The sequence below is a fragment of the Robertmurraya sp. FSL W8-0741 genome, assembly GCF_038004005.1.
Taxonomy (GTDB): domain Bacteria; phylum Bacillota; class Bacilli; order Bacillales; family Cytobacillaceae; genus Robertmurraya; species Robertmurraya siralis.
In genome coordinates, this window is the sequence record NZ_JBBOQG010000001.1 from 57672 (window position 1) to 115342 (window position 57671).

Annotated in this window: 58 protein-coding genes (1 of these 58 only partly in view); 14 read left to right on the forward strand and 44 right to left on the reverse strand. The window is 38.6% G+C overall.

Annotated features, from left to right (window positions below; all coding sequences use genetic code 11):
- Nucleotides 1-106: 106 nt before the first annotated feature.
- The 6 genes from NST02_RS00335 to NST02_RS00360 form a co-directional block, all read right to left on the reverse strand.
- On the reverse strand, nt 107-910 hold the full coding sequence (locus tag NST02_RS00335) for a dimethylarginine dimethylaminohydrolase family protein (RefSeq protein ID WP_212934184.1): 804 nt from the start codon (nt 908-910) through the stop codon (nt 107-109).
- 79 nt (nt 911-989) lie between these two features.
- Nucleotides 990-2093 carry a mechanosensitive ion channel family protein gene (locus NST02_RS00340; RefSeq protein WP_340949973.1) on the reverse strand — a complete coding sequence of 368 codons (1104 nt, stop codon included), beginning with the start codon at nt 2091-2093 and terminating at the stop codon, nt 990-992.
- Between the two features lie 82 nt (nt 2094-2175).
- A complete protein-coding gene (locus NST02_RS00345; protein ID WP_340947587.1) occupies nt 2176-2823 on the reverse strand; it encodes a hypothetical protein in 648 nt (215 codons plus the stop codon).
- The gene (locus NST02_RS00350; protein ID WP_340947588.1) at nt 2820-3560 is read right to left on the reverse strand and encodes a hypothetical protein; all 741 of its coding nucleotides are present in this window, start codon (nt 3558-3560) and stop codon (nt 2820-2822) included. The genes NST02_RS00345 and NST02_RS00350 overlap by 4 nt, the downstream gene beginning before the upstream one ends.
- Nucleotides 3541-4440 (reverse strand): ABC transporter ATP-binding protein, encoded by a 900-nt coding sequence (locus NST02_RS00355; RefSeq protein WP_340947591.1) that lies wholly within the window; start codon nt 4438-4440, stop codon nt 3541-3543. Before NST02_RS00355 ends, NST02_RS00350 begins: the two co-directional genes overlap by 20 nt.
- Nucleotides 4437-4817, reverse strand: coding sequence for a GntR family transcriptional regulator (locus NST02_RS00360; RefSeq protein WP_095311667.1), 381 nt, complete (start codon nt 4815-4817; stop codon nt 4437-4439). The genes NST02_RS00355 and NST02_RS00360 overlap by 4 nt, the downstream gene beginning before the upstream one ends.
- Nucleotides 4818-5048: 231 nt before the next feature.
- On the opposite strand from NST02_RS00360, the gene NST02_RS00365 reads away from it, so the two are divergent.
- The 3 genes from NST02_RS00365 (at nt 5049) to NST02_RS00375 (ending at nt 7516) form a co-directional block, all read left to right on the forward strand.
- Nucleotides 5049-5426, forward strand: coding sequence for an SET domain-containing protein (locus NST02_RS00365; protein WP_137744421.1), 378 nt, complete (start codon nt 5049-5051; stop codon nt 5424-5426).
- An 85-nt stretch (nt 5427-5511) separates the two neighbouring features.
- On the forward strand, nt 5512-5652 hold the full coding sequence (locus tag NST02_RS00370) for a DUF3934 family protein (protein WP_095311662.1): 141 nt from the start codon (nt 5512-5514) through the stop codon (nt 5650-5652).
- A gap of 316 nt (nt 5653-5968) precedes the next feature.
- Nucleotides 5969-7516, forward strand: coding sequence for a Vga family ABC-F type ribosomal protection protein (locus tag NST02_RS00375; protein WP_340947599.1), 1548 nt, complete (start codon nt 5969-5971; stop codon nt 7514-7516).
- A 229-nt stretch (nt 7517-7745) separates the two neighbouring features.
- Here the strand turns inward: NST02_RS00375 and NST02_RS00380 are convergent, their stop codons facing one another.
- The 7 genes from NST02_RS00380 to csaA all read right to left on the reverse strand — a co-directional run bounded on the left by NST02_RS00380 (nt 7746) and on the right by csaA (nt 11193).
- Nucleotides 7746-8243, reverse strand: a complete 498-nt coding sequence (locus NST02_RS00380) for a YbaK/EbsC family protein (RefSeq protein WP_095311656.1) — start codon at nt 8241-8243, stop codon at nt 7746-7748.
- Between the two features lie 74 nt (nt 8244-8317).
- Complete coding sequence (locus NST02_RS00385; protein ID WP_340947601.1) at nt 8318-9073, reverse strand: vWA domain-containing protein; 756 nt, start codon at nt 9071-9073, stop codon at nt 8318-8320.
- Between the two features lie 92 nt (nt 9074-9165).
- Nucleotides 9166-9354, reverse strand: a complete 189-nt coding sequence (locus tag NST02_RS00390) for a hypothetical protein (RefSeq protein ID WP_137744424.1) — start codon at nt 9352-9354, stop codon at nt 9166-9168.
- 18 nt (nt 9355-9372) lie between these two features.
- A complete protein-coding gene (locus tag NST02_RS00395) occupies nt 9373-9750 on the reverse strand; it encodes a permease (protein WP_212934179.1) in 378 nt (125 codons plus the stop codon).
- Nucleotides 9737-9961 (reverse strand): helix-turn-helix transcriptional regulator, encoded by a 225-nt coding sequence (locus NST02_RS00400; RefSeq protein ID WP_212934178.1) that lies wholly within the window; start codon nt 9959-9961, stop codon nt 9737-9739. The genes NST02_RS00395 and NST02_RS00400 overlap by 14 nt, the downstream gene beginning before the upstream one ends.
- A gap of 136 nt (nt 9962-10097) precedes the next feature.
- Nucleotides 10098-10883, reverse strand: a complete 786-nt coding sequence (locus tag NST02_RS00405; protein ID WP_212934177.1) for a GNAT family N-acetyltransferase — start codon at nt 10881-10883, stop codon at nt 10098-10100.
- Complete coding sequence (csaA, locus tag NST02_RS00410; protein ID WP_095311642.1) at nt 10864-11193, reverse strand: chaperone CsaA; 330 nt, start codon at nt 11191-11193, stop codon at nt 10864-10866. Before csaA ends, NST02_RS00405 begins: the two co-directional genes overlap by 20 nt.
- A 95-nt stretch (nt 11194-11288) precedes the next feature.
- Between csaA and NST02_RS00415 the strand changes: the two genes are divergently transcribed.
- Nucleotides 11289-12470 (forward strand): DHH family phosphoesterase, encoded by a 1182-nt coding sequence (locus NST02_RS00415; protein ID WP_340947610.1) that lies wholly within the window; start codon nt 11289-11291, stop codon nt 12468-12470.
- A 273-nt stretch (nt 12471-12743) separates the two neighbouring features.
- Here the strand turns inward: NST02_RS00415 and NST02_RS00420 are convergent, their stop codons facing one another.
- The 4 genes from NST02_RS00420 to NST02_RS00435 all read right to left on the reverse strand — a co-directional run bounded on the left by NST02_RS00420 (nt 12744) and on the right by NST02_RS00435 (nt 16563).
- Entirely contained in the window at nt 12744-13751 is a 1008-nt protein-coding gene (locus tag NST02_RS00420) for a FecCD family ABC transporter permease (RefSeq protein WP_137744429.1), read from the reverse strand.
- Nucleotides 13748-14758, reverse strand: coding sequence for a FecCD family ABC transporter permease (locus NST02_RS00425; RefSeq protein WP_340947613.1), 1011 nt, complete (start codon nt 14756-14758; stop codon nt 13748-13750). The genes NST02_RS00420 and NST02_RS00425 overlap by 4 nt, the downstream gene beginning before the upstream one ends.
- 82 nt (nt 14759-14840) lie before the next feature.
- On the reverse strand, nt 14841-15767 hold the full coding sequence (locus tag NST02_RS00430) for an iron-hydroxamate ABC transporter substrate-binding protein (protein ID WP_095311633.1): 927 nt from the start codon (nt 15765-15767) through the stop codon (nt 14841-14843).
- Nucleotides 15718-16563, reverse strand: a complete 846-nt coding sequence (locus NST02_RS00435) for an ABC transporter ATP-binding protein (protein WP_095311631.1) — start codon at nt 16561-16563, stop codon at nt 15718-15720. Before NST02_RS00435 ends, NST02_RS00430 begins: the two co-directional genes overlap by 50 nt.
- A 224-nt stretch (nt 16564-16787) precedes the next feature.
- On the opposite strand from NST02_RS00435, the gene NST02_RS00440 reads away from it, so the two are divergent.
- Nucleotides 16788-17837, forward strand: coding sequence for an NAD(P)/FAD-dependent oxidoreductase (locus NST02_RS00440; RefSeq protein WP_340947615.1), 1050 nt, complete (start codon nt 16788-16790; stop codon nt 17835-17837).
- 261 nt (nt 17838-18098) lie between these two features.
- Nucleotides 18099-18944: an aldo/keto reductase gene (locus NST02_RS00445; RefSeq protein ID WP_137744431.1), complete on the forward strand. Its 846-nt coding sequence runs from the start codon at nt 18099-18101 to the stop codon at nt 18942-18944.
- Between the two features lie 50 nt (nt 18945-18994).
- Here NST02_RS00445 and NST02_RS00450 read toward each other — a convergent pair whose 3' ends face one another.
- The 12 genes from NST02_RS00450 to NST02_RS00505 form a co-directional block, all read right to left on the reverse strand.
- Nucleotides 18995-19672 carry an NAD(P)H-dependent oxidoreductase gene (locus NST02_RS00450; RefSeq protein WP_212934200.1) on the reverse strand — a complete coding sequence of 226 codons (678 nt, stop codon included), beginning with the start codon at nt 19670-19672 and terminating at the stop codon, nt 18995-18997.
- Nucleotides 19673-19866: 194 nt separating this feature from the next.
- Complete coding sequence (locus tag NST02_RS00455) at nt 19867-20391, reverse strand: CBO0543 family protein (protein WP_340947620.1); 525 nt, start codon at nt 20389-20391, stop codon at nt 19867-19869.
- Between the two features lie 118 nt (nt 20392-20509).
- Nucleotides 20510-22174 carry a glycoside hydrolase family 13 protein gene (locus NST02_RS00460; protein ID WP_340947622.1) on the reverse strand — a complete coding sequence of 555 codons (1665 nt, stop codon included), beginning with the start codon at nt 22172-22174 and terminating at the stop codon, nt 20510-20512.
- 25 nt (nt 22175-22199) lie between these two features.
- Nucleotides 22200-23234, reverse strand: a complete 1035-nt coding sequence (locus NST02_RS00465; RefSeq protein ID WP_340947624.1) for a LacI family DNA-binding transcriptional regulator — start codon at nt 23232-23234, stop codon at nt 22200-22202.
- A gap of 22 nt (nt 23235-23256) precedes the next feature.
- The gene (locus tag NST02_RS00470; protein ID WP_340947626.1) at nt 23257-24072 is read right to left on the reverse strand and encodes a carbohydrate ABC transporter permease; all 816 of its coding nucleotides are present in this window, start codon (nt 24070-24072) and stop codon (nt 23257-23259) included.
- Entirely contained in the window at nt 24072-24932 is an 861-nt protein-coding gene (locus tag NST02_RS00475; RefSeq protein ID WP_095311615.1) for a carbohydrate ABC transporter permease, read from the reverse strand. Before NST02_RS00475 ends, NST02_RS00470 begins: the two co-directional genes overlap by 1 nt.
- 350 nt (nt 24933-25282) lie before the next feature.
- Nucleotides 25283-26590 (reverse strand): ABC transporter substrate-binding protein, encoded by a 1308-nt coding sequence (locus NST02_RS00480; protein ID WP_340947630.1) that lies wholly within the window; start codon nt 26588-26590, stop codon nt 25283-25285.
- Between the two features lie 124 nt (nt 26591-26714).
- Entirely contained in the window at nt 26715-28433 is a 1719-nt protein-coding gene (locus tag NST02_RS00485; RefSeq protein WP_340947632.1) for a glycoside hydrolase family 13 protein, read from the reverse strand.
- 662 nt (nt 28434-29095) lie between these two features.
- Nucleotides 29096-30553, reverse strand: a complete 1458-nt coding sequence (locus NST02_RS00490) for a DUF4153 domain-containing protein (RefSeq protein ID WP_340947634.1) — start codon at nt 30551-30553, stop codon at nt 29096-29098.
- Between the two features lie 70 nt (nt 30554-30623).
- On the reverse strand, nt 30624-31262 hold the full coding sequence (locus NST02_RS00495) for an HAAS signaling domain-containing protein (protein WP_095311605.1): 639 nt from the start codon (nt 31260-31262) through the stop codon (nt 30624-30626).
- Nucleotides 31243-31590: a PadR family transcriptional regulator gene (locus NST02_RS00500; RefSeq protein WP_095311603.1), complete on the reverse strand. Its 348-nt coding sequence runs from the start codon at nt 31588-31590 to the stop codon at nt 31243-31245. Before NST02_RS00500 ends, NST02_RS00495 begins: the two co-directional genes overlap by 20 nt.
- Before the next feature lie 81 nt (nt 31591-31671).
- Nucleotides 31672-32730: an LLM class flavin-dependent oxidoreductase gene (locus tag NST02_RS00505; RefSeq protein WP_137744443.1), complete on the reverse strand. Its 1059-nt coding sequence runs from the start codon at nt 32728-32730 to the stop codon at nt 31672-31674.
- Nucleotides 32731-33057: 327 nt separating this feature from the next.
- Here NST02_RS00505 and NST02_RS00510 point away from each other — a divergent pair, with 327 nt between their 5' ends.
- Both NST02_RS00510 and NST02_RS00515 read left to right on the forward strand, forming a co-directional pair.
- On the forward strand, nt 33058-33342 hold the full coding sequence (locus NST02_RS00510; RefSeq protein ID WP_095311599.1) for a CD3324 family protein: 285 nt from the start codon (nt 33058-33060) through the stop codon (nt 33340-33342).
- 223 nt (nt 33343-33565) lie between these two features.
- Complete coding sequence (locus NST02_RS00515) at nt 33566-34276, forward strand: FusB/FusC family EF-G-binding protein (RefSeq protein WP_095311597.1); 711 nt, start codon at nt 33566-33568, stop codon at nt 34274-34276.
- A gap of 323 nt (nt 34277-34599) precedes the next feature.
- On the opposite strand, the gene NST02_RS00520 is transcribed toward NST02_RS00515, so the two are convergent.
- The 6 genes from NST02_RS00520 to NST02_RS00545 all read right to left on the reverse strand — a co-directional run bounded on the left by NST02_RS00520 (nt 34600) and on the right by NST02_RS00545 (nt 42100).
- Nucleotides 34600-36204: a DUF4179 domain-containing protein gene (locus NST02_RS00520; protein ID WP_340947640.1), complete on the reverse strand. Its 1605-nt coding sequence runs from the start codon at nt 36202-36204 to the stop codon at nt 34600-34602.
- Nucleotides 36182-36748: an RNA polymerase sigma factor gene (locus NST02_RS00525; RefSeq protein WP_095311596.1), complete on the reverse strand. Its 567-nt coding sequence runs from the start codon at nt 36746-36748 to the stop codon at nt 36182-36184. The genes NST02_RS00520 and NST02_RS00525 overlap by 23 nt, the downstream gene beginning before the upstream one ends.
- A 160-nt stretch (nt 36749-36908) precedes the next feature.
- Nucleotides 36909-37463, reverse strand: coding sequence for a delta-aminolevulinic acid dehydratase (locus NST02_RS00530; RefSeq protein WP_095311594.1), 555 nt, complete (start codon nt 37461-37463; stop codon nt 36909-36911).
- Nucleotides 37464-37823: 360 nt separating this feature from the next.
- Nucleotides 37824-37979, reverse strand: coding sequence for a DUF1540 domain-containing protein (locus NST02_RS00535; protein WP_095311592.1), 156 nt, complete (start codon nt 37977-37979; stop codon nt 37824-37826).
- 77 nt (nt 37980-38056) lie between these two features.
- On the reverse strand, nt 38057-38617 hold the full coding sequence (locus NST02_RS00540; protein ID WP_095311590.1) for a hypothetical protein: 561 nt from the start codon (nt 38615-38617) through the stop codon (nt 38057-38059).
- A 390-nt stretch (nt 38618-39007) separates the two neighbouring features.
- Complete coding sequence (locus NST02_RS00545; RefSeq protein ID WP_137744796.1) at nt 39008-42100, reverse strand: efflux RND transporter permease subunit; 3093 nt, start codon at nt 42098-42100, stop codon at nt 39008-39010.
- Between the two features lie 98 nt (nt 42101-42198).
- On the opposite strand from NST02_RS00545, the gene NST02_RS00550 reads away from it, so the two are divergent.
- Both NST02_RS00550 and NST02_RS00555 read left to right on the forward strand, forming a co-directional pair.
- Nucleotides 42199-43035: a TetR/AcrR family transcriptional regulator gene (locus NST02_RS00550; RefSeq protein ID WP_137744797.1), complete on the forward strand. Its 837-nt coding sequence runs from the start codon at nt 42199-42201 to the stop codon at nt 43033-43035.
- Between the two features lie 419 nt (nt 43036-43454).
- On the forward strand, nt 43455-43895 hold the full coding sequence (locus NST02_RS00555; protein ID WP_212934168.1) for an NUDIX domain-containing protein: 441 nt from the start codon (nt 43455-43457) through the stop codon (nt 43893-43895).
- A 197-nt stretch (nt 43896-44092) separates the two neighbouring features.
- Here NST02_RS00555 and NST02_RS00560 read toward each other — a convergent pair whose 3' ends face one another.
- A complete protein-coding gene (locus tag NST02_RS00560; protein ID WP_340947649.1) occupies nt 44093-45076 on the reverse strand; it encodes an ABC transporter substrate-binding protein in 984 nt (327 codons plus the stop codon).
- Nucleotides 45077-45228: 152 nt separating this feature from the next.
- Here NST02_RS00560 and NST02_RS00565 point away from each other — a divergent pair, with 152 nt between their 5' ends.
- Together NST02_RS00565 and NST02_RS00570 are read left to right on the forward strand one after the other, a co-directional pair.
- On the forward strand, nt 45229-46254 hold the full coding sequence (locus NST02_RS00565) for a FecCD family ABC transporter permease (protein WP_095311581.1): 1026 nt from the start codon (nt 45229-45231) through the stop codon (nt 46252-46254).
- Nucleotides 46254-47279, forward strand: a complete 1026-nt coding sequence (locus tag NST02_RS00570; RefSeq protein ID WP_340947650.1) for a FecCD family ABC transporter permease — start codon at nt 46254-46256, stop codon at nt 47277-47279. Before NST02_RS00565 ends, NST02_RS00570 begins: the two co-directional genes overlap by 1 nt.
- Before the next feature lie 50 nt (nt 47280-47329).
- On the opposite strand, the gene NST02_RS00575 is transcribed toward NST02_RS00570, so the two are convergent.
- The 5 genes from NST02_RS00575 to NST02_RS00595 are packed head-to-tail and all read right to left on the reverse strand — an operon-like array spanning nt 47330 to nt 53343.
- Nucleotides 47330-48082 carry a lysozyme inhibitor LprI family protein gene (locus NST02_RS00575; RefSeq protein ID WP_170211393.1) on the reverse strand — a complete coding sequence of 251 codons (753 nt, stop codon included), beginning with the start codon at nt 48080-48082 and terminating at the stop codon, nt 47330-47332.
- 22 nt (nt 48083-48104) lie between these two features.
- The gene (gene asnB, locus NST02_RS00580) at nt 48105-49982 is read right to left on the reverse strand and encodes an asparagine synthase (glutamine-hydrolyzing) (RefSeq protein ID WP_340947653.1); all 1878 of its coding nucleotides are present in this window, start codon (nt 49980-49982) and stop codon (nt 48105-48107) included.
- Between the two features lie 31 nt (nt 49983-50013).
- Complete coding sequence (locus tag NST02_RS00585; RefSeq protein WP_340947655.1) at nt 50014-51381, reverse strand: sensor histidine kinase; 1368 nt, start codon at nt 51379-51381, stop codon at nt 50014-50016.
- A 3-nt stretch (nt 51382-51384) separates the two neighbouring features.
- Nucleotides 51385-52068 carry a response regulator transcription factor gene (locus tag NST02_RS00590; protein WP_095311571.1) on the reverse strand — a complete coding sequence of 228 codons (684 nt, stop codon included), beginning with the start codon at nt 52066-52068 and terminating at the stop codon, nt 51385-51387.
- A gap of 12 nt (nt 52069-52080) precedes the next feature.
- Nucleotides 52081-53343, reverse strand: coding sequence for an FG-GAP repeat domain-containing protein (locus NST02_RS00595; protein WP_340947659.1), 1263 nt, complete (start codon nt 53341-53343; stop codon nt 52081-52083).
- Nucleotides 53344-53627: 284 nt separating this feature from the next.
- Here NST02_RS00595 and NST02_RS00600 point away from each other — a divergent pair, with 284 nt between their 5' ends.
- Together NST02_RS00600 and NST02_RS00605 are read left to right on the forward strand one after the other, a co-directional pair.
- Complete coding sequence (locus NST02_RS00600; RefSeq protein WP_340947661.1) at nt 53628-53960, forward strand: PadR family transcriptional regulator; 333 nt, start codon at nt 53628-53630, stop codon at nt 53958-53960.
- Nucleotides 53957-54916, forward strand: a complete 960-nt coding sequence (locus tag NST02_RS00605; RefSeq protein ID WP_095311567.1) for a permease prefix domain 1-containing protein — start codon at nt 53957-53959, stop codon at nt 54914-54916. Before NST02_RS00600 ends, NST02_RS00605 begins: the two co-directional genes overlap by 4 nt.
- A 308-nt stretch (nt 54917-55224) precedes the next feature.
- Here the strand turns inward: NST02_RS00605 and NST02_RS00610 are convergent, their stop codons facing one another.
- The 3 genes from NST02_RS00610 to NST02_RS00620 form a co-directional block, all read right to left on the reverse strand.
- Nucleotides 55225-55812, reverse strand: a complete 588-nt coding sequence (locus tag NST02_RS00610; protein ID WP_095311699.1) for a GNAT family N-acetyltransferase — start codon at nt 55810-55812, stop codon at nt 55225-55227.
- A gap of 280 nt (nt 55813-56092) precedes the next feature.
- Nucleotides 56093-57163 carry a Ger(x)C family spore germination protein gene (locus NST02_RS00615; RefSeq protein ID WP_095311566.1) on the reverse strand — a complete coding sequence of 357 codons (1071 nt, stop codon included), beginning with the start codon at nt 57161-57163 and terminating at the stop codon, nt 56093-56095.
- On the reverse strand, nt 57156-57671 hold the end of the coding sequence (locus tag NST02_RS00620) for a GerAB/ArcD/ProY family transporter (RefSeq protein ID WP_340947664.1). The gene runs 564 nt beyond the window's last position; only the last 516 of its 1080 coding nucleotides appear in the window; the start codon falls outside the window, past its right edge; its stop codon occupies nt 57156-57158. The genes NST02_RS00615 and NST02_RS00620 overlap by 8 nt, the downstream gene beginning before the upstream one ends.

Consider the following 57671-nt stretch of genomic DNA (forward strand, 5'->3'; position numbering starts at 1 on the left):
GCGGTTGATTTCAATTTAAGCGGTTATAATTAACTTCTAAATAGTTAAAAGTGACCATTACTATCATTATTCCAATTTTTGTCCACTCTTTAAGCACTCCTTATCCTTACTGTCTTAAAATAGGCAAAGTACAACAACGAAAAGAGCCACCAAATTTAATCATTTCCATGAAATCCACTTCAATAACTTCATAACCGCGCAGTCTCAGCTCTCTGTTTATTTTTTTGTTTATCGGAAGGCTAATGATCTTCTTATTTCCTAATGAAAGAATATTTGTTGCAAGCGTCGCCTGCTCCTCCTCTGATACAGCAATTAAATCATACCGTTTTTTCAGATCTTTTATCTTCTCCCCATGTATTTCCTCCGGATATATGATTGCCTCGTTAGAAGAGAGGATATTAAAAACACAATCTAAGTGGAGATAAGCATCTGAAAACGGCACTTCAATGATATGAAAATTAGGAAGAAGAAGCTGCAATTGTCTGGCTGCTTCCGTGTTCGTTCGATTGCTTATCCCCACATACACAGTGTCTCCATCAATCATTACATCCCCACCCTCCATTTTGCCTTTCGGTATTATTTGATATGGAATAGCTGCTTCTGTAAGCTGCTCCTTTAAATAGTTTTCTTCCCCTTGGCGACTATAATTTTCGATGTTTGCTATAAATAACTCTTCACCTAAAACAAAGCCTGTATCGCGTGTAAAAACCTGTTCGGGGAACTGACTTACAGGCGGCAGTGAGATAACTTCTATGCCGCTCGTTTTTAACGTTGACACAAAATGATGATGCTCCTTGATCGCCAAATCGATACTTACAGTCATAGACTTTGGCTGCATGAGAAACTTTGGCTCGCACACGACAACTTTTTTTAATGGAGCATACTCATTCAAACAGCGTATTGTCGACATAAAAAAACCCCTTTATCGTTCGTGCTACTAATGTAACCAAACTTCAAAGGAGTTATTAGAAGATTTTTTAAGATAAAAATTAATTTGAACTTTCTTTTTGCAACGTAGAAAAATGTTGACTGCTGCTATTCTCAGAATCAACATACAATTTTCTACTTGGTATTGAAAGCAATACCTGCTCTTCTTCAAGAATTTCCAATATGGCAAAGTTAATCTCCTCTTTAACAGCGAGAAACTCTCCCCAAATTGTCGTATTTGTAAAGAAGTATAGAAAAATCCCCAACCCATTTTCTGAAAATTGATCGAATTTCACAAAAATGGTTTCTTTATGAACTCCCTTATGATTTTTCAAATACGCTTCAATTTTTTCAACCACTGCTTGAAGCGTTTCTTTTGGTGTATTGTGCATAACCCTTAACTGGAAAGTAATTTGCCGTTTCCCCATTTCACTCCAGTTTGTAATATTTTCATTCGCCAACGTAGCATTCGGAACCGTCACCACCGCCTGGGCAAATGTACGAACTCTCGTGCTTCGAAAAGTAATCTCCTCAACAGTACCTTCGACACTTGGCGTCATAATCCAATCACCAATCGAAAAGGGCTTCTCTGTAATAATCACGATTCCCCCAAATAGGTTGGCAAGAGCATCTTTGGCTGCAAGTGAAAAGGCTAATCCCCCTAATCCTAAACCAGCAACTAAGCCACTCACCTCATATTCAAACACTTGAGCAATCATGCTGAAGCTTATAACAGCAACTACTACTCGTATTGCTTTCGATAAAAATGGGATTAAAATTTCATCTATTTCCATATTGAATTGTTTATTCATTTTTGTAAGTAACAGGGATGAACTTGAGGAAAGATTATACAATCCCCAGCTAAAGAAAAAAATGATCGACGCTTTAAAAATTTTTAGAAAAAGACCTTGATCCGCTTTTAAATATGGAAAAACATCAATAGCTATATATGCCCCCAAAACGAGAAATAACCACTGTATCGGTTTCTCAAACGAAAGAAATACATGGGAGAGAAACTCTGTCGGCGCCTTTTTACTCATTTTCATTAGGAGAGAAAACACATATTTTGCGAAAAGTTTTCTAAAGATTAAAAACAGCAGAAAGATCCCTGTGGAAATGCCTACATCCAATAGAAATTCGTACTCTAACAATTGTTTCCAATGTATCATACATCAACTTCCTCGTCATACTTCTGTCATCCCATTATTTTAACGCAAACCCTCATTGTTGTCGAAAAATCGATCACCTTCACTCGTCAATGTAGTTCAACTCCGTTGTTGAATCGGCTTCTATCTCAAGATCGGGCGGAATACGTATTAACAAAATGGGACCATCTATTTGGAATTCGGAATTGAATTTTGTATTTCCAGTAAATTGCTCAATCGTAAATTCATTCATGACAATAGACGTTTTCAAATCCTGATATTCCGGATAGACAATCGTAAGAGTCTCATCTTTCAGTTGAACAGCAGGTAAAACAATATCTTCTGAAACATCTAACTTTGCGATCGAAAAACTCCCATACGCAAGAACATCCATTTTCTGATCATCTTCCGCTTTTCTTTCAATATAAACAGAAGAACCTTCATCACCGTGGGAAGAAGTTACTCTTACCTTCTCTCCTTCTATCGGAAAACTATCTTCCTTAAGGAGGAGGTTCGAACCTTTAGCGTAAATTTCTCCACTGTTTAGCAAATAATATAGATCATCTCTCGGCCTGTCCGTTATCTCGAGTGCTTCTGATTTAATAAAGAAGGCAGCAACAAAAGACAGAAGTAGTACCCCGATATAAACGACTAAAAGCCAATGGGTTACTTTCTTTTTTACACGAACGATAAAAAAGAGCAGCGGTAGTGCAACTATGACAGCCATTGGGATAAGTGCAGCGAAAGTCATCGTCTTACCTCCATTCGATTGAGAATAGCAATTGATGCAAAAAAGAGTACCGCAGTCGTAATCAACGTCTTAATCGCAAACAGGACAATCGATGACTCTAAAAAATAAAATTGAAACAGTGTCAGCATCATGGCATCTCTTTGCATAAATCCATCATAAAACAAGGAACCAATTACAATAACAGGGATTAACAAAGCGAAGCCTTTATGAACTTGAACTAACGCACCGACGAAATAGCCGATCGAGCTAATCCAAAAAATATAGAGTAAGCTGACTGTTATCCCGATCATCATTTCATTCGTCATGATGGAAGCAACATATAAATCTTCCTTTAAAAGAAAATAGGCGACAGCTTGAATTAAAAAGCGCGATAGAACCGCAGTAAATGCCCCTAACAAGCTAGCAGAAAGTAAAAAAAGGATATTGGAGAGACTGCTGCTCATGCGATTCGTCACAAATGTGAAATCTTGATATCGATAAGGCTTTGTTGTAATCGTAATCGCCGTTACAAAGATCCAAATCAACGTAAAAATAATCACGAGGTCAGCAGAGTAAAACTTCAATTCAAAGTGATATCCGTCTGATGTCGACATTGAAGATGAACCACCGCCAAGAGAAAATAAAAACGCAATAAATTGTATGCCGACGAGGGAACTAAATGCATCTATATAAGCTTTCATTTTAAATGCATACTGTTTTTTTACCGTTTCCATTAAACTAACGTTCGAAGACATCATCGATCCCCCCTTTCATATCATTCGTAAGATAGACGCATAGATCGCTAGCCTTTACAGGCATAAATTCTACTCCACCTCTTAGCGCCTCCTCTTTGTTCTCTTTTGTAAAATCATCTCTTACAACAGCGTACAACGTGTCCTTGCCTACTTGGCGCTGAAAGATACAGTTGCGCTCTTCAAGCCATTTTTGCACGACAGTGGAAGCGCCTTGAAGAGCAATTGCCCATTCTTTCAAGTCGGAAATAGACTCATGTAACAGTGTTTTCCCATTTTTAATAAGCAGCACATCCTCAAGAATATCCTCAATCTCATTTAAATGGTGGCTGGAAATCAAAATGGTTCGAGGGTGAGCAAGATAATCCTTCATAAGAGCACGGTAGAAATCTTTTCTTACTGCCTCATCCATTCCCGTCGTTGGTTCATCTAATATCGTCAATGAACATCTAGAAGCTAATCCAACGATCATATTAAACGTACTTGTTCTTCCCTTTGAAAGTGTCTGATGATAATGACTCGGTTCAAAGCCGAAGTATTGAAACAGACGACGCGCAAGTTCCATATCCCAATTTGGGTAAAAGCTTTGTGCCACCTCTAGTAATTCATGAAGCTGTAGAGCAGGCGGGAAGAACATTTGATCATCAACCAAGATTGTATTTGCTGATGTGTTGAGGTTATTAAACGGATGCTGTTCGAATACTCTCACTTCACCGGATGTTTCCTTAATCAAACCAGCAAGTATTTTTACAAGGGTTGTCTTTCCGACCCCATTTCGACCAATCAATCCTGTAATCTTATTTTCCTCAATGGTAAATGAAAGTCCGTCAAGCACATTTTTACGAAAATATGCTTTTGTTAAACCTTTGCATTCGATTACATTCATTGACTTCCCTCCTTGTTTCGTGCGGCATTTATCATTTCCAGTAATTCAGATTCACTAATGTTCAATCGCTCTGCTTCTAAAACGAGCTCCTGAACGAGCTGCTTTAAAATACCGCTTCTTCGTTTATGCACAATGATTTCCTTTCCATTAGTCGTAACAAACATGCCTAACCCCCTCTTTTTATAGAGAATTTGTTCATCCGCTAAAAGGTTGAGTCCTTTCGCCGCTGTAGCTGGATTAATTGTGAACATCTCTGCCAGTTGATATTGAGAATACACTTTTTCATCACTTTGAAAGTGTCCGTTTAAAATTTCTGTTTCAATCCATTCAGCAATTTGAACATATATTGGTTTTGTATCGTCAGGATTAAAAATCATGGGCCGCCTCCTTTCTAAATTGGTGCATTACTGATGTAATGTACTATATAATAATTTTCTCAACATTTCAAGTGCTTATCGAGAAAAAACTAAGAATGCGAAAATTTTCTGGAAATATTGCTGTTCGCAAAAATATAAGCTTGCAACTGACTGGTAAATTTTTTCCTTATGGCTCAACGAACAATTTAATGGTAAAGTTAGAGGAATACTTAAAAGCGAGTAGGTGGACAAATGATCGAAGTAAAAACATCTCCGCTGAGTAACGGAGAATTCAATAGAGGAGTTTTTGCCACAAGAGATATTAAAAAAGGAACGCTTCTGCATGAGGCCCCTGTTATTTCATACCCAAATGATCAGCATGAGCATATCGAAAAAACGATTCTTGCCGATTATGCTTTTGAGTATGGAAAAAATCATTCAGCAATTCTGTTAGGGTATGGTATGCTTTTCAATCATTCATATGAACCGAATGCCATTTATGAGATTAATTTTGAAAATCACACTTTTGAGTTCTATGCTTTTAAAGATATCAAGGCTGGAGATGAGATTTTAATTAATTACAACGGTGATGTCGATGACAAAGAACGATTATGGTTTGATCAAGGCTAAAATCTTCAAAAACAATCATCAGCGGAAATGCGAAATATGCCAACCGCCAAAAACTTCACGCTAACAAAAGAATGGAGTTGATTCTATGAGCAAAGGAAAAGGTGGAACAGGTCGCGGAACAGGAAAAAAGGGCTGGAATCGCTGGCAGGCTAGTGCAAACAAAGCAAAAAGTGCGAAGCCTTATAAAAGTAAAGGCACGAAGATTCGAAAGGAAAACTCAGAATAAACCGTCATCACATGAAAGACAAATTCCATTTGACAGTAATTCAAAAATCAATTATTTTTAAAGTACCAATAACGAGAGGGTGACCCAATAAACATGAAGTTCTAATCCTATTTTTCGAAAAGACGAATTGAAGGTTTCAAAAAACACAGTGACTCGGCTGCTTTTTGTGTTGTCTTCAATTTAGATTTTCAGAATAGGATTAGATTTCCTGTTGTTGTCCTCACAACGACAGCTTCTTTGCGCAGCCATGCGCCTCCTATTCTGAATATAGGAGGCGTTTTTTGTCTCCTCATACTTTTGCAATGGAGATGATCGTATGCTTTTAGAAGCGATTGGCATAAAGTTTTATATCAAGGATCAACTATTATTAGATATTGAGCGCATTCAAGTTAATCAAGATGAGCGCATCGGCCTGATTGGCAAAAACGGAACTGGTAAGACCACTTTATTAGAGGTGCTCGCAGGAAAAAAACAGGCTGAAGAAGGAATGATCCAACTGAATAGCACATGTGAGCTTTTACCTCAGCTCAAGCGTTCTAACACCACTAAAAGTGGTGGTGAAGTGACGCAAGAATATATTATTGAGGCACTGGCGAGAAATCCGGAAATATTGTTAGCAGATGAACCGACTACCCATTTAGATACAGAGCATATTGAATGGTTAGAAAAAAAGTTGAGAGCCTGGCAAGGCGCCATCCTCTTGGTATCCCATGACAGAGCCTTTTTAGATGCCCTCTGCACCTCGATTTGGGAGCTTGAAAATGGTTGCATTAAAGAGTACAACGGCAATTATTCGGACTATTTGGAGCAGAAGGAGCTTGAATTACGGAGCCATGCAGCAGCCTATGAAAAATATGAACAAAAGAAAAAACAATTGGAAGAAGCATTGATTTTAAAAGAAAAGAAGGCAGCACGCGCAACAAAAGCACCGAAAAAAGGAATTGAGTCGAAAAAGGTGAAGCCGTATTTTGCCAAAAAACAAAAAAAGTTGCAAGCAGTTGCGAAATCAATTGAAACGAGATTGGAAAAACTCGAAAAGGTGGAAAAAATCAAGGAAACTTCCCCCATACAGATGGCATTGCCTAACGAAGAAGCCTTCACTGGCAGAACGATCCTCCGTGTCCTCAATGTAGCAGGAGGGTTTGTCAACCGTGTTCTCTGGAAAAAAGCGAGCTTCGAGGTGCGCGGCGGTGACAAACTAGCCATCGTTGGAGCAAATGGAAGCGGGAAAACGACGTTACTGAAGAAAATCATTGAAAATGACGTCGGAATCACGCTTTCACCCGCTGTAAAATATGGTTATTTCAGTCAAACAATCGATCTTTTAGATTCTGAAAAATCGATTTTAGAAAATGTACAAATTTCATCCGAGCAAACGGAGACCTTCATCCGCATCGTTTTAGCACGGCTCCATTTTTTCCGGGAGGATGTCTACAAACAAGTTAAAGTTCTTAGTGGCGGCGAACGTGTCAAAGTCGCCCTCGCCAAGTTATTCGTCAGTAATATTAATACACTTATTCTGGACGAACCAACCAACTTTCTTGATATCGAGGCCGTTGAAGCATTGGAGTCCTTGCTGATGGAATATAGAGGAACAATCATTTTCGTCTCCCACGACCGCCGCTTCATTGAAAAAATTGCAACAAGAATATTGACGATAGAAAATGAAGAGCTCCGTGTATTCGAAGGCACATATCAGGAATTCAAAAATTATGAGCCACGCTCAGAAGAAGAAGATAATCTTCTCCTTCTGGAAACGAAGATCACTGAAGTGTTGAGCAGATTAAGCATTGAACCGAGTGCCGAACTCGAACAAGAATTCCAAAGATTGCTGGCTAGTAAAAGAAAAGCGTTAGAGAAGTAAAGAACAAAAGCGCATGGCGAAAAATGGTCCCTGCCATGATGAACAAAAGCGCTTTTCTTCATGCTCATCGTCGGCCAAGCGATTATTGGCTGTTTTTACGGCAACTACGGTGCAAGCCACTTATGGAGGCTTCAGGTAATTAATCCGGTTATTCACCTTAACTCATAGCAATGACAAAGGTGATCGGGAATTCCGTCCGATCACCTTTGTTTGACCAAAAGTCTATTATTCATGATATTGCTACCGCTGATTCATCCGTCCAGCCTTTACAGACATCAACCCAATCCTGTGCTCCTGCGTATTCCTGAATTTCTTCACACGAAAGTTCAATCGCTGAATTTGTGCTCCCGCATGCTGGAAATAAGGTGTCAAAGCGTTTCATCGAAACATCAAGATAAACATCCAAATTATTCGCTAAACCGAAAGGACAAACTCCACCGATCTTATGTCCAGTTTGTGCAAATACTTCGTCCGGAGATAGCATCCGAGCTTTAAAACCAAAAGTCTTGCGAAACTTTTTGTTGTCTATTTTCGCATCTCCAGCAGCGACCACAAGAATCGCTTGCTCCCCTTCTCCTCGAAAAGAAAGGGTTTTGGCAATCCTAGCCGGAATGACCCCAATGGCTTCCGCAGCCATATCGACAGTTGCACTCGATTGTTCAAAAATTTGCACATCTGTATCCCGATTCCATTTCTTAAAATGTTCTAATACACTTTCTAATGACATCGAGCTCCCTCCCAGCTTTTTACCATATAATAACACGCTTTAATGCAGTGAAGCAATCGTTGTGAACATTAATGCTAACGGCCAAACAGTCTTCTCCAAAATCCCTTTTTCACTTGCGTGTCAGGCTTTTCGCTTACTAACGGCTCCTGCTCTTCCTTTTTTTCTATTAATACTCCTTTTTCCTTTGCTTCCTTAATCCAGCTCGGAAATTCAGTCAGAAGCATATCATAGAGTTGTTCATCAGAGATAGCATCGACATCTTCAATATGAATAAAGTTCGCATTATCAACAAAGCGGCCCTCAAGTGTATCTATTTTTCGCAAAAAATCGAAATTACCATTGCCGATCCCAACAAATTGCCAAAATAGTGGTTTAATAGACGTCCCTTCAATGATCGATTTAATCGATTTTTGACAACCACCATCATTAATAAAAACAATAAAAGCAGGGTCGTCACTTATCTCCTCCTCCGTATATTTCTTGACAACATCCTTCATCACAGGCGGTTCATCATTTCTTCCAAATTTATGTATCAGTTCATTCTCAAGAATGTGCCGATTTACATATCCTTCGAAATCCCGTTCCGTTACCGGTTTCAATCTCGAAAACTCGTTGTCATACACCCAAATATCCAAAGCACCATCATCATCAAATTGTGAAGCAACCGCAAGTATGCGCTCCACCACTTTTTGAACCGTACCATTTTTGTATAAAGTTCGCATTGAACCTGTAATATCCAGAACCAATCCGACTCGGGCTCTCACTGTCATCAATTTCTTTTTTTCCAAAATAATTTTTACTGCTTTCTTTTGCAAGTCAATTGTCGCCATTTTATTCCTCCTCCCATATTTCTTCCATCATAGCGCAAAGTAAAATAAAGGAATTAAAGTAGTGCTAATTTGATGCTTTTTTCCTAAAAAAATTATAACCAGCTTTCTGGAGTTAAAAATACTACGACAACAACACAAATAAATATAAACGCAAGCAAAATTAATAGTTTCATTAGCCCTCTCTTACTCAGGCCATTATTTTCAGTCGATTCTTTTCGCGTGATCATTAGTCCAATGAAGATTCCAATAATGACAATCGCTAGCAGAAAGTAACCTCCCATGACATAAATCCCTCCAATTTAGTAGATTCTAGAATAAACAACGAATGAGATAAATACGGTACAGATAATTAATGCCGTTAAAATATGCAGTAATTCATTGGCAGCCAATGTAAAAAATTCTATTTGCAAACCTAAATTAAAAATAATTAAGTACACCATTAAAGCAATTACAGAAAAGAACATCCCTTTTTCTCTTATCAGCTTCATCCGCTCATCCTTCTGCTGAAAATGTGGTGAAAGATAGCTTAAGCAAAAGCACATTACTGTCAGCGCAAACATTAATAAAAAGCTTGTATGAAACGGTTCATCTGCCACAAGATTGGTAACTAATAGCAAGCCTCCAATGGCAAAAAAGAACAGGCCGAGAATTAAAAACAAGATTCTATTGTTTCGCATCTCTTTTCCCCCTTTTCTCTTCTTCAAAAACAAATAATTCCTCAATCGTGGTATTAAACGTTTTAGCAAGCAGAAATGCAAGTGGAAGCGAAGGCGAGTATTTTCCCTTTTCAATCGAAATAATCGTCTGTCTTGAAACCCCTAATTTTTCAGCAAGACGATCTTGGGACAAACCATATTTTTTTCGATATTCAACTACATGATTTTTCAATAACAACCACCTACCCTACTTTTAGTATAAATGTAAAATAAACTTTACGTCAAGTTTCCTTTACATTCAATCAATAAAAAAGTTCAGAGCTTTGACAACTCTAAACTCAAGAATGTCCGGGGTAATCAAGGTTTTCTTATAACAATTCCTTTATACGTTTCATGACTGAATGAATCGTTAACCGATGAAATGAAATGAGCTCGCCTTTAAATACAACGGAGAAAATCCCATAAGGAGTTGGCGACAGTTCCATTAATTCTGTCCTATCTTTAAAATCGATCATTTTCACATCTAGTCCTAATTTTTGTGCCCCTATTTTTATGTTTTCGGTCGCAACCTCAACATAAGGACATTGAAAAGAGCGTAATATCGTAAGAACAGTGAATTTCTTTAACCTCTCATCCCAGTTGGTCGGGAAGACTGGCAGTGGTGCGTCTTTAGCAAACTGATATACGAGTAACTCAAAGTTATATGGAGCTGTGTCCACTAATGTGAAACCATTTTTCAAAAAAATGTCCTTGCTTGGTGTCCAGGAAGTGTGGGAGTTGGTCACTACAACTACACCATATTTAGACTCTTTTTTGGCATCTTCAAGGCATCTATGAAGCAATTTACTGCCGTAGCCTTTACCTGTTTCGCTTACCCATAAGCAATGGATCACTAAATAGTTATCAGCATGAACAACTCTGGAAGAATGTTGTGATTCCGTATATTCAATAAAACCGACTTGTTTCTTATGTTCAAGTAACTGAATATATTTTAATCCTTCTTCAAATTGAGCATTCAACCACTTATTTTTATTTATGTATCCCGTTGATTTCTTCTTGCTTCTTAAACAATAGCTCCCCATTCCTTCGAGAAATTCCGTATCTAATTCTATCAATTCTAAATGGGACTCCTTTTTAGGCAACCGGTGTCCCATTTGGAACCTCCTCATCGATACTCAACAGCACGACATCATCTGCCTCTGGAACTCCCCCAAGTACCAATACTTCTGATTTAAAACCGGCAATTCTCCGCGGAGGAAAATTGACTACCGCTACTATTTGTCGTCCGATGATCTGTTCAGGGGTATACCGTTTCGTAATTTGTGCAGATGAGCGTTTGATTCCTAGTTCACCAAAATCAATTTCCAATTTAAGCGCTGGCTTTCGTGCCTCTGGAAACGGCTCCGCCTTTACTATCGTACCGACACGCAAATCCAACTTCATAAAATCTTCAATCGTTGCCATTTTTATCTCCTCCTATGACTTTCATTTTAATGAAGTGAGCAAAATGAAGCAATATTATGACCATTTTATCGCATAATAGAGATTGAGGTGAAATCATGTACAAGCTATTATCACATAATGATTTAGATGGGGTTGGATGCGGAATCCTTGCGAAACTGACCTTTGGCAAGGACGTACAGGTTCGTTACAACTCAATTGCTGCATTAAATCGGGAAGTGGAATCGTTTTTTGAGAATGATGATCCAGAAACATTTCTTTTTATAACCGACTTATCTATGAACGAAAAAAATGAAAAAAACATAGAGGCCTTTTATCAATCAGGGGGAAAAGTGCAGCTTATTGACCATCACAAAACATCCCTAAATTATAATCAATATGATTGGGGGAACGTTGTCGTTGAAGATGACGATGGGAAGCCTGCTTCAGCAACCTCCCTTTTTTATCACTATTTGGTTAATAGAGGCCATTTATCGAAAACAGAAGCGTTGGACGAATTTGTTGAGCTCATCCGCCAATATGATACATGGGAATGGGAAAAGAACAATAATCAGCAAGCTCAACGCCTTAACGCACTCTTCTTCCTTGTTTCAATTGATGAGTTCGAGGAAACGATGCTTGAGCGCCTTAAATCATTTGACCATTTTCAATTTGATGATTTTGAGAAAAAAATTTTAGATATGGAAGAGGGGAAAATTAAGCGCTACATTCGCCGAAAAAGAAGGGAGATCGTTCAAACACAAATCAACGATCATTTTGCCGGTGTCGTCTATGCTGAATCCTACCATTCTGAGCTTGGAAACGAACTGGGCAAAGAATATCCACACTTAGATTATATCGCTATTATCAATATGGGAGGAAAACGATTAGGCTTTCGTACGATTCATGATCATGTAGACGTTTCGGAGATTGCAGGACAATTAGGTGGAGGCGGACATGCAAAAGCAGCGGGATGCACGCTGACTGAAAACGCCTATAAGTTGTATGTTAGCAACACCTTTCAACTTGAGCCCCTGCGTGAAGATGCAAAAAATAACCGTTACAACCTAAAGGATTGCTCCTTTGGAACGCTGTATTTAAATCGCCGCGAAGATCATTTTTTCATTCGCCCAAACACGGATTCTGAATGGACAATCGAAAAAAATCGCATGCAAAAAGCTCAAACATTCCCCAGCTTTACGGAAGCTGAGAAATTTCTTAAACGTACTGAAGCTTGCTGGTTAACAGATGACGATCATTTTGTAAACTACTTAAAAAATGAAGTGAAAAAACGAAAATGAGGGTCTTTCTATTGGAAACCCTCATTCTTACGAATATTTGACCCTATTTTTGAACGCAAGCAAGCATAATCATACGGCTTATTAGTCATTTCTGCCTTTCAAAGGCAAAAATGGCTTTGAATAAAACTTGCAAAATTAGATATATCAGCGATTTTTTTCATATATCGGCGAAAAATGAAATATATCGGCGAAAATCGGAATATATCAGCGAAAAAACAATTATATCGGCGAAACGCCAAAATCACGACCAAAAGGCCACCAGAAAGACCAATTTTATTTTTTTAACAACAAATACATAAAATACGGTGCACCAATTAACGCAACCATAATACCTGCAGGAACTCCATCCGGTTCAACAAGATTTCTGCCAATCGTATCTGCCAAAGTAAGGAGCCAGCCTCCGAGCAAAATTGCTACCGGAATATAAAGCTGATTTCTAGGACCTACTAGTGCTTTAGCAATATGGGGGGCCATTAAACCAATAAAGGCGATCCCGCCCGTTACTGAAACAGCGGCTGCGGCCAATGCAACTGCGGCCAACAGCAAGGTAACTCTTTCCTTTTCTACTGCTACACCTACACCCACTGCAACTGGCTCACTCACCCCTAACAAATTTAAGCGGTTAGCACGATACAGGGTAAAAGGTACCAACACAATCAGCCACGGCAAAATGGCCAAAATAAACGGCCAATCTGCACCCCATATATTCCCGTTCAGCCACTTAGCGATAAAATCGACCTTAAATGGGTCAACTGCTGAGAAAATGATAATCATCACACCGGAAAACGCCATGGAAAAACCGACACCAATTAATACTAACCTTACAGGCTGCAGACCTGTTTTACGATCATAGGAAAAAAGATAAAGGAGTGCTGCCGTCAACATCGCACCAGCAAAAGCGACAACTGGCAATAGATAGACAAATGAACCACTGCTTACTGGAATAAACAGATAAAAAATAGCAACTCCTAGCCCAGCACCAGCATTTATCCCGATAATCCCTGGATCCGCTAAATCATTGCGTGTAATCCCCTGTAAAATGGAACCTGATAAAGCAAGAGCCATCCCTGCCAGTAAGGTGACAATCAATCTTGGCATCCGAACGGAGAAAATAACGAACTCTTCTTTAAATGTTCCTTGACCTAATAAAGTGGGGATAAGGCGCTCAAAAGAAACAGATGAACTGCCAATTCCCATGCCAATCACTGCAGTTGCTATAATCACAATGGTTAAGACCAACATTGTTAGCCTTTGTTTTTTAACAACACTTGGATGAATCATGTGAATGCTTTCCCTCCTTTACGAACAATGAAAAGGAAGAATGGTAATCCTAAAATGGACACGATTGCAGCAACCGGCGTTTCATATGGAGCGCTAATCGTCCGCCCAAGAGTATCTGCCAACAGCATAAAGCCTCCGCCGACAATGATCGACATCGGAATAATAAAGCGATAGTCCGTTCCCACGACTGCCCGTACGATATGAGGCACCATGAGCCCAATAAAGGCCATATTCCCAATTAACGCTACTGCGGCTCCAGCAAGAATAATAATAATAAAAAACAAAATTGCTTTCACTTGAGTTGTTTTCTGTCCTAACCCAACTGCCACCTCTTCATTTAAGCTTAAAATCGTCAGTTGTTTAGAAAGGAATAGAGCAAGCAATAGGCCGATCACAATAAATGGAACAATAACTTGAAGCTGACTCCAAGTAGTGCCCACCAAACCACCCGCCGTCCACATTGAGACATTTTTTGAAATCTTAAAATAGAGCCCGATCCCTTCAGCAATCGCTGTTAAAAAAGCAGAAACAGCCGCTCCAGCTAACACGATGCGAAAAGGAGAGAAACCGCCTTTTTTCACTGCCCCAAGACCTATTACCATGGCAGTTCCTACCCCAGCTCCGATAAAGCAAGCAATCATAATGCTAAAATAATTAGCTGTTGGAATAAAGGCCAATGTTACCGCTAAGGCGACGTTTGCCCCCGCTGTTAAACCAAGCAGACCTGGATCTGCTAACGGATTACGGGTCACCCCCTGCATAATTGCCCCTGAAACAGCAAGCGCTGCTCCAACAAATGCCGCAGCAACTTCACGTGGCAGGCGGATCTCACGAATCATCGCCAGCTTGTCCCCGGTTTCATTCGTTACTAAGGCGAACCAAATATCTTTCAATGTTGTATCTGCTGCTCCGAAAACGAGAGCAGCAGCAAATACAGCAATTAAGAGCACAATTCCTATTATTAGCTTGTATGTAAATGGAATGAAAGGTTTATATTGTCTCGTCATCCGTCTCTCTTCTTTCGTGGATTTGAACGTGTGCACAAAACAAGGAATTCTCGATAAAAGAATTCCTTGTTTTGTCCGTTCATCATTTGCTATTTAAAAAGCTTTCCGTAAAGAATTCCAATTGAAAGTCTAATGTAATTGGATCATTGAAGTAGAATTCTGAAGCCTCCACTTCGAAAACCCGCTCATTTTTTACTGCTGGAATATTTTTATAAGTTTCCGTCTCTTTAAAAGAATTATCCACACCATCTGAGCTTAAAATAATGTAATCTCCGGAATACTCTGGAATAACTTCCGTTGATAATGCATAGTATCCTTCTTTTAACGCCATTTCCTTAACTTTTTCAGGCATCTCTAACTTCATTTCTTGATATAAAATCTCTGTACCGCGGCCCCAGTTGTCACCGAACACATAGAGCTGTTTATCATATCTTTCAAATACAGATACGGTTGCATCTTCACCTATTTTTGCTTTAATATCTTCCCCAGCCTGAGCAGCACGCTTTTTGAAATCCTCGACCCATGCTTTTGCCTCTTCTTCTTTATTTAATAACTTTCCAATTTCGATATGCTGGGTTAAGTAATCCACATTTCCATACGTATATGTTACCGTCGGAGCAATCTCCGCTAATTTATCAAGATTATTGTTTGTTGAAGCAGCGATAATTAAATCCGGCTCCAATTCAATAATTTTTTCTAAATTTTCGTCGGTTACCTCCTCTGCATCCGTTAAATAAGATTCATAGCGTTTATTCGCTTTTGACCATGAATCGACACCGACAATATTCACATCAAGCGCCATTACACTGCCTGCATTAGCTAGAGCAACTACACGCTGAGGGTTTGCCGGCACTTCAATTGGACCGTTCTCTGATTCATATGTTCTCATCTCAGATGCTTTTTGCTCTTCCCCTGCTTCTTTTTCACCGTCTGCATTAGATTCTTTATTGCCACAGGCGCTAATAACGAGCACCGCCAACAGCATAAATGGAATGAGTAATTTCTTCATCATTTTCTTCTCCCTTAAGTAAATTATATGTGATACACATTGGTTTATTTGTTCGTGGATCGCGTCCTATTTCAGCATCGATAGAAAATACTTTCTTCAATACCTCCCGGTTGATCACTTCTTCACAACCTCCTGCTTTGACAATTTCTCCGCCCTTTAATGCGATCATATAGTCCGCAAAACGGGCTGCTTGGTTTAAATCATGAAGTACCATGACGATTGTACGACCTTGCTCAACATTCAGCTTCTGGAGTAACTCCAATACTTCTAGCTGATGCGCCATATCAAGATACGTTGTCGGCTCATCAAGGAAAATAATTTCTGTTTCCTGTGCTAACGCCATCGCAATCCAGACGCGCTGCCTTTGCCCACCTGATAAAGAATCAACTGGTCGATATTTGAAATCCTTTGTTCCAGTCACTTCTAACGCCCAATCGATGGCTTCATAATCTTTTTTTGTAAGACGACCGAATCCTTTTTGATAAGGGAAACGCCCATAGGATACTAGTTCACCTACTGTTAAGCCACTAGCGCTTTCTGGAGTCTGTGGAAGGATAGCCATTTTCTTGGCCAATTCCTTTGTACTTCCTTTAATGATATTTTCTCCATCTAAGATCACCGTTCCAGATTGGTGAGGAATGATCCGTGTAATCGCCTTCAAAAGTGTAGATTTCCCACACCCATTTGAGCCAATAATCGTCGTAATTTGGTGATCTGGGATTTCCACATTGAGCCCGTTAACGATTAAACGTTCACCATAGCCAATGCTTAAGTCCTTCGTTCTTAGGCGAACCATTTCCATACCTCCTTATATAAGCATATATTTCCAATTGATAATGATTTTCATTACTGTTATGAGGTAAATATAATGGGATTTGCACCATACTGTCAATATTTTTATGAGTATTTCAAAAAAAATTCACTTTCATAGAAAGTTTCTTTTTTATCTATTGCTAATTTGGAAAAAGACGTTTATAGTTAAATGAGAATGATAATCAATAACACTTGAGGTGAACGAAAATGGATAAACAAGAGCTATATGATATTACCATTGTTGGAGGCGGCCCAGCAGGACTCTATTCTGCTTTTTACAGCGGCCTTAGAGAAATGAAAACAAAAATAATTGAATTTCAGCCACAGCTTGGTGGAAAGCTTCATGTTTATCCAGAAAAAATGATCTGGGATGTAGGGGGATTAACACCTACTTCAGGAGAGAATCTCATTAAACAGCTTGTTCAACAAGGATTGACCTTTAATCCAACGGTTGTATTAAATGAAAAAGTGGAAGCTCTTTCACAAGACGAAAACGGCGTTTTTATCTTGCAGGGTTCATCAGGTCAAATGCATTATTCAAAAACTGTCATTATGGCGGTCGGCGGGGGAATATTAAAACCGCAAAAACTGCAAATTGAAGGTGCAGAGCGGTTTGAAATTACAAATTTAAATTATACAGTTAAATCACTCAGAAGATTTAAAGATAAAACGATTCTTATTTCAGGTGGAGGGAACTCTGCCATCGATTGGGCAAATGAATTAGAACCGATTGCTAAAAAGGTCTACCTCACTTATCGGAAAGACAATTTATCCGCTCATGAGGCTCAGGTATCTCAACTCCTAAGTGGATCAGTCGAATGCTTCTTTAACTCAGAAATCACCAAGCTTATTGCCGATAACAGTCATGAATACATTCATGGCGTGGAATTAACCAACCATGAAACAGGTGAAGTATCTTATGTCGAAGTCGATGACGTCATCATCAACCACGGCTATGAACGAGATGCTGCCCTTTTAAAAGAAAGTCAACTTGAAGTAGAGCTCGTGGATGATTTTTATATTGCAGGAAATACAACATGTGAATCCTCAATACCTGGCTTGTATGCGGCAGGAGACATTGTCTCTTACGAAGGAAAAGTCCATTTAATTGCTGGTGCCTTCCAAGATGCCGTTAATGCTGTCAACAAAGCGAAGCAATTTATTCAACCTGATGCAGCAAAAGGCGGTATGGTTTCCTCGCATAACGAACTTTTTAAAAAGCGTAATCGCGAGCTCGTTAAACAACTTGTTCAATAATTATCAAGGTCAAGGCTAAATTGATTTTTGCTCATTTTCTCCATCTTTCCACATAACTGAAAGGTTTTAAATGAATGAGCCAAAAATATCGTTTGTATAACCATTTTGTTTCCAATGCCATTATCAAAAGTGGAGCTTCTGTGGGCTTCACTTTTTCTATTTTTCTTTTTCAAGCAATCAAATTTTTGGAATTTCCTGAAAGAAATGTGCATAATAGAATTCGTAGTGGTTTAGTTAAATATGATTAGGAGGGTACACAAAATGCCAAAAAATCTGCAAGATACTACCACATTGCATAACGGAGTAAAAATGCCTTGGTTTGGCCTTGGCGTCTTTAAAGTAAAAGAAGGTTCCGAAGTGGTTGAAGCTGTAAAAGCTGCAATCAAAAATGGTTACATAAGCATTGATACGGCTGCCATTTATCAAAATGAAGAAGGCGTAGGACAAGGAATTAGAGAATCTGGAGTTGCCAGAGATTCCTTATTCGTGACTTCAAAAGTTTGGAATTCAGATCAAGGCTATGAATCGACATTGCAAGCATTTGAGACAAGCCTGCAAAAGCTTGGTATGGACTATTTAGATCTTTATCTCATTCACTGGCCTGGAAAAGACAGTGCTAAATATAAAGAAACATGGAGAGCGTTAGAGAAGCTTTACAAGGATGGAAAAGTCCGTGCAATTGGTGTTAGTAACTTCCACGTTCACCATCTGGAGGATCTAATTGCTGATGCAGAAATTAAACCGATGGTCAACCAAGTGGAATATCATCCGCATTTAGCTCAATTAGAGCTTCGTGATTATTGCAAAAAGCAAGGAATTCAATTAGAAGCATGGTCACCCCTTAAGCAAGGACAGCTTTTAAATGAACCAACCATTGTAGAAATTGCAGATAAGTATCAAAAATCCCCTGCCCAAATTATTTTACGCTGGGATCTGCAAAACGAAGTGGTCACGATTCCAAAATCCATTAAAGAACATCGCATCATTGAAAATGCAGACATTTTTGATTTTGAGCTAGCACCTGAAGATATGGCAAAGTTAGATGGGCTCAACAAAAATGAACGTGTTGGTTCAAATCCAGATGAATTCGAGGTTGGATTCCAATAAGGAATCCCTTGTCTCATTAGAAGGCCATAGTCTGACTATGGCCTTCTTTACTACTCTATCCACTGTACGATGTCTTCTAGTTTCTTCCTTGTTTTTGGACGGGGTTCCTTCATACGATAACCAAAGGCGACCATCACAGAAATACCGAGATGACCATTCTCCAATAGACCTTCTTCCTCGAGAACAGCTTGTACCTTATCGAAATCAAACCCTTCTATCGGACAAGAATCTATCCCGATCTGGGCAGCAGCTGTCATCATATTGCCAAGGGCGATATAAGTTTGCTTGCACGCCCAATCAAAAATCGCTCGATCACTCTCAAGTAAATGTAAATCCTCTTCTTGAAAGCTTTTATAACGAACTTTAATCTGTTCAAATACTTCAAGGGGAAATTTTTTTACATTCAGCATCTGGTCTTCGACATACTTACTATCATATTTCGTATCCTTAATCGTTCTTGCGAGAATGACAACGAAATGACTTGCTGTCGGAAGCTGTCCCTGTGCTCCCCAAGAAACCTCACGCAGTTTTTCCCTTAATTGGCGATTTTGCACAACAATAAATTTCCATGGCTCATACCCAACCGAACTGGGCGACAATCTTCCTGCCTCCAAAATAAATTGAAAATCACTATCGGATATTTTTTTCGTTGGGTCAAATTCCTTTGTAGCATGCCTAAACTGCAAGGCTTCTAAAATTTCTTTCTTTGTATCTTCATGGTGGCTCATCATTCACTACTCCTTTAGAAGATTTTTATAATGGCTCATTATACGGTAAAACATAAACCTTCGTACAATAAAAGGCACTGAATCTGCTAAAAAACCAATCAAACGTTTGATCAAAACAAGGAAATTACTTAAACGCATTAAATTTCACCTGACCAAGGCGCAGAAATGGCAAATAGTCAGCCGCTTTAAAATCATCATCTCTTTTCAATGGGAATATGTGTAGGAATATCAAAGAGCCATAACCAGAACAAAGCCATCGGGATGCTTAAAAGGAACGTGAGCAAAGGTTTTTTATAGTGCATACGCAAAAACGGAAACATGATACAATCAAAAATGGCGCTCCAGCCTAATGACCATCCGTACTTATAGACAATTGTCCCTTGCGCTTGCATAATGTATTCAAACCCGACATAAATACCAATCCAGCATAAATAATGCCTAACGATTCTCCAGAAGCCCTCACCTTCTGGATAGCGGGATAAAAACATTAATGCAGTAGCCGGAAAGACAACGAATGTATAGCCCATTTCTAATAAAGTAAAGTTATACCAATCGATATCTGGTGACATTCGCCATAACCAATGAGCCGCGCATAAGAAATTATACGTCAAGTTTCCAAGAGCAATATACTGCATCGTCGGATACATTCGCTCCCAATTTCGATAATCTCTTCTAACCCATACCGCAATAAAACTAATAATCGTAAGAAAAATGTGCATAGACAAGATCCTTTGCCTTTTTTCTTTTAGCTTGCACATTTCTATGAACTTTCTTGTATTAAGAACAAAAAAAACTCCATAGATTATTTTGGCTATCTTATCTATAGAGTTTCTTTTTTTAGTTTAAGCGATAAATTCTCGCTTCATAAGGGGCCAGCTGCAAAGATTCTTCTTCCCCATGAGCGCAAACGTCAAGATTTGCTAACATTAAGTTTTCCTTTTTGTATTGCACATCTTTAATTGGTTCAACTTCAATTGAGAACGGCGATAAATTACATAAAACAATCACTTTTTCATTGCGATAAGTGCGTGTATACGCATAAAGCGACGGGTGCTCTTCCAGTACTAAATCATAGCGCCCGTAGACAAAAATTGGATTTGACTTACGCAACCGGATCATCGTTTTATAATAATTTAATATAGAGTTTGGATCTTTCGTTTGAACCTCCACATTAAGTTCTTTATAATTAGGATTCACCCCGATCCATGGGATCCCTTCCGTAAAACCAGCATTGTTAGCAGGAGACCATTGCATTGGCGTTCTTGAATTATCGCGACTTGTCGCCCAAATAATTTCCATAATTTCGTTCATCGCCTTGCCCTGCGCTGTCAGTTCCGCAAACAAGCCTCTTGTTGAAACATCGTTATACTCGCTAATGGAAGAAAATTTAACATTTGTCATGCCAATCTCTTGGCCTTGATAAATAAAAGGGGTTCCCTGCATAAAAAAGTACATCGTTGCTAATGAAGTAGCGCTTTCTCTCCAATATTTCTCATCATTTCCCCATGTTGAAACACTTCGCGCTATATCATGATTCTCAATAAACAAGGCATTCCAGCCGCTCTTTTCTAACGCTTTTTGCCATCTGGTTAACACTCGCTTCAATTTTAATATATCAAGTGTTTTCGTCTCGGAATCCCACAGACCCAAATGTTCGAATTGAAAAATCATATTAAACTTTCCGTTCTCTTCGTCTACCCATTCGTGAATATCTTCGATCCCTACCCCATTTGCTTCAGCAACGGTCATAATATCATATTTAGCAAAGGTCTCATTCTTCAATTCAGTTAAGAAGGGTAAAATTCCATCAACATTCATATACTTGCTCCAAGCAGGAACATATGAAAGTTCATCTCGGTTATCGACATTTGAAAAGGTCAAATCCTTCTTAATATGACTGATGGCATCCACTCGAAAACCATCGACTCCTTTAGCCAACCACCAATTCACCATAGAATATAAAGCGGAACGAACCTCTTGATTTTCCCAGTTCAAATCAGGCTGTTTTTTTGAGAAAAGATGCAAATAATACTGGTTTCTCTTTTGATCGAATTCCCAGGCGGATCCTCCAAATATACTTCCCCAATTATTCGGTTCCTTCCCATCGACTCCATCTCTCCAAATATACCAATCACGTTTCTTATTCCCTGTAGATGAACGTGATTCTATAAACCATGGATGCTCATCGCTCGTATGATTAATGACCAAATCTATAATCAACTTCATGCCCCGTTGATGCACATCTTCCAGTAATTGATCAAAGTCTTCCATTGTCCCAAAGTCTTCCATAATCTCTTGATAATCACTTATATCATAGCCATTATCATCATTAGGAGACTTATACACGGGACAAAGCCAAATGACATCAATTCCGAGCTCTTCAATATAATCCAGCCTCGACATTAACCCTTTTAAATCCCCTATTCCATCACCATTTGAATCTTGGAAGCTACGGGGATAAATTTGGTAAGCTACAGCTTCTTTCCACCATTTTTTCTCCATGTTTTCCCTCTATTTCTATCTGGTGTCATTCTCCAGATGTTGTAATCTTTTTACATGATTCACGTTCTATTAACGTAGTTGAAACTAAATGATGTTTAACTGCCTCATTGGGATTCTGTATTTTCCCCAATAAAAAGTTAGTAGCTTCAAGCCCTAATTCAAATATGGAAATATCCACCGAAGTTAATGGCGGCTTAACATAGGCAGATAAAGCATGATTATTAAAACTTATAATGGAAACATCTTCTGGAACTTCATAGGAAAGCTCCTCTAAATAGCGAATAACCTCATAAGCAGCTAAATCATCATGGGCAACAATTGCCGTTGGCGGAGCAGCTAAATCCATTAATTTTTGAATCGCTTCTTTCCCATTCAATTTCATATCGCTATCCCGAAGAAAATATTTTTCCTCATAGGGAAGACCTATTGTACTCAGTGCCTTTTTATACCCATTTAAACGATCGATTGAAACGACAAAATCCAAATCTCCTCCAATGAACGCAATTTTCTCATGTCCTAAAACTTGAAGATATTTCACCACTTCATGAGCAATTTTTTCATTATCATTATCAATATAGGTTATCTCGTGCTCGAAATCATAAGGACGACCCACCATAGTAAAAGGAAATTTGACCTCTTTTAAATATTTCATTGTCCGGTCATTGACTCTTGAGTAGAGTAGAATAATTCCATCCACTTTTTTCCCTTGAACCATCGATACAACTTCTTCATAAATTTCATTCTCAGTTCCACCAGTTGAAAAATAAATTCCATATTTACCGGCATGTGCACTGACACAAATACCGCGAATAACTTCCGGAAAGAACGGATTTTGAAATGCTGAGGAAGTGGAGTTGGACATAACCACACCAATTGTTTTTGTAGATTTTGCCGCTAAATTTCGAGCCTGAAAGTTAGGATAATAGCCAAGTCTGTCCATGACCTCTCTAACCTTTCGCTTTGTTTGCTCACTTATTCTTGGATTGTCTGCAATAACTCGAGAAACTGTTGAAGGAGAAACATTTGCTTCTCTTGCTACATCGATGATGGTTACAGCCATTGAAATTCCCTCCCTAATATTTTTATTTTACCGCTCCCTCAGAGACGCCTTTTATAATTTCCCGTTGGGCAAAGAAATAAAGAATAATCACTGGAATGATTGCTATTGTGAGACCAGCCAACGCTAAATGCCACTGTTTTGTATACTCACCAAAGAAAAAGAACATTTTCAGTGGAATCGTCTCCATCCCCTGTTGATTAATAACAAGCGAAGGCAATAAATAATCATTCCAAATCCAAATCGTATTCAGAATTGCCACTGTTACTGTGATCGGCTTAAGAATTGGAAAAATAATATGCCAAAAAATTTGAAACTTATTTGCACCATCTATTGTAGCAGCTTCATCCAGCGATTTGGGGATGGAATTTAGGGCGCCGTGGTACAAAAATATCGATAAGCTAGCTCCAAAGCCCAAATACATGAAAATTAATCCACCGCGATTTAGCATTTCAAATTTTCCAAAAATCGTCACAAGCGGAATCATAACCGACTGAAATGGAATAAGCATTGCTGCAACAAAGATGAAGAAAATTATCGTACTTACTTTACTCTTTGTTCGCGATAGTGCGTAAGCAGCCATTGCTGAAAAAATGATGATAATGATGACACTTGCTCCCGTGATCAATAAGGAGTTCCCAAATGTTTTTAAAAAGTCCAATTCTTTAAAAGCTGCAATGTAATTATCAAAAGTTAAATGACTTGGAGGTTTTAATGTATCCTCAAAAATCTCCCGCTTTGTTTTAAGAGAATTGACAATCATTAAATAAAAAGGCGCTAACCATAAAAGAGCTAAAAAGATCCCTATCACTTCAAGTGGAATTAAATACTTTTTACGCATTACATTTCCACCTCGCGTTTCTTATTGATATAAACTTGCACTAATGCGATGACCGCCACGATAATGAAAAAAATGACTGCTTTTGACTGGGCATACGCCATGTCATATTGTTTAAAAGCTGTATTGAAGATTTCCATCGCAACCATTTGCGTTGAATCGTATGGTCCCCCACCTGTTAACGATAAGTTCTGGTCATATAATTTAAATGTATTGGAGAGGGTTAAGAACATACTAACGGTAAAAGCCGGTGCGACAAGCGGGAATATAACATGCCAGAATCGTTGGAAAGCATTAGCCCCGTCGATTTCCGCCGCTTCAATTAATTCTTTCGAAATACCTTCTAAATAAGCAATATAAATGACCATAATATATCCTGCCATTTGCCAGCTCATTAAAATGACAAGACCCCAAAAGCCCGTACTAGGTGTCGATAACCATCCCTTTAAACTTTCTAACCCAACAAGGCTTCCAAAGCCAGCAAATGCCTTTGTGAAAATAAACTGCCATATAAAACCGAGAATCAATCCCCCTATTAAATTGGGCATGAAGAAAATGGTACGCATTAATTTATTCGTCTTTAATTTTGCTGTTACTAAAAGGGCTAAAGATAACCCGATAACGTTAATTAACACAATCGATACAATCGAAAATTTGGCTGTGAACCAGAGTGAGTTCAGAAAGCGCTCATCTTGAAAAATCGCTTTATAGTTAGCAAGACCAACAAAGCCGGTTGCTTGGATTCCATTCCAATCCGTAAAAGAGTAGTAAATGCCTAATAACAAAGGAGCAATTACAACTAACACCAGTGCAGCTAGCACGGGCATTAGAAATAACCAATAGGACCATTCCCGAATGCGCATTTTCTCACCTTCCATAACTTTAAATCGCCTTTCTTCATTGTATCTGAAGGAAGATCTATATTCCTATTCCAGTAAATTCATATAATTAAATAGCCGATTCTAAACTCTATAAAAATTAAACACTCTATTTATTCTGATGGCTTTGTTAAATAGAATTGTTGTCAAAATGATTTTGGGCCCTTTTCATGTGAAACCAAAGTTTCACATGCCTTTCAGTATAACTGAAAGGTCTTCTGAGAAAATAAGCCCAAAATCAACACCGACATATAACAGAGCCATTCTGACAAAACAAAGTAGCACATCGCTACTTTGTTTTGTCAGAAATGTCGGCTAATTTCTAGAAAAAAGCATTATTGACGTCCCTTTTCCCAAGCTGTTTTTGAGGCATCGATAACATCTTCCCAGCTTGATTCACCACTTAAATACTTCTGAATTTGAACGCCAAGCTCATTTTCACCCCATCCAGTAGGATAACCCATGAATGCCCAGCCAATCGTTTTTCCTTTTTGGGAATATTCATAAACATCCTTTGAAAGCGGATCTGCTATCTTTTCAGAGTCATAGCCTTCGTAAGCAGGAATAAAATTGAATTCGCTTACAACTGCCTCCTTACCGGTTTCAGAGGTATATAACCAATTCAAGAAATCTTTTGCCGTTTCGATCACAGCTTCATCTGCATTACTATTTACGCCCCAATACATTGGAATTCCTACTGGAATGCGATCCCCTTCATACCCTTCTACCGGTATTGGCAAAATGCCGATTCCATTTTGGGCAAATTCCTCATCAATACCTGCAATCGAACCATACACCCAGTTTCCTTGTTGAATAATGGCCACTCTTTCAAGTGAGAAAAGTTCCTCAACTTGTTGAGAATAGTCAAGACTTACAGTTGGTTGAACAGAATAATCATTTTGCAAATCGAGAATTTTCTTAAATGCATCACCATATTTAAACTCAACTGTCGGTGCATCAAACGCGGTTAGAACATTGTGTTCGAATTCTGGCGCTAAGAACGTATTGGATAAATGTAAACCAGTCACCCATTTTTCTTTCCCTGGGAGAGCAAATACTGCCTCAAGGCCTAATTCTTCCTTCTTGCTATCTAACACCTTCACCGCAGCTTCTAAAGAAGAAAAATTAACAATTGACGCAGGGTCAATGCCCGCTTTTTCAAATACATTTTTATTGTAAATAAAGCCATAGCCTTCTTGATTAAACGGAAGCCCTAGAACTTCTCCATCTACTGTTACTCCCTCAAGAGTACCATCTAAAGCCAAGCCTGCAGCCTCTGTATCAGATAAATCTGCTAATTTATCTTGCCAATCTGCAACGTCTTGTGGTCCACCAATATTGTAGATGGCAGGTTCATTGCCTGAAGCAAACTTGGAACGCAATGCTGCTCCGTAGTCTTCTCCTCCACCTACGGTAGTGATGTTGATTTTGACATTTTCATGCTCATCCTCGTATGCTTTTGCCACTTGTTCAAACTGATCCTTGAATTCTACTTTAAACTGAAAAACATCAATCGTGACGACTTCGCCGTTAGATTTCCCTTCTGGAGAAGTTGCTGGTTTTTCATCTCCATTACAACCTGCTAGAAAACCTGCGAAACCTAATGTTGCTGCAAGTAAACCTGCACGCCATTTACCTTTCATTTGTTTCCCCTCCACTTTTAAAATATTAAATTTGCGAAAACGTTTGCACAACTTTCAAAAAAGAATGCAAAGCTTAGGAAAGCGTTTGCACAACTTTAATGTAAACCCATCCTAACACAGCTTTTTAAAAATGACAAGGACTATTTTTTTCCCTTTGAAAAGAAAGAACAAAAGCCTCATACGGTCTTACTTCAAGCGCTTTTTTATTTACTTCAAGATGCTCATAGTTTGCTATTACAACTTGTCCATTCTTTCCCTCCACATCACAATCGGACCATACCAATTTCTCCGATCTTTTCGAAAAATTGGCTACAACTAACCACTCTTCGCTTTCCAGAACCCTTTTATAAACAAAAAGATAAGGATGCTCCGATAACAGGAGTTGAAAGCTTCCATACGTAATAATGTCATGAGACTTTCTTAGTTTGATTAGTTTTTGATACGTATAAAAAATCGAATCAGGATTAGCAAGGGCACTTTCTGCATTAATCTCGTTTACATTATTATTCATTTGCATCCACGGCACTCCTGTCGTAAACCCTCCATCCGGGGTCCATTGCATTGGAGTACGTGCATTATCACGTCCTTTTGCATAAATACTCTCCATTATCTTTTCATGGGGAATCCCTTGCTCCCGTTTTTCCTTATACATATTAATTGTTTCTATATCTTGATAATCTTCAATGCTAGCAAACTTAACATTCGTCATCCCTAACTCTTCACCTTGATATATATAAGGAGTTCCTTGCAGCATATGCAGACAAATGGCAAGCATTTTTGCAGATTGTTCACGATATTCCCGCTCATCACCAAATCGTGAAACCACTCGCGGCTGGTCATGATTATTCCAATAAAGGCTGTTCCAACCTTTATGATGAAGAGCTTGCTGCCACTTCTCTAGATTTTTTTTCAAATCAACCAGTTGAAGAGGCTGAATATCCCATTTTTCATAGGGACCCCTATCTAAATCCATATGTTCAAACGTAAATACCATATTTAATTCACGGTTTTCAGGATTGGTATAAATTTGAGCATCCTCAGGTGTCGCTCCAGGCATTTCTCCAACAGTTAAAACATCATAATTTTGTAAAACTGCTTCATTCATTTCACGTAAGTAAGTATGAATTTTGGGACCGTTCATAAAATAAGCACTTCCATCTGCAAATACCTGCTCTGGATGCACTGCGCCATCAGGAAAGCGGACATCCTTTGAAATAAAATTGATCACATCCATACGAAAGCCACCGATGCCCTTATCTAACCAAAAGGTCATCATTTCATAGATCTCTTTTCTTAAAGGCTGATGCTCCCAATTTAAGTCAGGCTGTTTTTTAGAAAACAGATGCAAATAATACGAGCCTGTTTTTTCATCCTTTTCCCATGCTGATCCAGAAAAAATAGAACCCCAATTATTCGGTGGAGCACCGTCTTTTCCCTCTCTCCAAATATAAAAATCTCGATACTTTGAACTTGTTGATTTTCTTGATTCGATAAACCAGGAATGTTCATCAGAGGTATGATTCACGACAAGATCCATAACGATTCGAATTCCTCTGTATTTTGCTTCCTCAATTAACCGCTCAAAATCAGCCATAGTTCCAAACTCTCGCATAATCGCTCGATAATCACGAATGTCATAGCCATTATCGTCACTGGGAGAATCATAGATTGGGCTTAACCAAATAACATCAATTCCCAGTTTACGTAAATAATCCAACTTCGAAATAATTCCTTGCAAATCGCCTATTCCATCCCCATTAGAATCCATAAAACTCCGGGGATATATTTGGTAGACAACACTGCGCTTCCACCAAGGTTCTTTTCCATTTAACGTCTTCTCCACTTCCATTCACCTCATTTCAACCCCATTGTACTCCTTCTTCTGTAAACGTGCAATCGCTTGCACAAATGATTGCACAATTTTTAGAAAGCGTTAAAGGCGAAGAGCCCCATGTATGTAAAAATATTTAGGGAAACGTTTCTTTCAAGTAATACCCGTCGGCAATTAATCCATTCTACTGATTTTTTCAGTAGTCTCAATGGGATGTGATTCGGACTGAACGAGCGAAACGGGAATGGTTCTTGGCCAAATAAGAGGTGTATTCGGACTGAACGGGCGAAACGGGAACGGTTCTTGGCCGAATAAGAGGTGTATTCGGACTGAACGAGCGAAACTTGAATGGTTCTTGGCCGAATAAGAGGTGTATTCGGACTGAACGAGCGAAACGGGAACGGTTCTTGGCCGAATAAGAGGTGTATTCGGACTGAACGGGCGAAACTTGAATGGTTCTTGTCCGAATAAGCTCCCAATTTAACGGACGGGAACAAATGAGGTCGGCAAGAGTTCAATCCGATTCATAGCGCCAATATGAAACAAACTGTCGGAATGAACGCCATTTGCTTTCCACCCCGACAGAACGGAGGACAGAAGCTCTAGAAATTCTGCCAAAAAAGACCACTGAACACTTTTTCAGTGGCCTCATTAAAAACTGAGGGCTATGTTTTTTATAAATTCAATTTTTCTAATTTTTGATAAGCTTTGTCTCTTGTATAGTTTGTCGACTGCCAAGAGTCAGATTTTATAAATGGTAGTTCATCCTTTTTCTGGGCAAGCAATTCTTTTAATCCCGGAATTTCGGGGTACTGTTCATATAATTCGATTAACCCAATAATTCCTGTGGCAGACATATAACCTAAATAATCGATATCAATTTTTCCAGTTGTTTCATAGCGCTCGATATTTTGTGCAACGATGATTCGATCGATATGAATCAGATTGATGCCAACATAATAGACGAGTGCCGCAATGAAATAAAAGTGAAACAGTGACAGCCTTTTAAGCCAAATTTTCACAAATGTATAAGCAAAGATCACCATCAAAAAGATCATAAAGGAATGAGCCAAAACTCTTGTGATGGTAAATCCATATGCCTCTTCGTACATCATCAATCTCATATAAGCGGATACAAGCATAATGCCGCTGCACAACACTAACAATGATAAAGAAATATTCACAAGCTTTTCGATTACGCCTCGCAGTTGTTTCGTACTCGTAATGACTACAGTTGTCATGCTCAAATTGATAAGCGTCACAAACAACAATTCAAAAAAGCCACGACGGGCATATTCAGCATAGGTATAACCATCAACTAGTGTTTCACTAAAGAAATATTTGAATTGGATGATTATAAAAACGACATAAACTACGTTTAAAAGAGCGAGCACGGTTATGGTGATTATCCCATCAAATGAAACTGTCTGAACCAGCCTTTCTTTTTGCTCTGCCTGAATATTCTTTACTGACAGGGCCTGCAAAAAACCAAAGATTCCAAAACCAAAAATACAAATAATTAGGAAACGAAAAAGATAATCTGTTCTAAAATTAAGCAATTGTGGCAGTGAGTTCATCATCTGTTCAAAATAGGCATCTGCTGAAATAAGCAAATTGAGAACAATAAATAATACTGGAACAGCGATGATAATTCCGATGATTATTTTCTTTCCTATTTCATGACTTGCGCTCTCACTTCCCTTTTTAAAATATGTAGCCAAATGGTTGGCAAATTGAAAATTATAGCGAAGCCCATTGATAAGACGTTTGCCTATATAAACAATAAACATCAAGTTCGTCCAGTCTACCTTTTTCGGTGATGTAATTAAAACGAGATGAAGCATCACCAATGCAGGTATGAGAACAATATTTAGAAACTGAAACAAGAGCACATCGTACAAATAATAGCTTGCTGCTAACAGCCAAATGGCCATTAAAACAAAATATCCGAAACGTTGATGGGTAAAAACAACTGTACGAAACCTCCAGTAAAATACTGCATAAAAAATCATAATAAACAGTAAATACGATATCCCGATTTTTTCTCTAAAAAAAGCTTCTTCTGCCACCACTCCCACTGCTAAACAGAGAATTAAAAAAAGCCAATCAACCTTTTTCATCATTGATTCCATATTTTTTCACTCCATATCGTTATTCTATATATATAGAAAATCTATGTATACTAGTAAAAAAAAGCTCTTCTTAAACAGAAGCTTTTTTTCCCCATTTATAGCTCAACAAACATACTGGGTAGAGCAAGATCGTTAACGCAATACAAAGCATGATAAAGGTTCTCGTTAACAGAGGACTAAACCATTCATGTGGAATGACATGAAAAACGGTTAGCACCATAAGCGTTAAATTAGGGATCAATGCGAGAAAAAATGTTTTCTCCATCAGCTTTCTCCCTTTATGACCAAATCCTTTGCCAATCTCGTAGCCGAGCAAAGCCCAAAAGAACATATAGATAAAAGCAATAAGAACTGGAAAGGAAGTCAATTGTGTCCAAACAATAGTTAACCAGTTCCATTCAAACAGATTATGCGCCAATGTAAGGAGGGATCCTCCTCCAAACAATAAAATATTGAGCGCAAGAAAAAGCCATTTCATATTGCTTGGCGTAACAGACAGCTCTTCTCTCCATAGTTCAGCTATTTCTTTCGGCTTGCCAAACCGCAAAAACATTTCGGTCCGGATTTCTTCTTCCGTTTTTAAATGGGTGAGATTAGCAAGAAGCTCGTCAAGGTGGGCATCATATTCCTGTAAGATCATTTCTTTTTCTTCATGATGTTCAAGATATTTCGCCAATTCTGCTAAAAATTCACTCTTTAGCTGTGCCATGCCTTTTTCTCCCCATAACCCTGTTCATCACAGAAACAAAATCATCCCACTCTTGGGTTCTCTCCAGCAACATTTCTCTCCCAGCATCTGTAATTCGATAGTACTTGCGCGCTGGTCCCTTTTCCTGTTCCCGCCAATAACATTCAATATATTCTTGCTTCTCAAGCTTATGAAGCGCCGGATAAAGCGTCCCTTCTTTAAAAGAAAATTCATTTCCACTGCGTTTCTCCAATTCCTTCACAATCTCGTAGCCATACATATCTTTATCAGCTAATAATTGCAGTAATAAAAGCGAAGTACTGCCTTTTACCAATTCACGATTAAACATTTTATCACCTACCTAGAATTATTAGGTATATAGAAATCCTACACCCTTTCTATTGATTTGTAAAGTGTAGGATTTCTTTTTTTATTTCATTTCTTCTTCTGCTTCCCATTTTGCTATTTCTTCCCGAACAAACGGTGCTACTTTTGTTCCTAATAGTTCAATTGCTTTCATAACATCTTCATGCGGCATCGTTCCGACTGGTACATGAAGCATAAAACGTGTAATTCCAACATTTTTACGAAGATGAATGATTTTTTGTGCCACTGTTTCTGGATCACCTACATATAGTGCCCCTTCAAAGCTTCTTGCCGCATCAAATGCAGCGCGATCATAATAGCCCCAGCCACGTTCTTTACCAAGGACATTCATTGCTTGTTGCGTTGGAGGGAAAAATTTCTCACAAGCTACTTCATTGCTTTCTGCTATAAACCCATGTGAATGAGAAGCAACTGCAAGCTTGGAAATATCGTGGCCAGACTGAGCTGCTGCACGTTTATAAAGTTGAACTAATGGAGCAAACTGCAATGGACGTCCGCCAATAATAGCTAAAACAAGTGGTAGTCCCAGTTGGCCGGCACGGGCAACCGATTGCGGTGTGCCACCGCTCCCGATCCAAACAGGTAAAGGATCTTGAACCGGACGAGGATACACTCCTAGATTGTTTAAAGCCGGGCGATGCTTTCCGTTCCATGTGACCTTTTCTGATTCTCTAATTTTTAAAAGTAAATCGAGCTTCTCTTCAAACAGCTCATGATAATCGTTGAGGTCATAACCAAACAGAGGAAAAGATTCAATAAAAGAACCTCGCCCTGCCATAATTTCCGCTCTCCCATTCGATATCCCGTCAAGCATCGCAAAGTCTTGAAAAACGCGAACCGGATCATCTGAAGACAGCACTGATACAGCGCTTGTCAGGCGGATCCGTTTCGTTTGAGGTGCCGCCGCAGCCAGCAAAACTGCTGGTGAAGACGCCGCATAGTCTTTACGGTGATGTTCTCCTACCCCAAAGACATCAAGGCCGACTTGATCAGCGAGAATAATTTCTTCGACGACCTCACGCAAGCGCTGTGCATGACTAATAACCTTGCCAGTATGGACATCAGGGGTTGTTTCAACAAATGTGCTAATTCCTATTTCCACTATGTATATCCTCCTTAATTCAGATATCTTTATTTTGAGACTTTTCTTTACCTATCGCAAGTAATAAGCGTGGCCCTGCTCTAAATCAAAAAATCTTTAAAAACATACAAATATTTGCTAAACTTCGTTATACTTAAATCTAGAGGGGGTGCTACTGATGGAGAATCGTTTAAGATTGTCTAGAGCTTCTTTCACTCATGCAAAGCCTATTATTGGAAAGGCGATACTTTGCATGGGGCGAAACATTTAAGTTTATCGCTGCACTGGCTTTTCTAATATTTTGGCTTTGCACCTTATTTTCAAACTCAAAATAAGGAGCGAGCGAAATTGAAATATACAAACGCCAAAAACGTATTACCTGAAAAGCTGATTTCAGAAATTCAAAAATATATTCAGGGAGAAACTCTCTATATTCCTAAGCAAGAAACGGAATACCAAAAATGGGGGACGGCAAGTGGCAGCAGAAAAATGCTCGACCGTCGCAATGCTGCAATAAAAGAGTCCTATCGTAATGGCAGCAGCATCGAACGACTAGCTGAGGAATACTTTCTTTCAACTGAAACGATTAAAAAAATTATCTATTCATATAAAATAGCTAAAGGACACGGATGAAATATGGATTCATCCGTGTCCTTTTAGGTAAAAAACGATTCTCATTCATTCTCTCCATTTTAAAAAACAGCTTTCTTCTTTAAAATAAGGGTTATTATATGTCAGTGTTGATCTTTGCCTATTTTCTCAACCATTCAACATACGTGTGAAACCAAAGGCATTTATCAACTGGTTTGACAAATCCTCTAATAAGATTACTGCCAATATAGGAGAGAGAGAGAAAATGACAGAGAAATTTATAAAAAATGAACAATTTAATTTTATTAAAAAACAAGTTGCCCTAATTAAAGACAGTATTAAAAAGCATGTGCCTCCGACTGTTCTAAATGCAACAATTGGTCTGGCCAATGCTAAAGCTTTGGAGTTGTTTCCACATGCATCTGCAGAACAAATCACACTGCTCGACCTTTCTAATTTAAAAACAGAAGATCAATTTGAACAATATCTCCAGCAACTTTCAGCATATGTAATAGACTTTCCTCATATTACAGAACAGCAGCTTAAAAAGATGTTTCCGAAAAGCAAAAAGTTAAAGCTTCCTGATTTATCAAATTTAGCTGGCAATAAGCTTACCTATTTAGGCTGGAATGATCTTCGAACCAACAAAAAGTATCTTGTTTATGAACTTGATGGAAAGCTCGTTGGGATTGAATGCAAAATGTCTGCGATCGAAAAAAATAATATCTGTTCCATTTGTAATGGCCATGGTGAGGTTACCTATTTCTCCACAATCACCAAATCAAAGAAAGCAAATAATCCCGATTATTATAAGGCTATCGGAAATCTCATTTGTACTGATAGCAATAAGTGTAATGAAAAAATTACCAACGTCGACTATCTTGAAATTTTTTTAAAGGAATCGTTAGGGATAGAACAAACAAAAGATCGTATGTACTACGTAAACGAAGATGCATTCCGGAAAAATCGTGATTAATTCCGGAATTTTTCTGATGAATTCCGGAAAAAGCAGATATATTTCCGGAAAAATTGCATTAATTCCGGAATTTCACCCTACAATTCCGGAAACATAAGAAAACCAGGTTTTCACGATCGGTCTTTAAAAAAATATTTCGGTCTTTATTTCATTTTATCGGTCTAAATCGAAATATTTCGGTCTTTATACAAATATATCGGTCATAACAGGCCATAAATCGGTCTAGGATTGATGTTCATCAACTACTATGGTATCCCCAAAGTTTTATACTTTCTTATTTTTGAAAAAGGAGCTTGAGTAAATCAGGCTCCTTCTTGTTGCACCTAGTATAGCGGCACCTTCCATTTTTCATCCAGCTTATGAAAACGTGTCACAGAAATCAAATGGAGAGTAAACTCCTCCGGGACTTCCTCTAGATTATAGATAGTGAGTTCAACCGTTGTTTTGTATCTGCCGTTTTCATCCTTTTCATCGCTAACCCCACCACTACCATAAGTTTGATAGACTTTACCGTTTTGATCGACCAGCACCCATTGTCCAAATTCGGTAGCAGTGGCTTCTCTCCCACCCTCCATTTCAATTTTCAACTTCTTTTCCTTTTTAAACGGGATTATTAATTTCTGTAATGAATATTCATTCTCCATCTTCACTTTTTTGAGTACCATATAATTGCCTTCATACTCAAATGAAATTGGGTTTTGTTTTTGCTCCATCGGCTTGACTGTAATCGAAAAGTCAGCAGGAACTGTTTTTATCACACCATCCAGAACAAAAGTCATCTCTTGATCGCTTTTTTTCGGGACAAAGTATTCATTCCAAGCGACGGATCCAAATTGAGACAAGCTTTCCCCTATTCCTTGTATTAAACCGACACTATTAGGATGTCCTTGACCATCTAGAAATGAGTTCTGATAGTAGACTGGATTTTCTTTTTGATCCTCAAGGTGATATTGAATGGCCGTTCCAAAATTCGTAAACGTATGAGCGATATCTTTCCCAAATCGACTCTCAAGCTTCTGAACTTCCGTTTCTATACGATTCCTTTCATCATCTGTAAAAGCCGTTTCATACACAATTTCATTAGTAGATGGAGCCAAACGAACCTCCTTCAATTTCAACTCAACGCCGTCACTGCTTGTTGCGAAGTCATGGAGCGCTAACTTTTCCGTAAACTTGAGACTTTCCCTTAAGTCAATCGGGATTTCTAATTCCCAATTTCCTTTAATCCCACTCAAATCAGTGATTTGAAGCTTTAATGTGAACTGTTCCAGGTCCGTATCCCGTAAGGAAAAGTCCATAATTCCATAATCATCTTCAGAATAGCCCCAGCTGACATTTTGAACCTCAAGGCGTTTTCCGTTTTGATCTAGCCCATAAATTTCATACTCTGTAAAGTCAGGATCATGAAATTTTCCATCTTCGTTCAATACTTGGTAAGATAATGCAATCCGGGAAGCATCCGCCACAACGTCTTCCACTTTAAAAGTCAACCCCTGATCCGTTACCTCAGCATTAACTCTTTTCGCAAAGCCAGCATCAGAAGCCATTCTTAAACCTTCATCAACCTGTTCAGTTGAAAATAACCCCCCTACCCATTCCGCAAAGCTAGGGTGCAATTTGGTTGTAACTCCAAAAGCTAAAAAAATGGTAGCAGCAGCGATTAAACCGCGCTTCCACAACCTTCCTCGCTTTTGTTTTTGCCCTTGTTCATACGGCTCAAGCTGACCCAAAACCAGCGCTTCAAAATTATCTGGTAAAGTTGGATTCTTTAATGTCTCTTGTAAAAATAATGATTCTTGTTCAAGTGCCTCCACGACTGTAGCGCAGTCCTTACACTTTTCTACATGAACCTCTATCTCTTTCATTTCCTCTTCTTCAAGCAGGTTATCAACATACTGGGATAACTTATCTATTACTGGACAGTTCATCGAAATAACCTCCTTCTTGTTTCACCGTTTCTCTCATTTTTTTCTTAGCACGAAACAGTTTATTTCTCACCGTAGAAAGGGGGATATCAAGCAATTCACTAATCTCTTGATAGCTTAGCTCATTCACATACCTAAGCAGAATAATCATCCTTTCATCTTCTGGTAAAGTCCCCACTAAACGCTCCAATTGTCTATTTTTTTCTTTTTGAAGATAGACGATCTCCGGATGATTCCCGTTCACTACATCTTCTTCCTTCACCTCGGAAGACTTCATTTGATGGCTCTTTTTTCGAAATTCATCCATGCAATGGTTGATCGCAATGCGATACAACCAGCTTGAAAACGATCCTTTTTCTTCATATTTATCTAAGCGGTGATATACCTTTATAAACACTTCCTGAACTAAATCCTGCGCGTCCGCTGGATTTTTTGTCATTCTCAAAACAGTGGCATATAATGGGTTTTTATATTTACGAATAAGATGAGCATATGCTTTTTTATTTCCTGCAAGAACTTCCTTAATCCAATTCAAATCCTCTTCCATTTTGACCTCCTTACTAAAAACCATGGTTTATAGTCATATGTTATAACGAGTGATGCTCGAAAAAAATTTCGCATTAATAAAACTTTCCTTTTGGTTTTAATAGGAAACGACAAAAAGAACAGAGATGCAAATCAAGTCTCTGTTCCTTTTATTTCTCGACTTATTTACCCTTAATTTCACTAGAGTACCATTCATACAAACACGTTTCCTGATCTGTTGATTTCGCTAGCTCATATGCTTCCTTTTCACTTCTTTGATTAGACAATAGTTCGTAAAAAAAGCGAATAATAAAATAAAATGTAGCATCTCCGTCGATATAATCCTTCGGACCTATGTATGCTCTACAACCAATTTTTAGAAATGCATTTGCCAATTCAGGATCTCCTAATGTACAACCATTCCCGATAACCAATTGATTATTTAGTCTGCCATATTCAAGAATTTCCGTCGCACCAAAATTCTTTCTTGGTTCATTATCCTCATAAACCATTTCTCCAAGCTCCGGCATCACTAATTCGCCTTCAACTCCATGAAAAGAAAGAATCATATAGTCACTTTCGTTCTCAGATATTATATTAATCAGGTCGTTTGGACGTCCAATCCAATATGTTAATACACGCACATTAAAGGCCTCTAAACCGGCACGTATCGCCTGTGCTTCAAGAGCACTATCAGGACCGACAACTAGTGTAACATCTATACTTGGAATACTCATAAAAAACTCCCCCTAATATAATCACTAGTTAAATTTTAACATTAAATTTGTTGTTCTTCATTCTCCCCAGTATTTCTCACTTTTGGCATATTATTAATGAATAAAACAAACCTTTTCGCTTTACTATAGAGAAGAACGGGAAACGAAAAACATTACCAAAGAAAGGCGCCTTCGAATCTGCAAAGATGGAAGCTCTCGGTTCTCCTCGAATATTCTCGTAATAGGCTGCTCAGACATTGTTCATTGTAAAAATCCGAATACCGATTTACTGGGGCTTAAGTAAATACTCATAAGAATAGTGAGCCACAACTTTTCACGAACCAAAATGAATGAGGGCAACCAAATTGGTTACCCTCTGTTTTAAACCTCAGGCTCGAATGTTTTACAGTCGGTTTCCTCACTTGTAGAAGCTTTGTTCCCTTTATGGCTTACTACATAGATGGCATCTGCATGACATTTGTTCCCGTGACCCCAATACGTACAGTTGTTTACTTCACATAGAACATCTTTTGCCAAGATACTCACCCCCCTTTTCTTATCATTCACTGAAAAAAGGTGCTGATACTTCGTTTAGAAGTGTAAGTTTTTCTATTTTAAGACGATAATGACAAATGATCGTAATACTTCTTTTTACGGTAGAAGGATGCCAGTTTTCCTTGAAATTCTAATTGAAAATCTTTTATGTCTTCGAAGTCATGCGGCGCCACAAAAGATGGTGGCTTTCTTAACTGAACAATTCCGCTATTGCTTAAAGCAGTCGCGACAAATTCTGAACAAAAATAAGCATTTTTGCGGTGAAGTTCCTTTTTTAACATAAAAGCAAAAAGACCGATAAAGTTGTAACGGTAAAGATGTTCATGAACTTCTATTTCTTTAAGAAAGGTTTGGATTTGCTGGTATTGCCTTTCTGAAACTGTACAACTGTAAATAACACAATCCGCATCTCGAAGGGGTCCGATATTGATATTTTCTTTTACAAACCCACCAATAAAAGGGTTTTTTGGACGTTTCCTCCCAAAACTATAAACTTCCGTTAAATTTGGGTCGAGTGAAAGCGAAGCATGATTATAGGTCTTCTTTGTATAAAGCCGAATCACCCTTGTTAGAACAGTTCCAGTATCAGTTAAAAGAATATATATTTTTCTATCCTTCATTGCAAATTCCCCTTTTAAATTTCGGTCTCTGTACTACCATATTAAAGGGTACATAGCAAACTCTATAAGCGGCTTAAGCAATAGATTACTCTCAGACTTAAGACGGATAACGGATAAACAGCCATTAAGCTGCCAATGAATCCTAGTGAAAGGATAAAATGGCGCCAAATCACCTTGAAGTTACGTTCGATTTGAGCGAATAGTGCTTTGATTCGGACTTTCGCTCGAACCTTTGGCTGAATGGAACACCGATTACAGATTTTCCCACGATCAGCCAACTTTCACTCAGTCTAAATAAAACAAAAATCTCTGAAACAGGCTAAAAAGTATTCTTGATTGCAAAATCATAAAAAAACCGAAGGGTACAATCCCCTTCGGTTCATCAAATCATTAGTTTTCTTCTATTTCTTTACGGTTTTTCTTGAACATTTTTGATAAAATTTCATACACGATTGGAACGACGATTAATGTCAGTAACGTGGAACTTGTTAACCCACCGATAACTGTAATTGCCAGCCCTTTTGAGATAAGGCCTCCGCCGCCTGTTCCAAATGCTAACGGTATTAAAGCACCGATAGTTGCAATAGCCGTCATTAAGATTGGACGCAGACGAGTAGCACCCGCTTCGAGTATGGCTTCACGCATGGTCATACCATCACGTTCCATATGAATAATTCGGTCAACTAATACAATCGCATTGGTGACGACTATCCCAATTAACATTAACAGCCCCATCATAACGGATACAGAAATCGTTTCTCCAGCAATTAACAAGCCGACAAATGAACCGATAACCGCAAACGGTAGTGAGAATAGGATAGCAAATGGCGCTAATCCTTCACCAAAGGTAACGACAAGAATGAAGTAGACAATTGCAATCGCAGCAAGCATTGCAACACCAAGCTGTGTAAAGGTTTCCGTCATGTCAGCAGCTACACCAGCGACATCAACACGGACTCCTTTTGGCAAGTCTAACTCATCAATTGCTTTGTCAATTTCCGCTGTTGTTTTAGAAATATCCTTATCCAGGATTGTACCAGACACTGAAGCGTAGTATTCTCCTTTACTCCTTGCAAGTGTGTTAAGAGTTGTGCCTTCCTCAACCGTTACTAGTTCAGAAAGCGGCATCGTTGTTCCAAGCGCTGTTGGCACTTGCTGGTCTAGCATTTCTTTGATGGACTTAGGCTGCTGATCTTCTTGCTCGTGCTGAACAATAACCTCTAGCGTATTTCCATCCTTTTCAATCGTCGTTAACACTTCTTTTGTATGATCAGGGCTTAACATCATAACAATTTGTCCTGCTGTTAAACCATATTGAAGCAATTCATCTTGTTCCACTTTAAATGTATGCTCAACATAAGCATCTTCCGCAGTTGATGATACATCCTCAAGACCGCCATTTTCGTTCATGACGTCTTCAACCATTATCACCGCTTCATTTAAACGGTCTAAATTTTCACTATAGAAAGTGTAGCTGACTTCATTGGTTGACATATTCATGGATGCGAAATCTTGGCTCTTCCATTCTCCGCTATGGTCGATGTTGAACACATAATCTTCAATTTTTTCTCGAACGTCTGGGAAGTTATCCATATCCGGATCAAAGATGAGATACATTAAAGCACCGCCAGCTCCGCCACCCATCATCGCTGTCATCATATCTGCACTATCGCTATCTGTTACTGATACTTGTAAAATATCTATGTCTTCACGCTTTAATAGTTCTTGCTCCACCTCTTCAACATTGGCCAATGTTTCATCAAGAAGCTCACCGGTTTGTGGAGTGTACGTTAAATACATCACTTTCTCTTCTTCGCTTCCCATGAAGCTAAAGCCTATTAATGGAGTTAAGGCTAAGCTTCCTGCTAATAAAACAACCGCAATGATTGAAGTAATAATCTTGTGATTCAGCGATTTCTCGAGAACCTTTCTATACCATTTGGATAATTTGCCGGAATCTTTATGACTGCTTTCCGTTTTTTCTCCGTATAGCTTCTTCTTAAACAAGAAGTGAGAAAGGGCTGGAACAATTGTAATCGCAACAAGTAATGAAGCACCAAGTGCAAATGACATCGTTAAGGCAAATGGAACAAACAATTCACCGACCATGCCACCAACAAATACAAGTGGGGCAAAGACCGCTACCGTTACTAACGTTGACGATAAAATCGGTTTAAACATCTCTATCGTCGCTTCACGCACTAAAGCACGGCCTGTCAGTTTCTCCCCTTTTAAATGGAGTCGTCGATAAATATTTTCGACGACGACAATCGAGTCATCGATAACACGGCCGATTGCCACCGTAATTGCTCCAAGAGTCATTATGTTAAGCGTAATATCCATCCAGTTTAAAATCATTAATGCCATGAAAATCGAAACCGGAATCGACACGATGGAAATAATCGTTGATTTAAAATCTCGTAAGAACAGGAGAATAATTAAAACAGCAATTAAACCACCAAATAACGCCTTCTCTACCATCGTAATGACGGAGTCCTTAATTGGTTCCCCCTGATCTAGAGAAACATCGACAATGAGTCCATCAATATTTTTCATTTCCTCGTCTACTAGATCTTTTACAGCGTCTACAACATCAACAGTGTTCGCCTGTTGGCCTTTTATAATTTGAATCGCAATTGCATCTTCCCCATTTGTACGAGATACAGATTGTACTTTACCAACTAAGTCAATAGTGGCGATATCACTTAATTTTACAAAAGGAAGCTGCTGTGTCTCAGTAGGTGTAACAGGAATTAACATTTCCTTTAACTCGTCTTCTGTCATAAATTTTCCATCTACAGAGACAGCTTGTTCACCATCTTCGAACTCAAATAAACCTAACGAAACAGCCATGTCACTTGCCTGAATCATTTGTTTAACATCATCTTCTGTCAAGCCAAATTCAGCCATTTTCTCTTCATCATAGGTAAGCTCTACTTCTTCAATATGCTGACCAGTAATCGTAGCAGAAGCTACTCCATCAATCTTTTCAATTTTTGGAAGCAAAACATCTTCCACAGTGGAAGTCAATTCTACAATATCTTCTGTTTGACTGCTTACACTCAGAGCGACTACAGGCATCATATTCATGCTAATCGCTGTAATTGCTGGCTCTTGCGCACCCTCTGGTAATTCTACAGAATCCAGAGCAGACTGAAGGGCACGTTTTGCCTCATCCATATCAATGCCATAATCATACTCTACTTGAATATTTGACATGTTAGAATATGAATTGGAATAAACCGATTTTACATCCTCTAAATTCTCGATTGCCTTCTCCAAAGGGATTGACACATCTTCCATCACCTGTTCAGGAGTAGCACCAGGATACACATCCATAACCATTAAATATGGGATGGAGATATCCGGAATGGTTTCCATGTTCATTCGTGTTCCGGAATAAATCCCAGAAGCAGTTATTATAATCGTTAGCAACCAAACTGCTAGTTTATTTTTCAATACAAAGTTGACTAGATTTTTCACTGTTACACCTGCCCTAAATTGACTTATGAAACTCAATTACTTATAATAATGACTACTCGGTCATTTGTCAACGAATTAATCTAGGAGCGAATTAAAAAATGGCTAAAAAACAATTAATTATGGAGAAGGCGCTTGAACTCTTCGCCAAGCAAGGATTCGAAGCCACATCCGTTCAACAAATAACAGAATACTGCGGAATTTCCAAGGGAGCTTTCTATCTCGCCTACAAATCAAAGGATGAGTTAATACTCGCCTTACTTGACCATTTCATGGAACAGTATATCTCCGATATTGACTATACGGTCAAAAATACGGAAAATGAAAGCCTTTTATTTTCCTTTTATCATTCCGCATTTCAAACTGTTCAGGAGCACTCTAATTTTGCCAAGCTTATCATTAAAGAACAAGCGCAAACCTTTAACGGTGATCTGTTCAACAAAATGCAATATTATGACCAACTATTAGAACAACTGATCGTGACTTTAATAGAGCGGTTATTTGGCAACACCATCATCAAATATGATTTGGTCTCCACAATAAGAGGTTTTATGAATGTTTATACAGGCTTATTGCTATTTCACAATATTCCTTTCGATATTGATCATTTATCACGATCACTTTCAGAAAAAACAAAGGTGCTTGCTGAACATTGCACCATACCTTTTTTTACGGAAGAAATATCAATGTTTATTAAAAAGCATCGAATTAATAAAGAAATATCCAAAGGGGAAATCCTTGAAATTTTGGAGCAGAAAATAAAAGAACTGGAAGCATCCATCGAAAAAGAGTCCCTGCTATTATTGAGAGAAGAAATTATCAATCCAACGCATCACTCTGCCATTATTGCAGGTTTATTGGAAAATATCCGCAGTCATCCCCATTGTAAATGGGTTGCTTATTTATTAAGAAATTATTTTGGCTATGGAAAAAATTAGGTGGCACTTAATAATAAGGTAACACCTTTTTTATTAACGCATACTAAATTACATTGTTGACGGCACATCAGCCTTTATAGATGCTGTCCTAAAAAGGCATAGCAATTGCACCGTTATAATAGCTAATTGATAAAATCGCAATTTTTACCTATATTGAGCAAGAGGCTTCACTGCCAACAGCGCATTGGATTGAAAGAGTCTTTTATTTTTTATACAATAATAGTAAAATAAAAATGAACTGGAAAATTGTAGCTAGGGTTCCGCTATTGTTACTAGGACAGTGTCCAAGGGCTACATCTTTTACAATATGTAAAAGGCACCTATTGACATAAAAGGTCCGAGGGGAAAGGTTCAGCGTATTTGTTATGCGCCGAATTCCTTCTCTTCAGACCTTTTTTTATTTCAAGGAGGTCTATATTATGAGAAGAATCGATGAGTTAAAAGCCGGTGTTGCCATTATTATCTTAAATAAGGAGAAGCAAATTCTGTTGCAAAAACGGGCCGATGTAGAACTTTGGGGCATTCCTTCAGGACATATAGAAATAGGTGAGACAGTGTCCGAGGCGGCTATTCGAGAAGTAAAAGAAGAAACCAATTTGGATATAAGTATAAAAAAGTTAATTGGTGTATACTCTGATCCTCATTCACAGGTGTTTGAATACCCAAATGGAAAAGTAATACACTTTATTACAACTTGCTTTCTGGCTGAAATTACAGGTGGAGAGCTTAAATGCAATTCAAACGAGTCGCTAGAAATTAAGTTTTTTGAACAGTCTGATCTACCGCAAGATTTATTAAAAATGCATCCCAGGTGGTTGGAAGATGCTTTATCCAATAAAGAACTAGCATTTATTCGTTAAAACAAACACGAGTTGAATGAAAAAGCCTCATTCAATCTGAAATTCAAAAAAGCTTGTGGTGGTGGTGACCCCACAAAGTTAGAGTTAAAAATCTAACCTCTGGGGTGCAGTACTACCTCAAGCTTTTTTGTTTACTTATAGCTTTGTGATTTTGAATTTTCCATAATTGCAAAACAGCTTTCGCTAAAAAAACTCCCTTACTTCACAATACTCTTTAAAATATTATCAATAATTTGTCCGTTTGCTATTGCTCCAGTATAGAGCCAGCTTTCATCCGGAGTGAATTCGAACACGTTGCCAGCCTTAACAGCAGGGATGTTTTTCCACAACGCCTCATTTAACGCTGAAGAACCGCTCGCTGAATCGCTGTTGATCAAGAATAAATATTCCGCATCAAGTTCGACTAATTTCTCTAATGAAATGGCATTCCAGTTGCTTTCTGCACTAGCTGATATTTCTTGAACAACCTTTGGTACCTGAAGACCTAAATCTTGATACATAACAGCACCGCTTGATAGGGAATCACTCACGACAAAGAAGCTGCCGCCAACGAGCCAAATCGCTGCTGCTGAAGGATTTCCAAGCTTATTTTCGATTTGTTCCTTCGCCCCTTTTGCTTTTGCATCATACTCTTCTAATACCTTTTTCGCTTCGTCCTCTTTGCCGAACACTTCACCTACACGAAGTAATTCATCGCGCCAGTCGTTATTTTCCTCAGTTCCGATCACATATGTCGGAGCTATTTTATTATATTGCTCGTATTTTCCACCTTCAACCATACTTGCTGAATCCATAATAAGTAAATCTGGAGAAAATTGCTGAACCGCCTCAAACGGTAAATCGTGTGGAATCGTTGGAACATCTTTTAGTTCTCCTTGCAAATACCCTTGAATGCTGGTACCATCTTTAACGCTCCATTGGGCAACCGGAATAATTCCTAACGCAACTAAATGGTCTTCAAGATATGTAGCAATCACCCGTTCAGGATTTGCTGGAACCGTTACTTCATTGCCCATTGCATCCGTCAACACACGTTCCGTTGAAGACTCTGCATCCGTCTCTTGCTCCGTTTGCTCATTTTCTTTTGGTTCGGATTGACTATTTTCTGTTTCTCCACAAGCAGTTAACGTCACAAACAGCAATCCAGCTCCAAGTAGTTGCATCAATTTCTGTTTTATCATTGGAATCCTCCTAGGAATATGGTAAGATATACTCAAAAATACAGATTAACTGATAATGATTATCGGTTTCAATTAAAATACAAAATTACGATAATGTCAATATCCTATCACAAATAATTTTGTCTATTCTTTGAAGAAAGTAGTTACGAACCATGCCAAAAAATACTCAGAATGAACTGCATAGCAATTATCTTATTGGAACAATTATTTTAATCGGCGGTGGTGTTCTTCTTTTTTTCACCATGATTTCTTCCATCCATTTTGGAGCTGCCGATCTCAGTTTTAAATCGGTATGGGAAGCCATTTTTTCCTATGATGGGGACAAATCTTCCCATGTCATTGTCCGTGAATTAAGACTACCTCGTGCCCTTGCTGCTGTTACAGTTGGAGCCGCTCTTGCCGTTGCGGGAGCGATTATGCAAGGGATGACGAGAAATCCATTAGCTTCCCCTTCAATTATGGGAGTAACAGCCGGCTCATCTTTTTTAATTGCCATTGCTTTTGCCATATTTCCGGCTATTTCATATACGGGATTAATTTCTTTTTCATTTTTAGGAGCTGCTCTTGGAACGATATTAGTATTTGGCATCTCATCCTTATCTAAGGGTGGCATCACACCTGTTAAGCTTGCTCTTGCCGGATCAGCGATTACCTCGCTACTCAGTTCGCTCTCTACTGCGATTGGAATTCGCTTTAACGTATCAAAGGACATTAGCTATTGGTATGCTGGAGGCGTCTCTGCTGTTCAAATGGAGCAACTGATGTACGTGGCCCCTTTTGTACTTGCTGGCCTTATTCTCGCGATTATATTGTCCCGTTCCATTTCTATCCTTAGTCTCGGTGAGGACATTGCCAAAGGATTAGGTCAGAACACTGGGGTTGTTAAGTTTCTAGGAACGATCACCGTCCTTTTTTTAACGGGGGCGGCTGTCTCCGTTGCAGGAATGATTGGCTTTGTCGGACTTGTTATCCCACATATCGCCCGTTTTCTAGTCGGAGTGGATTATCGCTGGATTATCCCTTGCTCCGCCGTATTGGGTGGGCTATTATTGCTCGTTGCCGATATTGCAAGCCGATTGCTTAACGCTCCATTTGAAACACCGGTGGGAGCAGTCACTGCAATTATCGGCGTGCCTTTCTTCCTTTACCTTGCTCGTAAAGAAGGGAGGGAGCTGTAATGAATCATTCTTTATCAAAGGACAAGCGAAAATTTAAAATTTTAATGGCGACGACAAGCATCCTTATCGTGCTTATGTTCTTCCTTAGTATTAACGCTGGATTTATCTCGATTCCATTTAAAGAAGTGATCGATACGTTACTCGGAAAAGGAACAGAACACAATGAACTTACCATTTTCAGCTTTCGTTTACCACGCATCATTCTCGCCCTTTTAGTCGGGATGGGAATATCAATTTCAGGAGCTATCCTTCAAGGGATCTCGCAAAACCCTCTTGCTGATCCAGGGATTTTAGGAATTAATTCAGGAGCCGGCTTTGCTGTCGTCCTTTATATGTTTTTCTTTCAAGGCACGACCTTTCTGACGGGAGCATTATCGATCTTTATTATGCCCGCGGCTGCCCTGATTGGTGCTTTTGCAGCAGCGATTTTAATCTATGCAATTTCTTGGAAAAAAGGACGCGTCACTCCGGTTCGTCTACTCCTAGTTGGGATTGGGATTAATTCCGCCTTTAGTGCCGGGTTGATTGTATTTCAGATGAAGATGGAACCAATTGATTTTATGAAAGCGATCATTTGGCTTTCCGGGACAATTTGGGGAACGAACTGGACATTTGTGCTTGCATTGCTGCCGTGGATTTTTATTCTTATTCCACTGACCATTTATAAATCAAGATATTTAGATGTTTTACACCTTAGCGACCCCATCGCAATTAGTGTTGGCGTCGATATTGAAAGGGAGCGGAGAATTCTCCTCTTTATTTCAGTTGCTCTTGCTGGCGCATGTGTTTCCGTCGGAGGAGGAATTACCTTTTTAGGATTAATTGCCCCGCATATTGCGAGGCGATTGATCGGAGCAAGACATGCAAAAATCCTCCCTGCTACCGCATTAATAGGAGGACTCCTCCTTCTAAGTGCAGACACATTAGGAAGAGTAATAATGGCACCAATGGAACTGCCTGTTGGACTCGTTGTTTCAATACTTGGCGCTCCATACTTCATTTACTTGCTAGTTAAAACTGTTTAAAGCAAAAAAAGTACGCTGCTCATTCATTTCCCTGCAGCGTACCTTCTCTTTTAGTCCATATATCCGTCCACTAACTCATAGCATCTTTTTTCTGTCAAGTTCGCTTGAGTACTGAGATATTGCAAGGACTGCATTGATCCACCTTCATATGGGAGCGACTCTTTAGTTGCTGTTTCGTCCCTATAGATAATCCATTTTCTTTGTTCCTCTCTAAGGCTGTTCATTTCTTTTTGCGGCAATGTTTTTTCAAGTTTACGATATATTTCATTTAATGCATCATCCCAGCTTTCAAATATTTCCCCTTGGGCTTTTGTCATATCGACCTGCGTACCCGTTTCAAGGATTTTACGTTGTGATGCTAAACTTTTCTCCACGTCCTCCAGCTTCTTTAAAAAAATGGCCTTCTCGCTCGCAGCACTTAAAGCTTCCTCTTCCACTATATTTTCCTGCTGCTCTTTTTGTAATTCCGCTTCTGCTGTTTCAATCAATTGGTCTAGTTGATTTTTCACATGATTCTCCAATCCCTCCTCCTGTAAAAGAACAAGGGCTGTCGATAACGCAGCTTCCCACCGGTGCTCTGCAATTGCTTCTTTCACTCCGTTTAAAGCAGCTAGCTGTTCATAATACCCTTTTGCTTCAGCGTCATCCGGCTTTTCTTCTAATGCTCTTTCAAAGGATGCGGTCGCTGTTTTCATATCTTCATTTTCCAAAGATATTTTGCCTTGTTTCATGGCTGTTTCATAATCACTATTTCCACAGGCGGCTAATATAAACAGACATGCCATCGCTACCAATTTCTTCATTACAAATTCCCCTTTTCTCTTCCTATGAATGTTGCAAAACCTTCTCTTTCGTTTCAAATGGAAGCTTTCCTTCCATATAAATTTCATGCCAAATCATAAAAACAATTACTGTCCACAATTTTCTGCTATTATCCTTTTTTCCCTTTTGATGCTCGGATAGAAGAAAAAGAATTAAATTCTTTTCAAATAAGTAATCGGTTCTACTTTCGATAATTAATTGATAAGCCCAATCAAACATTTCCTCTCGTAGCCAATGACGAATAGGAACTGGAAATCCAAGTTTTTTTCTATTCAAAACCAATGTCGGAATCAGCCCTTCCATCGCCTTTCTTAAACTATATTTCGTCTGACTATTAGTAACCGTAACTGTATGATCAAGCTGAGAAGCTACTGTAAAAACTTCCTTATCTAAAAAAGGCACTCGCAGTTCTAAGGAATGAGCCATCGTCATTCGATCCGCCTTTACGAGAATATCTCCCGGAAGCCATGTATGAAGGTCGATAAACTGCATCTTTTGTATATCGTGCAAATGGGGTACCTGTTGATACAATGCTTTTGTAACATTGTCATACTGCCAATTAGGATGATAGTTTTTTAGTAGTTCCTGTTTTTCTGCCTCCTGAAAAATTTTTGCGTTCCCGATATAACGCTTCTCAATGCTCGTTGCCCCCCGTTCAAGAAAACTTTTTCCTTTTACCCAATTTGGCAGTAAGCCCGCAAACGTTTTACATTCTTTTTTCAATAAAGATGGCATGTATCGGAAGTACTTCAAGGCATAAGGTTCGCGGTAAATGTTATAGCCGCCGAACAGTTCATCTGCTCCCTCACCGGAGAGCACGACTTTCACATGCTTGCTGGCCTCACGAGCAAGAAAATATAAAGGTACGAGGGCCGGATCGGCAACCGGATCGTCTAAATGCCAAATAATTCGTGGCAGTTCTTTTATAAACTCATCAACACTGATCACATAGCTAATATTTTCAACACCTAATTCGTACGCTGTTTCTTGAGCCAAATCAATTTCACTAAAGCCCTCCCTTTCAAACCCAACTGTAAATGTTTTAATATTAGGATTTGTCTCCTTGGCCAAAGCAACGATGCTCGTCGAATCAATCCCACCTGAAAGAAATGCTCCAACAGGAACGTCACTTCGCATATGCATAGAAACAGAATCCTTTAAAACATCCTGAATTTTATTTGTCGTTTTTTGAAACGAATCGACTTTAGGACAAAAACTAGGTTTAAAAAACACCTCTATTTCCATAGGCTGTCCAGCTTTTTTCATGAAAAATCGACCTGGCTCTAACCGTTTAATCTCTTTAGCTAATGTGTGTGGCTCTGGTACATATTGATAAGTTAAATAATGATGCAATGATTGCAAATCTAAATCACTATCATGTTGCAATGCTATAAGAATACTCTTCTTTTCCGAGGCAAAATAAAAATCTTCTTCGTCTTCATAATAATAGAAAGGCTTAATGCCAAAATGATCTCTTGCCCCAAATAACTCCCTTTTCTCCTGATCCCAAATGACAAAACTAAACATTCCCCGCAGTTTATAGACAGCATTTTTGCCAAGATGACTGTATAAGGCTACAATCACTTCAGTATCCGATTCGGTTTGGAAAGTATAGCCAATGGCTATTAATTCATTTCTCAGCTCGATGTAATTGTATATTTCCCCATTAAACGTAATCCAAAAACGATTCGCAAATGCAAGAGGCTGATGGCCGCTCTCAATATCAATAATACTCAGGCGTCTAAAGCCAAGATGAACATCATCATCAAAATAATAGCCAGCGTCATCAGGTCCCCTATGAACGATAACAGATGACATTTCATGGGCAAGTTCATGAATCCCACAATTATTTTCTCCCATATATCCGATAAAACCGCACATATACTTCTCTCCATTCCCAACCAGTTTCTAATTATGCTAAGGGCAACGTCACCTCAACCGTTGTACCTTTCCCGTAATTACTTTTAAAGATGATTGTGCCGCCATGCTTTTCCACGATTTTGCGTGAAATAGCCAGGCCGAGGCCAGCTCCGACTATATTGTTGTTAATCTTGTAAAACGATTCTGCAATAAAGGGCAAATCCTCTTCCTTAATTCCAATTCCTTGATCAGAGATAGAACAAAAGAGGCTCTCGTCTTTAATGATCACGAGTATATGAATCTCTGTTCCTGCTTCTGAAAACTTTATGGCATTATCAAGCAGATTTAATAACACTTGTTTCATCTTATTGCGATCGGCAAAAATAGTAACTGGTGTGCACTCGAGCTTTATTTGGACATTTTTCTCCTCTGCCCTTTTCTCAAGCTGAGCCGCAGCCTCTTGGACAAGGTGGTCAAATTCTATTGGTCCAGGCATTAACACCATTCGATCAGATTCATATCTTGAAAAATCCAATAGATCTTCGACAAGCTCGATAAGTCGCTCTGATTCACCCTCAATCATCTTTAATCCAAATTTTTCCTCTTCTTTCGTCAAATCATCTGAGGATTGGATTGTCTCTATCCATCCTTTAATACCCGTTAAAGGCGTCCGAAGTTCGTGGGAAATAGAAGAAATAAATTCATTTTTTAACTGGTCCGTTTTGACAATCTCATCAGCCATGTAATTCAACGTTCTAGCCATCTCACCTAATTCATGGGGAAACTCCTCTGCTATTCTTTTCTCAAACTTCCCTTTTGACATTTCTTTCGTAAAGTCAATAATCTTATTTACTGGCTTTACAATTGAATCAGCGAGCCTAAGACTTACTAGAAATACAGTAGCGGCGACAAACGCACAAACAAGAAACCCATAGGCCATTAGGCGCTCAATCATTTCATGTACGTTTGCGAGAGAAGAACCATATCGGAGAACACCAATTGCTTGTCCCTCTAATACGAGCGGGATATAAACGGCAATGAATTCTTCACCAGAAGGTTCTACCTTTTCCTCTTCATAAACAGTCGAAAAGTTAACTATATCGGGATTTAAATTATACGTAATTTGCTCATAAAAACCTGTAGATGATTGCAATAGCTCCCCTTGCAAATTTAGCAGTTCAAGATCTGCACCCTTATACTGATAATCCTTTATAATTAGTTCACTATAATCTTGAAGCTCTCCGTAAAGTCTTTCATTTCCTTTGTCCCATAATGGCGTTATGGCTTTTACATGGTTCTCAAAGGTATTTGCAATCCCCTGATAATAATACTTCGTTAAAGCAAAGCTCATAATCGCCAGCATTAACCCAAGGGTTAGGGTAATGATGATCATAAAATATAAAATAACATTTCGTTTCATACCCTATTCCTTCCAGTGATATCCACGTCCCCATTCTGTGCATAAATGGACAGGGTTGGATGGATCCGTTTCGATTTTTTGGCGAATACGCCTTATATTGACATCAACTACTTTAATATCACCGACATAGTATTCTCCCCAGACTTCATCAAGAAGCTCATCCCTAGAAAAGACGCGGTTTGGGTGACTCATCATAAACTGCAAAATCGAGTATTCCGTTGGTGTTAGCTTAATCTCTTTATCCCCATGCATGATTTTTTTATGTGTTTGATCTAATCGAAAAGAACCGGATACAATCTTTTTCGCCCCATATTCCCCAGCGCTGTTTAACCTTCTCAACAGTGAATAAATTCTTGCCTCAAGTTCGGCTAGGCTGAATGGTTTGCTTAAATAATCATCCGCTCCCATGATTAAACCTTCCACACGATCTTTTTCCTGAGTCTTTGCAGTAAGCATGATAATACCAACTGTTTGATTTTCCTTTCTAATTTGCTGACAAACCTCAAATCCATCTATTCCCGGAAGCATGAGATCAAGAAGGATGATCGCAAATGATTCACGCTGAAAATACATTAAAGCTTCTTCACCTGTCACCGCCTCTTTGACGATGTATCCTTTCTTTCTAAGATTTAAGCTTAGAAAGCTTCTGATCGATAATTCATCTTCAACAACGAGAATATTGGTCATGTATGGTCCTCCTCAAAACTCATCTTGCAATAAGTGAAATTGTGCAAATGGGAAACCCTTCATTTCTTCCATTTCTGTATAAAAAACCATGTCCTTCGTTTCTTCGAGAATTGTGGCAGACGCAGGAGCAAGCTTATCTTTCTCTTGCCAGCGAACCTCAAAAAGTACATTTCGGCTTGCAATATCAACTAGCTGGACACCGTTGTCCAGTTTATTCAGCGTCACTTTTTCAAACCAAACGGGTGGGATTTCAATATAAAACCTTCTCTCACGATCGGTATAGCGCTCCATCACTTTGTGGGAATCTCCAGCAATAGAATAAGTCGAGTAATATTCAATAAACGGAATATCTGCAAATGCCGTCTCTTCCCAGCCTTGTGGAATATACATACTCCCTACCTCTAAAACACCATCATTATTCATATCTCGAGAATAGAGTGGTTTAGCCTTAATCATATCTTCTTCCAATTTAATTAAACCTTCATCACCGAAAACAACCATTTCTGTCGTCATGGAATGAGCTCCAATTGCACTATCAATGAACAAAGCTTGATGACCATCACTTAATTTTCCACTTTCTACATTTTCGTGAAAGGCGTAAGGGTCTAGACTAACGATATCAAGTAATTGTAGTTCTTTATTCTCGTATTGAAAGAGTTCAGCATTATAAAATTCCCTTTTCTTCCCATGAATAACGAGAAGATCCTCCCTTCCATCACGATTATAATCGGCAACATCCAATACATCGTAAGGTCTCTCTAATACTTGTTGAAAATTGCCATTGTTCCACTCATAAATCAATAACTGCTTCTCTGTTTCAAAATCGGAAAAGTAAAGTCCGATCACAACTTCCAAAACACCATCCTCATCTAAGTCCGATAACATAAAATAATCAAGCAAATAATAATCTGTCTCCAATTTTGTTAATTGCTCCCATTCCCCATCTTTTTCATGAAGAAAGAGGAGTTGAACATTTCGATCTTCCCTATTTTCCCTATACAAAACAACTGCTTCCAGTTCTCCATCCCCATTTGTATCCTCCACGATAATGGACTCTTTTGTTAATCCATGCTTTGCGGTAACAAATTCCACATTAACTGGGAGCAATTGCTGAACTTTTTCCCTTAATGCTGTTTTCTGCCTATCTCCACTTGGAGGTGATTCAATTAAATCGCTCGGCCCTTTTACTAGCAGACTCGGCATTTCAATAATGTCACAAGCCGATAATATGATAAAGACCGCTATGAGTATAAAAATTTTCAACTTTCCTTTCAAAATTCGTTACCTCCAAAATTTCACTCCACTTAAGTAACTTAATTATAATGCTCTTGAATCGAGGATAATTTACAAAGTAGTTACAATTTTGCTCTGTTCCATACATTCCTTAGTATTCCTCGATAAATTAGGAACAACAGCATGTTGCAATGCCTATTTTAAATTTTTTTATAAATATTACTTTACCTGTCGTAGTAATTATGATACATTAAAATTACTACGACAGATGAAGTACGTCAGATGGAGTAATATCTATGATAAGACCTGCAGAAAGGAGATTTCTTTTGATTAGCAGTGATGTTATTCGGGGATATAATGATACGATTATTCTTTATTTATTGTTAGAAAATGAGTCTTATGGCTATGAAATATCCAAGCAAATTAAAGAATTGTCTCAGGAGAAATACACAATTAAAGAAACCACTTTATATTCTGCTTTTAATCGCTTATTAAAAAACGGTTATATTGAATCTTTTTACAAAGATGAAACATTTGGCAAAAGACGCACTTATTACAAAATTACCGAGGCGGGATTACACTACTACAAAGAAAAATGTCAAGAATGGAAATTAACGAAGGAAGTTGTTAATCGATTTATTAGGGAGGATTTTACGTGAATACGATTATTGATTATTTAGATAACCTGTTTGCTACATTGCCGAAAACGAAACAATTAGAAGACATAAGAGCAGATATGCTGGCAAATATGGAGGATAAATATAATGAGTTGAAAAAATTAGGGAAATCTGAAAATGAAGCAATTGGCATCGTGATTTCAGAATTCGGCAATATTGATGAACTGTTGAATGAGCTCGACATTCAATTAGACCAAAAAGAAGCCCACTTCCCTTTATTATTAGAAGAAGAAATTGAAGACTTCCTTAAAACAAGCAAAAAAACAAGCATGCTTACAGGACTAGGCGTGACCCTTTGTATGCTTGGTGCGGCGTTACTCATTTTATTTTTTCAGCTCCCAAACTTTTCAGAACTTGCTGCAACGACCATCGGTGTGACTACATTACTTGTTCTCGTGGCCATTGCCGTTGGACTCTTTATTTACGGAGGCATGCTCAAAGACAAATACAAATTTATTGACGAAAAAGGAGAATTCTCCCTTTCATTCAATACGAGAAAACTGCTTGAGGACAAGAAGAACGCCTATCAATCGACATACGCGCTATCCGTTATTTTTGGCGTCATATTATGCATTCTTTCTCCCGTATCTCTTTTTATCGCCATGGCCATAAGTGAAGAAGCTGTCACTTACGGTGTTGTTGCCTTGCTTTGTATAATAGCCATCGCGATAAATATTTTTATTTACTATGGAGGCATAAAAGACAGCTACAATAGATTGCTGAAGCTTGAAGAATACTCCGAACGTCAAAAGGAAGAAGACAAAGTGGTTGGTGCAGTTGCTGCCATCGTTTGGCCACTAGCTGTTTGTATCTTCCTCATCAGCGGCCTAGTTTATCACCAATGGCATATCAATTGGATTATCTTCCCGATCACAGGTCTTTTGTTCGGGATGTTTAGCGCCGCATATCACATCCTGAAAACAAAAGAAACAAAATGAAGTAGCGTTCTCCCCATAGAAATGGGGAGAACAAAAAGCTCGGAGCCATTAAAGGTTATTCTAAGCTGTATTCCTTAGTGTTCATCGCCGTACAAACGATAAAAGGTCTGTTTTCTTTCGATAAACGAAACTTCTAAACGAGAACGAAAAATGACAAAAGGTAGTGAGAAGCTCTTCTCGTTACCTTTTGTCATTTTTCGTTTAGGAATGGTGGAAAAAAGGCTGATATGTTTCATACAAAAAGGCTGCCTTCCCAAAGATTTCTAGAATCTTTAGAAAGCCAGCCTTCTTGTAATATATAACTCTTTTTAAAGTTTCTTTTCATAACAAACACATTCATGTACTCGATTAAACTTACTCTTCACGCGTTCTCTATCTGCTCCCACATAATGAGCAAAGGCATGAATTGGCTTTAGAAATGGGATATCACTGGTAAGAGATGCCTCTGCCTCACCATTTTCTAGATAAACATGTAAATAGGAATCCACTTTGATAAAACCATTCTTTTCATACCAAGCCTGAACCCATAAATCATCTCTTGTCCATGCTTCTAAACGGCTAAGATTTTCAGCTCTTGCCCTTCGCTCTGCCTCTTGAAGCAACTGCCTCCCAACACCAGAACTGCGAAAATCAGGATGGACGGCTATATGCCATATCATTCCACCAAGTCCGGCTCCTCTAGAACAAACGCTTCCTTCCTTCGTTTCGTACTCAATATCTAACAATCCAATCAGTTGCCCTTCCTCAACAGCAACTAATTCAATTGCGGGATTTCCATAGGTTTCTTTTTTCTGCAAAACATGGTCAAAATAAGCTGTATCCAAAAACGACAGAACTCTGCACCGAACCCAAGCTACTTCATCACTTTGATCGTATTGTCTAATCTCCATTTTTATCTCCTCTCCAAAACAAAAGTGCAAGGCCTTGCTCATCGCCGTGCAAACGTTAAAAGGCCTGTTCTTTCGATATAGGTAACCTTACAGTGCTAACCTCTCCAGCTAACTTATTGCTGGTTGTAATAATCCAAATACCAATGTTTGTTAGGCTTTGGCTGCTTGCGCTAGACGTAAACACATTCATTAAAGGGTTATTCATAATTACGATCCATGATATCCTATTCCATGGAAAAAGGGCAGTTGGACCGACTTACTTTCCTATCTTTTCTTAAACTGCCTGTTAATTAGTCTTCAGTTTTAAGATCCCGCTATTTTGAATGTCCACTTTAAAATCCATTGTAGCATTTACGCGGGGATAATACTTAGAACGCCATTGTTTTAACTCCTCGCGCGGTAGTTGATCTCTAAATAACTGACCAATTGCTAATATATCCGATTCCTTTTGTTGAATATTAGCAAACATGGTATTAAAGCGGTTTTCCAACTGTTTACTTAGCTTCTTTTTAATCATCTCCTCAGAAGTATCTTTCTCCACTTCTAAAACCGTCACTTTTAAGTAAACTGTCGTCAAAAGCTCCGGTCTTCCTCCTATAACTTGTGAACGGTGCCTAATCGAATCATCCAATATTTTAACCGTGGCAATATCCATAACTTCGATAATGCCTTGCGTGCTCTCCCCATTAAAGGCATTATACAGTAAAGTCTCTTTTGGATTAATCTTACTCACCATTTTCCCTTCTTTAATGACACCAGAACCTGTTTGTTCCACTTTCAAGGAATTTCCCAATTTTAAAAGTGGAACAGCTACATCATGGGTCAACGAATACATACTTCGATATAGATGCCAAACCCTTGTGAGCGCCACCTGTGGGGTCCAGCCAGCATCCTTTTCGAAATAATCCAATAAAACCGTTCCTTCCGCACTTGTATTCTCCTCCATCTGTGCAAAAAATTCATCTAGATCATCTTCACATACAGCAAACAGCGCTTTAGAAGGGATATCTCTTGAACGTAAAAATGCAGAAATAATTTTATTAAATCCTTCTTTAGCAATCTGCTCATCGACCACAATTACTTTTATATGCAATAAATCAACCTGGCTTTCCATATTTGTACTAATCTTACTAATGATTTCATTAATGCTCTGTCCACTCTCCTCAACAATCCTTGTCTTTATTTTCTCATCTGATGGATTCGGAATTTGCAAGTATACTTTGAAATCCTGATCTACTTTAGAAATCCCCAAAACAACAGGCATGACCCGATGGTTAATGTCCTTATTATCCCAGCAGCCATTTAAAAGCAACAAGACTGCAGCCATGACAAAGACTTTAACAACATATTTAGTCAAAAGATTTTTCTCCCTTCTTTTTGGTACGGAGACCAAGAAATAATAATAATAGTGGAGTCGTAAAGAAGACATAAAGATTCCATAATGAACTCCATCTAAAAATCTCTTCGAGCTCTGACCAATTGGGAATGAAAATGCAAAAAATGAACGTGAGAATGACTGTAGTCACAATTGAATATTGAAAATGGATGCTCGGGATATAATGATTCAAAATTTTTGCAGTTGTAAAAATAGCCATCGTTAAAAACAGCATCAAAAAGGTGATGGAACAAAGCAAAAAGAAAACCGTAATCCGATCAAAGGCTAGCCAGTTAATATTGACTGCGTCTGTTGCAACCGCAAACGGAAACATCATCGTTGACGCTGTCTCCTGACCAAAAGTGAGAATAGGAATATAAACGGAAATAAAAAAGAATGGGGCAACACAGAGCGCAGCGAGTAAAATATCTTTATTTCGAAAAGATAAAGCAGGCTGAACAAATCCTATAAAGAGATAACCTCCTCCTAC

What these genes read in the sequence shown, in the direction of transcription:
- NST02_RS00530 (WP_095311594.1), bottom strand. Translation starts at nt 37,463, where the DNA reads ATGAGTATTCCAAGTATAGATGTTACACTAGTTGTCGGTCCTGATAGT.
- NST02_RS00360 (WP_095311667.1), bottom strand. Translation starts at nt 4,817, where the DNA reads ATGATTTTTAATCCTGACGATACAAAACCAATATATGTTCAAATTGCT.
- NST02_RS00475 (WP_095311615.1), bottom strand. Translation starts at nt 24,932, where the DNA reads ATGCGCATTCGGGAATGGTCCTATTGGTTATTTCTAATGCCCGTGCTA.
- NST02_RS00350 (WP_340947588.1), bottom strand. Translation starts at nt 3,560, where the DNA reads ATGATGTCTTCGAACGTTAGTTTAATGGAAACGGTAAAAAAACAGTAT.
- NST02_RS00490 (WP_340947634.1), bottom strand. Translation starts at nt 30,553, where the DNA reads ATGGAATCAATGATGAAAAAGGTTGATTGGCTTTTTTTAATTCTCTGT.
- NST02_RS00450 (WP_212934200.1), bottom strand. Translation starts at nt 19,672, where the DNA reads ATGAGCCACCATGAAGATACAAAGAAAGAAATTTTAGAAGCCTTGCAG.
- NST02_RS00375 (WP_340947599.1), top strand. Translation starts at nt 5,969, where the DNA reads ATGCTTTTAGAAGCGATTGGCATAAAGTTTTATATCAAGGATCAACTA.
- NST02_RS00420 (WP_137744429.1), bottom strand. Translation starts at nt 13,751, where the DNA reads ATGATTCATCCAAGTGTTGTTAAAAAACAAAGGCTAACAATGTTGGTC.
- NST02_RS00435 (WP_095311631.1), bottom strand. Translation starts at nt 16,563, where the DNA reads ATGGTTCGCCTAAGAACGAAGGACTTAAGCATTGGCTATGGTGAACGT.
- NST02_RS00440 (WP_340947615.1), top strand. Translation starts at nt 16,788, where the DNA reads ATGGATAAACAAGAGCTATATGATATTACCATTGTTGGAGGCGGCCCA.
- NST02_RS00560 (WP_340947649.1), bottom strand. Translation starts at nt 45,076, where the DNA reads ATGATAAAACAGAAATTGATGCAACTACTTGGAGCTGGATTGCTGTTT.
- NST02_RS00555 (WP_212934168.1), top strand. Translation starts at nt 43,455, where the DNA reads ATGAGAAGAATCGATGAGTTAAAAGCCGGTGTTGCCATTATTATCTTA.
- NST02_RS00585 (WP_340947655.1), bottom strand. Translation starts at nt 51,381, where the DNA reads ATGAAACGAAATGTTATTTTATATTTTATGATCATCATTACCCTAACC.
- NST02_RS00515 (WP_095311597.1), top strand. Translation starts at nt 33,566, where the DNA reads ATGACAGAGAAATTTATAAAAAATGAACAATTTAATTTTATTAAAAAA.
- NST02_RS00525 (WP_095311596.1), bottom strand. Translation starts at nt 36,748, where the DNA reads ATGGAAGAGGATTTGAATTGGATTAAGGAAGTTCTTGCAGGAAATAAA.
- NST02_RS00575 (WP_170211393.1), bottom strand. Translation starts at nt 48,082, where the DNA reads ATGAAGAAATTGGTAGCGATGGCATGTCTGTTTATATTAGCCGCCTGT.
- NST02_RS00425 (WP_340947613.1), bottom strand. Translation starts at nt 14,758, where the DNA reads ATGACGAGACAATATAAACCTTTCATTCCATTTACATACAAGCTAATA.
- NST02_RS00445 (WP_137744431.1), top strand. Translation starts at nt 18,099, where the DNA reads ATGCCAAAAAATCTGCAAGATACTACCACATTGCATAACGGAGTAAAA.
- NST02_RS00565 (WP_095311581.1), top strand. Translation starts at nt 45,229, where the DNA reads ATGCCAAAAAATACTCAGAATGAACTGCATAGCAATTATCTTATTGGA.
- NST02_RS00590 (WP_095311571.1), bottom strand. Translation starts at nt 52,068, where the DNA reads ATGACCAATATTCTCGTTGTTGAAGATGAATTATCGATCAGAAGCTTT.
- NST02_RS00380 (WP_095311656.1), bottom strand. Translation starts at nt 8,243, where the DNA reads ATGTCATTAGAAAGTGTATTAGAACATTTTAAGAAATGGAATCGGGAT.
- NST02_RS00395 (WP_212934179.1), bottom strand. Translation starts at nt 9,750, where the DNA reads ATGCGAAACAATAGAATCTTGTTTTTAATTCTCGGCCTGTTCTTTTTT.
- NST02_RS00480 (WP_340947630.1), bottom strand. Translation starts at nt 26,590, where the DNA reads ATGAAAGGTAAATGGCGTGCAGGTTTACTTGCAGCAACATTAGGTTTC.
- NST02_RS00460 (WP_340947622.1), bottom strand. Translation starts at nt 22,174, where the DNA reads ATGGAGAAAAAATGGTGGAAAGAAGCTGTAGCTTACCAAATTTATCCC.
- NST02_RS00415 (WP_340947610.1), top strand. Translation starts at nt 11,289, where the DNA reads ATGTACAAGCTATTATCACATAATGATTTAGATGGGGTTGGATGCGGA.
- NST02_RS00355 (WP_340947591.1), bottom strand. Translation starts at nt 4,440, where the DNA reads ATGAATGTAATCGAATGCAAAGGTTTAACAAAAGCATATTTTCGTAAA.
- NST02_RS00495 (WP_095311605.1), bottom strand. Translation starts at nt 31,262, where the DNA reads ATGGCACAGCTAAAGAGTGAATTTTTAGCAGAATTGGCGAAATATCTT.
- NST02_RS00430 (WP_095311633.1), bottom strand. Translation starts at nt 15,767, where the DNA reads ATGAAGAAATTACTCATTCCATTTATGCTGTTGGCGGTGCTCGTTATT.
- NST02_RS00385 (WP_340947601.1), bottom strand. Translation starts at nt 9,073, where the DNA reads ATGGCGACAATTGACTTGCAAAAGAAAGCAGTAAAAATTATTTTGGAA.
- NST02_RS00470 (WP_340947626.1), bottom strand. Translation starts at nt 24,072, where the DNA reads ATGCGTAAAAAGTATTTAATTCCACTTGAAGTGATAGGGATCTTTTTA.
- NST02_RS00455 (WP_340947620.1), bottom strand. Translation starts at nt 20,391, where the DNA reads ATGCACATTTTTCTTACGATTATTAGTTTTATTGCGGTATGGGTTAGA.
- NST02_RS00570 (WP_340947650.1), top strand. Translation starts at nt 46,254, where the DNA reads ATGAATCATTCTTTATCAAAGGACAAGCGAAAATTTAAAATTTTAATG.
- NST02_RS00370 (WP_095311662.1), top strand. Translation starts at nt 5,512, where the DNA reads ATGAGCAAAGGAAAAGGTGGAACAGGTCGCGGAACAGGAAAAAAGGGC.
- NST02_RS00550 (WP_137744797.1), top strand. Translation starts at nt 42,199, where the DNA reads ATGGCTAAAAAACAATTAATTATGGAGAAGGCGCTTGAACTCTTCGCC.
- NST02_RS00345 (WP_340947587.1), bottom strand. Translation starts at nt 2,823, where the DNA reads ATGACTTTCGCTGCACTTATCCCAATGGCTGTCATAGTTGCACTACCG.
- NST02_RS00405 (WP_212934177.1), bottom strand. Translation starts at nt 10,883, where the DNA reads ATGGGACACCGGTTGCCTAAAAAGGAGTCCCATTTAGAATTGATAGAA.
- NST02_RS00390 (WP_137744424.1), bottom strand. Translation starts at nt 9,354, where the DNA reads ATGGGAGGTTACTTTCTGCTAGCGATTGTCATTATTGGAATCTTCATT.
- NST02_RS00335 (WP_212934184.1), bottom strand. Translation starts at nt 910, where the DNA reads ATGTCGACAATACGCTGTTTGAATGAGTATGCTCCATTAAAAAAAGTT.
- csaA (WP_095311642.1), bottom strand. Translation starts at nt 11,193, where the DNA reads ATGGCAACGATTGAAGATTTTATGAAGTTGGATTTGCGTGTCGGTACG.
- NST02_RS00500 (WP_095311603.1), bottom strand. Translation starts at nt 31,590, where the DNA reads ATGTTTAATCGTGAATTGGTAAAAGGCAGTACTTCGCTTTTATTACTG.
- NST02_RS00520 (WP_340947640.1), bottom strand. Translation starts at nt 36,204, where the DNA reads ATGAACTGTCCAGTAATAGATAAGTTATCCCAGTATGTTGATAACCTG.
- asnB (WP_340947653.1), bottom strand. Translation starts at nt 49,982, where the DNA reads ATGTGCGGTTTTATCGGATATATGGGAGAAAATAATTGTGGGATTCAT.
- NST02_RS00465 (WP_340947624.1), bottom strand. Translation starts at nt 23,234, where the DNA reads ATGGCTGTAACCATCATCGATGTAGCAAGAGAAGCAAATGTTTCTCCT.
- NST02_RS00365 (WP_137744421.1), top strand. Translation starts at nt 5,049, where the DNA reads ATGATCGAAGTAAAAACATCTCCGCTGAGTAACGGAGAATTCAATAGA.
- NST02_RS00540 (WP_095311590.1), bottom strand. Translation starts at nt 38,617, where the DNA reads ATGAAGGATAGAAAAATATATATTCTTTTAACTGATACTGGAACTGTT.